Genomic DNA, 57,671 nt, shown 5'->3' with positions numbered 1-57,671 from the left:
GTGCTTCAGCACAGTTGCGCTTCTCGGCCACAAATCATCGCCGCTCGCGACGGTTTTTCAGGCCTGTCAATCGTAAGGACCAAGATAGTCGAGCTTGCCCACGGCCACGCCATTGTTTCTGAGGATGGCGTGGACCATGGAGACGTGGAAATAAAAATTCGGCAAGGCAAAACTGAGCAGGTAATTGTCTCCCGAGAATTTTTTCCCCTCGTCGGTCCAGTTCAGCACGACTTCCTTCTGTGCGCTACCCGCCATCTGGCCCGCATTCACGCTGTCGATGTAGGCGATGGTGTTGGCGATGCGCTCCTGCAGCTGCTCGAACGACGCTTCGTTATCCTCGAACTTCGGCGCCGGTACGCCGCTCAGGCGTTCGACCGACATCTTCGACGTATCGCTGGCGCGCTGCACCTGCGCCGTCAGATCCAGCATGTCGGGCGCCAGCTGCGCGCCCAATAAAATCTCGGGCACGATGCCATCTTCCTCCACATGGGCTTGCGCCTTTTCCAGCAAGGACGAAACGACCCGCAAGCCGCGGATGAAGACGGGAATGGTTGCCTGATACATGGACACGGACATGGCGGACTCCTGAGAATGAACGATGAGCCAGTGTACCCGAGGCGCCGTCTTCCGGCAGCGCGCACCATGCCACTCCTGTGCGCCAGCGCACCGAGCGGCCCAGTTGCCCTTACTTGTCCAGGTTCACCTTGCCATCCGGCGCATGGCCGGGCTGTTCCGCCGCTTCCGGCTGCAGTGCTGGCTGCGGCGCCGGCTTGTCCTTGCGCTTGCCGCTGAAGAACCGGACGATGGCAGCGCCGCCGCCCACCACGGCCAGGATCAGCACTTTCTTGAAGGCCAGCAACAGCGCCAGCAGTTTGCCAAACAGGCCCAGCTTGCTGGCCACGCCGCCCGCCACCAGCGCCGCCAGGCCATATTCGGCCACCTTGTCCGTCTTGCTGTCGAAATCCGTGTAGCGGTTACCCTCGGTAAATTCCGTGAACGCCGTCACTTGCTGCATCTCTTTCTTGATCGCCTCGATCTGCTGCATGCTGGCGATCGCGTTCAGGTTCAGCACGCCTTCGCGGCCCAGCACGCGCACGTTGTAGTTGAGCGAGTGCTCGCCGCCATCGACCATCAAGTCCTTGGCCCAGTACAGCTTGTGCGTATCCTTGGCATAGCTGGGTTTTTCCGCCCAGCCCATCAAATGGATGCCGGGATAGCCCTGCTTCTTGCGCTCCGCATTGTTTTCCAGCACGGACGCCTGCATATCCTTGAGCAATTCGTCGTACTTGATGCTGTCCGCATCGTCATCCTTGATATGCCCTTCCTTTTCATACGTGACGATGACACCCCAGCTGTCACGCTCGAGCACGCTGGTCTTGGCGGGCACGATCATGCCCAGCGATACCATGCCCGGTGGATTGCCCCAGGCATCGACCAGCACGCGCTCGGCGTCCGTCGGCGACAGATAACGGAAGTTGGCGGGCAAATCCAGGGTAGCGATGCCGCCCGGCAAGGTGATCTTGCCGCGCTGCAGGTGCAACTGGGCGAGGAATTGCTCGGCCGTCATTTCCGGCGCAGAAGCCTTCTCATCGGCGGGGGCGGCAGCCGTCAGGCCGGAGAGGGTCAGGCACAGCAGGGCTGTCAGCAGGCGTTTCAACATGAACGGTCCAATAAATTGCAAAAGGGGAAATATTTTAAACCAGTTGATTGCCTAATGGATAATTATTTCTGTGCGGCATCTTTTTGGCAAAAAAAGCGCCAGGCGGGTTTCCCCGGCCGGCGCCTGATGCTGCGTGATGGCGGGACGATCAGGAGGTACGCACCACCATCAAGCCCGCGCGCAAGCCCACGCGCACGTCCGGGTTCGGAAACACCACCAGCTCTTCCGCATGCTGCACCGTGTAGACATGGTCGCCATCGCTGGCGATCACGGCGTGCTGCGGCAGGGACGTGAAATTCTGCGTGCTGCGATCGAACGCCATGCGGAATTCATCGCTGTGCTTGATGATTTCCTGCGCCACCTTGAACACGTGCGGTTGCGCCTTGACGGGCTGCGCAGGCAAGCCGCGCAGCAAGCCATCGAGCGCCCGCGACACATCGTCGAACAGGGACAAATCGTTCTGCCCCAGGGTACCCACGCGGCCCAGTTCCACCGTGCTGGCGGCCGCGCCGAAATGCTCGGCCGAGTAATAACTGTAGGTGCCGGCCGACTGCGGGTTCATGATGATGGCGCCGATAGCCGCCTGGCCCAGCCAATCGATCAGCTGTGCCTTGGCGTCGTCGGCCACCAGGTCGGGCACGATGGCAAACGTGGGGTACACGGAAGGCCGGATGGCCGTGTGCAAGTCCAGGTGCCAGCGCACGGGGCCCGCCGCGTCAAAGAACGCTTTTGTCGCAGCGATCATTTCATCGGCGCGCGCGCTTTCCGCCGCTTGCGCCAAACTCCCCCGCACGGGGCGGAACATGCGATTCAGGTCGGCGTCGATGAAACGCTTGCCGGCCCGGATCGCATCGACATTGCCCACGCAAACGAGCAGGTCGACGGCCAGCGTCGACGCATCGCGCGACAGGGCGTCAAGCAGATGCGCCAGCACTTCGATCGGCCCCGTTTCGTCGCCATGCACGCCCACCGAGACGGCCACGCTGGCGCGTCCCGCATCGGCCTGCGGCTTGACGACTTGCAGCATGCCGGGCGCCGGCAAGGCCACCGTGAAACCGGCGTTGGCGAACAGCTGCGCCACGCCGCTGAAATCGGCCTGCGCCAGCGCCTGCACGGCTGGCGGCAAGCCGCCAGCGCCCGCTACTACCTGGGTTACTACCTGCGTTACTGCTTGCGTCATTACACCGCCGCTTCCGCTGTGGGTTTCGCCGTGATTTTATTCACGGCTTCCGACAAGGTCCACACGTCCAGCATGGCTTGCTCCAGTTCCGTCGCCGCCACATACGCCGACAGGCCCAGCGCGCCCGTCACGGCATCGACAGCCTGGCCTGCATTGCCTTGCTCTGCGCGCGCCAGCACCTGCGTCAGCAGACGCTGTTGCGTGCGGCGCAGCGCTTGCTGCGCGTAGTTGCGCAACTGCTCCTGCGACTTGCCTTGCGCGGCCAGCTTCAAGCCACGCTCGAGCGTGCCGATACCCGCCTGGCTGCGCAGGGCCAGGCCCACTTGCAGGAAGGCCGCCAGGTCCATCGCCGCAGGACGCGGCACGGACAGGGCCGGGAACAGGAAGCCGGCGACGACTTCCAGCGCATCGACCGCATCCCACGCCTGCACGAAGGCTGGCGTCAAGCCCGGCACCAGTGCGGCTTCCGACTTGATGCCGACGGCTTTCAGCAGGTCGCGCTTCGATTCCGCGCCAAACAGGCGCGTGAGTTCGGCCAGGCCGGCGCCGCGCAACTGTTCGGCAGGCACCGACAGCACGCCGGCGATCATCGTTTGCTGCAGCACGCGCGTTTGCGCGTCGACCTTGATCGACACGTCGCGTGGGATCGTCAGCGCGTCCGCATCGAGCGCGTCGAACACGGGCGCCAGGTTCAGCGCCACCCAAGCCTGGCCCCAGGCCAGGATCACGCTGGACTCGTCCACGCCGTGCTCCGCCGCCAGGTTGCGGATCATCAGCGGACCGCAGCGGTTGATCACTTCATTGGCCAGCACGGTCGCCAGGATGGCATTGGCCAGCGGGTGGTCGAGCGCCGAACGGGTTTCCACCAGCAAGGATGGGAAGTACGGTTTCAGGACTGGCTCGGCCCAGGTTTCACCGGTCAACGGCAGGCTTGAGAGGATGCGCTTGAAGCGGTTCTTCACGTTGGCGATCACCACGGCCAGTTCCGGCGTGGTCAAGCCACGGCCGTCGGCCTTGCGACGCGCCAGTTCGGCCACCGACGGCAGTTGCTCCAGTTCGCGCGACAGGGCGCCCTCTTCTTCCAGGCTGGCGATCAGCGCGGCATAGCCATCCTGCACGGCGCTTTCGCTTTGCGCCTGCAATTCGCGCACCAGCAAATGCGTCTGCTGCGTGTTGTCGCGCAAGACCAGGCGCTCGACGTCGTCCGTCATCGCATACAGCTCGCGATTGCGGTCGGCTTCCGTCAGCTTGCCCGCATTGACTTCCACGTCCAGCCAGATTTTCACGTTGACTTCATGGTCCGAGCAATCCACGCCGGCCGAATTGTCGATCGCATCGGTGAAGATGCGCCCGCCCGTCAGTGCAAACTCGATACGGCCGGCCTGGGTCGCACCCAGGTTGCCGCCTTCGGCCACGACTTTCACGCGCAGCTCATTGCCGCTGACGCGGATATGGTCATTCGCGCGGTCCTTCACCTGTGCGTGCGTCTCGGTGGAAGCCTTGATATAGGTACCGATGCCGCCGTTGTAGAACAGGTCCACGGGCGACTTCAGGATGCGGTGCATCAGTTCTTCCGGCGGCAGCGAGGTTTCGGCGATATCGAGTGCGGCGCGGATTTGCGGCGACAGTTCGATCGTGCGGGCGGAGCGCGGATACACGCCGCCGCCTGTCGAGATCAAGTCCTTGTTGTAGTCATCCCACGAGGAACGCGGCAAGGCGAACAGGCGCGCGCGCTCATCGAACGAGACTGCGACGTCCGGTGTCGGGTCGAGGAAGATGTGACGGTGGTCGAACGCGGCCACCAGTTTCAGCTGGCGCGACAGCAGCACGCCATTGCCGAACACGTCGCCCGACATGTCGCCCACGCCGACCATGGTGATCGAGGTGGTATTGAGGTCGTGGTCCATTTCATAGAAGTGGCGCTTCACGGCTTCGAATGCGCCTTTTGCCGTGATGCCCAGTTTCTTGTGGTCGTAGCCGTTCGAGCCGCCCGAAGCGAACGCGTCGCCAAGCCAGAAACCGCGCTGCACGGCGATGCCGTTGGCGATGTCCGAGAACGTGGCCGTGCCCTTGTCGGCGGCCACCACCAGGTAAGGATCGGCTTCATCGAAGCACACTGTGTCGACCGGCGGCACGATATTGCCAAGCGAGCGGTTGTCCGTCACTTCCAGCAGGCTGGAAATGAACAGGCGGTAGACGGCTTCGCCTTCGGCCGCGATGGTTTCACGCACGGCGTCCTTCGGCATCATCTTGCAGACAAAACCGCCCTTCGCGCCAGCCGGCACGATGACGGCATTCTTCACCATCTGCGCCTTGACCAGGCCCAACACTTCCGTGCGGTAGTCTTCCATGCGGTCGGACCAGCGCAAGCCGCCACGGGCGACAGGGCCGCCGCGCAGATGCACGCCTTCGAAGCGGCGCGAGAAGACAAAAATCTCGCGGTAAGGACGCGGTTCCGGCACCAGCGCCAGGCTGCTGGTGTCGAACTTGAAGATGATCTTGTCGCCGGCTTGATTGTTCTGGAAGTAGCTGGTGCGTAGCGTGGCGCTGATCAAGTCGGCCAGCGCTCCGAGGATTTCCTCGGTGTCCGCATGGTTCACGGAAGGCAGGCCGGCCTTGATGGTAGCGATGGCCTCCAGGGCTAGCGCGTGCTGCGCGTCGGACAGCGCCGGATCGAAGCGCTGCAGGAAAGCGTCGACCAGGGCTTTGACCTGGGCCGGCTGCTTGCGCAGGCTTTCGGCAATGTAGCGCACCGAGAAGCGGCTGCCCGTCTGGCGCCAGTAGCTGGTGTAGGCGCGCACCAGTTGCACTTCACGCGTCGACAAGCCGCCTTCGATGACCAGGCCATTCAGACGGCCATCTTCGGCCGTGTCGTTGAACAGGGCGGCAAACAATTCCTGCGCCACGGCGACGACCGATGGCTGCGCCAGTTTCGCCGCGCTGGCGGCATCGACCGTCAGGCTGGTGACGAAATAGCGCGTGCCGTCGAACAGCGAAACCGAATACGCCTGTTCGCGGTCGATGGCCACGCCCGCGTTGTGCAGGGCCGGCAGGATGGTCGACAGCGGCGGCACCTTGTTGGCCGAGTACAAACGGATGGTGGTAACGGTGCCCGTCTCGATGCGCACGGCCACGTGTGCCGGGTCGGTATTGCGCAGGATGGTGTCGAGGTCGCGGAAGGCGATGGCCGGCGCGGTGGCGGCCACGTAATCGAGCGGCAAAGTAGCGCACAGTTTACGCAGGCTGGTGCGCAGTGCCACGTCGGGCACGGCGTCGGCCACGGCCGCAAAACCGTTATGCCAGCCATCGAGCACGCCCAGCAACGGCTGTTCGATATCCGTTTCCAGGTCCAGCGGGTAGCGGGCGGCGTGGGCGATCAGGTAGACGCGCGCCAGGGGGCCGTCGGCCACCAGGGTCTGCGTGCTCACATGCGTGGCGCCGGAACTGGCTTGCAGGGCTTTTGCGAGGCTCGATGCCACGCTGGCGCTGTAGCGCTCACGCGGCAGGTAGACCAGCACGTTCAGGTGGCGCGCATACACGTCGCGGCGCGCGAAGACCTTGGTACGCGGCTGCTTGTACAGCGAGACGACGGCGCCGCACACTTGCGCCAGCCAATCGAGGTCCGCTTCCAGCGCTTCCGTGCGCGGCAAGGATTCGAGGATTTCGCGGAATTTCTCGGCGCGGAAGCCTTGCTGGCGCACGCCTGCCAGGCTCAAAACCTTGGCCACGCGGCCGCGCGCAAACGGCAGCGCCGCCAGCGGGGTAGAATTGCCGGCGCGGGTGAACAGGCCGACGAAGCAATGCTCGCCCAGGATCGCGCCTTGCGCATCCATGTCGCGCACGCCGATGAAGTCCAGCTGCTGGTCGCGGTGCAAGGTGCCCGCCACGTCGGCCTTGACGATGGACAGCGCCGAGTCGCGCTTGGCCAGGGTGTCGAAGTCGCCCGGGATGTTCGCCAGGCAGGTGCCGTACACGGGGTGCGCCGTATCCTGCAGCACGCCGACGCGGCTCGGAATGTCGCGTTCGAGTTCGCGCACGCCCGGCTTGACGCGGTAATAGGCGTAGCCAAACACTTCAAAGCCGCCGCTGCGTGCCCATTCCAGGAAGGCGGCCACTTCCGCGCCTTCTTCGCCATGCTGCGATGCGGCCGTGGCGACGGCGGCCAGGCGCTCGCTCATGGCAGCGGCATCGCGGCGCACGATGGCGGCGTCACGCGCCACCATGTCAATGGCGGCGACCAGCGCGGCCAGGGCTTGCGGCGCCAGCTCTTCGTCGAGCAGCACCAGCACGTACGATTCGAGCGGGTCGCCCGACTGGCGCACCGCTTCCACGCTGCCGTCGGCGGCGCGGCGCACGGGCAGCACGGTGTTCATCACACCGCGCACGGCCAGGTGCTGGCGGCGCATGGCCATGACGATGGAGTCGACCAGATAGGGCATGTCTTCGTTCAGGATCAGCAAGGCGCTCGCCATGCCGCCACGGCCATCCGCATAGCGCAGGGTGGCGATCTGGCAGCCGTTGCCGGTACGCTTGGCCGCTTGTGTGAAGCCGTCGACCAGCACGGGCGCCAGGCTGTCGGGCGCGATGTCGGCCAGGTCTTCGGCGTCGAGCGAGTCGAGCCATGCCTGCACCAGTTGCACGACAGGCGCTGCCGCCTTGCCTGCATTGCCAGCCGCGTTAATCAGCTCCAGCGTTTGTGTACGCAAATCTTGTGGCGTGTGATTCATCTTGCATCTCCATTACGGTAATGTGAATGTCCAACGCTGTCGTTCGGGCTTGTGGCTGGGCGGCAGCGGTGTCAAGAGACGGGGGTCGCCCGTCCAATTCTGTCTGTGCTACGGATAGTCTGTCTCGGATTTTTTCTGTGTATTGTCTATCGCCTACAAATCGTACAATCCCGGTAAGTTGAGGATGATCGTCAATTCTTCAAGCGCCGCATGCACTTCCAGCGCCAGTTGCGGATCGGCCAGGTCGCCCGGCTCCAGATGGTCGCGGTAGTGTTTTTCCACCCACTGCACCAGCCGATGGTACAGCGTTTCCGTCATGATCACGCCCTGGTGCATGGCGCGCGCTTCGGTTTCCGTCAGGGCCACGCGCAAACGCAGGCACGCAGGCCCACCGCCGTTGCGCATGCTCTGGCGCAGATCGAAATGTATCAGTTCATCGATGGGACCACCGCTGGCCACCAGGCCATCCAGGTAGCGCGACACGGCGCGGTTTTCCTGGCATTCCTGCGGTATCACCAGCGCCATCTTGCCGCCCTCTTTCGTCAATAGCTGGCTGTTGAACAGATAGCTGCTGACGGCGTCCGCGATCGGCACCTGGCCCGTGTCCACGCGCAGCGCCTGCAAATCGGCCCCCGTGGCGGCAACGCCGCGGTGCAGCTGCGACAGGCTTGCCTCTTCATCGGCAAACGCCTGCTCGTGATAGAACAGCACGTTGCCATTGCCGACGGCGATGACGTCGTTATGAAACACGCCCTGGTCGATCACGTCAGGATTCTGCTGCACGTACACGGTGCGCTTCGCATCCAAGCCATGCAGGCGCGCCACGGCTTGCGTCGCTTCCAGGGTCTGGCGCGCCGGGTAGCGCTTCGGCGACGGCGCGGAAGGGTCGAACTCCACGCGACCATACACGAACAGTTCAACCGATGGCGCGCCGTGGCTTGCGCCCAGGCGCGTGTGGTTGGCCGCACCCTCGTCGCCAAAGGCTGGCGTCGAAGGCAGCGCCTCGTGCACGGCGAAATGCTTGTCGTCGCTGAAAATGGCGCGCAGGCTGCGCGACGACTGCGCATGCTCGAAGGCGCGGTGCAGCTTGTTATTCAGGTTGGCGGCCGTGAAATGCACGCGGCCATCCTGCGTGTCGGCCGACGGACTGACCGTGGCGGCATTCGCCGTCCACATGGGCGAGGCGGAATATGCGCAAGCCAGGATAACGGGCGACTCCTTGTAGGCGCGCGCCAGCACTTCGGCATCCGTGCCCGTGAAACCGATGGAGCGCAGCAGGCGGAAATTCGGCCGGTCCTGCGGCGGCAGCAAGGCTTGCGCAAAGCCGCGCGCGGCCAGGGCGCGCATCTTGGCCAGGCCCTGCAAGGCGGCCTGCTTCGGATTCGAAGCGCTTTTCACATTGCTGAACGAGGCCACGTTGCCGAACGATAGTCCGGCATAGTTATGCGATGGCCCGACCAGGCCGTCAAAGTTGTATTCGCGCGTGCTGTGCATGGGATTTCCTTAAAAATTCAGGCCGGGCGACAGCTTGGCTGGCATTTCCAGCGCGCTGTTCTCGATCGAAGCGACCGGGTAGGCGCAGTAATCGGCCGCGTAATACGCGCTCGGACGGTGGTTGCCCGACTTGCCGATGCCGCCGAACGGCGCCGTGCTGGCCGCTCCCGTCGTCGGACGGTTCCAGTTGATGATGCCGGCGCGAGCGCGCGTTTGAAAAGTTTGCCACAGGGCCGGATCGTCGGACAAGAGCGCCGCGGCCAGGCCAAATTCGGTGGCGTTGGCCACCTTCAGGGCCGCATCGAAATCGGCCACGCGGATCACCTGCAGCAGTGGACCGAACCATTCCTCGTCGGGGATGCCGGCGGCATCGGTGACGTCGACGATACCTGCCGTGACAAAACCCGCCTGCGGATTGAGCTGGCGCATCTGCAGCAAGGTGGTGCCGCCCCTGGCGACCATATCCGCCTGCGCCTGTACCAGGCGCGCGGCCACGGCACTCGATACGACAGGGCCCATGAATGGCTGCGGCTGCGCGTCGGAAGCGCCGATGCCCAGTTTCGCGGCCACTTCCACCAGGCGCTCGACAAACGCAGCACCGGCGGCGTTGTCCTGCACCACCAGGCGGCGCGCACAGGTGCAGCGCTGGCCGGCGGAGACAAAGGCGGAGAAAATCGCGTGGTGCACGGCCGCGTCCACGTCCTTCACGTCCCACACGACGAGAGCATTGTTGCCGCCCATTTCCAGCGCCAGCATCTTGCCCGGCTGGCCGCCGAACTGGCGGTGCAGGCTGATGCCCGTCTGGCAGGAACCCGTAAACAGCACGCCGTCAAGGTGCGCATTGGCGCCCAACGCGACGCCCGTGTCGCGCCCGCCGTTGACGAGGTTGACGACGCCATCCGGCAAGCCGGCCTGCTGCCACAGCTGCACGGTTTTGACGGCCGTGCGCGGCGCATATTCGCTGGGCTTGAAGACGATGGTGTTACCGGCGATCAGGGCCGGCACGATGTGGCCATTCGGCAGGTGGCCGGGAAAATTGTACGGGCCGAAGACGCCGAACACGCCATGCGGACGGTGGCGCAGGACGGCGTCGCCGTCGGCGATCTTGCTTTGCGTGATGCCCGTGCGCGCGTTGTACGACTGCACCGAGATATCGATCTTGTTGGCCATGGTGGCCACTTCCGTGCGCGATTCCCACAGCGGTTTGCCCACTTCTTCCGAGATCAGCAGCGCCAGCGCTTCGGCGTGCTCCTTCAGCAGCTCGCGGAAGCGCACGCAGATGGCGATACGTTCCTCGACGGGCGTATCGGCCCACGCTTCGAACGCTGCGCGGGCGGACTGGCAAGCCTGCTCCACTTCGTTTTCCGTCGCTTCCAGGCTGGCCCAGGTCTGCTTGCCGTTCGACGGGTCGATGGTGAGCAGTTCGCGGCCCGTGCCTGGCAGCCAGGCGCCGTTGATGAAGTTCGATGCTGCGGTAGACGAATTAAATACGTTAGACATGGGGATGCTTCCTCGGGTTGAGTGACAAGGTGCGCACGGTGTCGCCGTGATGGCAACGCAGCAAATGCAGTTCATCGTCGTCCAGCGCAATCTTGCCGCTGTGCGGATTGGCGCTGGTGACGATCATGCGGAAATCTTTCAGGTCGGTATTCGACACCAGGTAAGGCTCGGCCTGGACGGCGTCGCCGCACACTTCAGGCGCAGCCTCGGCGTCGAGCACGGCCGGCATGCTGTCGCGCATGGCGCGCAGTTCGGACACGCGCGCCTGCAGCACGGGACCGGCGTCGAAAATGTCGACATAGCCCTCGAAGTGCAAGCCTTCCTGCTCCAGCAGGCGGCGCGCGGGCGCCGTGCTCAGATGCACCTTGCCGATGACTTCCTGCGCTTCGTCGGGCAGGTAGGCCACGTACATGGGCTGGCGGGGCATCAACTCGGCGATGAAGGATTTTTTGCCGAGGCTCGTCAAGTCGTCGACGTGGTGGAAATCCATCTTGAAGAAGTGGCGCCCCAGGCCCTCGTAGAATGGCGAGCTGCCGTCCGGCGCCTGGTAGCCGCGCATCTCCGCGATCAGCTTTTCCGTGAACAGGTGCGGGAACTGGGCGATGAAGAGGAAGCGGCTTTTCGACAGCAGCTTGCCGTTGTTGCCGCTGCGGTAATCGGGATGCAAAAACAGCGAGCACAGTTCCGTGCTGCCCGTCAGGTCGTTCGACAGGTACAAGGTTTCCATGCGCGTAAACACGTCAAGTTCGCGGCTGGAATGGACCAGGGTGCCGATGCGGTAGTTATAGAACGGTTCTTCCAGGCCCACAGCGCCCTTGATGGCGCACACGCCGGCCAGGCGGCCGGTATCCGTATCCTCCATGACAAACATGTAGTCGCGCTTTTCGGGCGGGATGGTTTCGGCGAACGAGGCGCAGGCGATGGCCAGGCGGTCGCCCAGCATTTTCATGTCCGGCTTGAGGGTGGTCATGCCGGTGCCGACCTGGCTGGCCAAGCCGTACAGGGCGGCCAGGTCAGAAGCGTTGATGGCGCGTACTACTAGCATAATGTTCTCTCGGTTAGATGCGCACGCAAATGACGCTGTCGCCTTCGGCCACGGCCAGCGCCTCGAGCAGCTCTGGCGGCAAGCCGACGGTGTCCTGCGCTTCGAGCGCATCGCAGGTAAAGGTGACGGCGCGGAAGTTGCGCTCCGCGCCCGAAGCGACCGCGTAATGCACTTTCAGGCCCGTGCGGCTGGGCGTGACGCCTGCGACGACGCGGCGCGTGAGCGAGCCCGTAAACGAGCGCAGCGCATGCTTGTGCGCCTGCAGGATCGGGCCGCCATCGAAGATGTCGATGTAATCGTCGGCTTCAAAGCCTTCTTCCGTCAGCAGGTTGAAAGCCAGTTCGCCGCTCGGGTGGATCTGGCCCATGGCCGCCTGCGCGTCGCCGGGCAGCAGCGGCACGTACACGGGGTAATGCGGCATCAGTTCGACGATCAGGGTGCGGTTACGCGCGCCGCCGATGACTTTTTCGGCATCGAGGAAATCCATCTGGAAGAATTTGCGGCCCAGCGCATCCCAGAACGGCGACTGGCCGTCGGCGTCCGTGATGCCGGCCAGCGGCACGAAGAAGCGGTCACCGAAACGGTGCGGCGCCAGCACGGCAAACAGCAGCCGCGCGCGCGACAGCAAGGCCGCTTCCAGGCCCGCCTGCTCCATGTTGCGCACATAGAAACCGGACAGCTGCGAATACGCCGTCAACTCCGAACACAGGGTCAGGGCATGCACGCTGTGGCTGATGTTCAGGTCGCGCGAGACTTGCTGGATGACGTCGTTGCGAAAGGAAAAATAGGTGCCGTTCGAGCCGGCCGAGGCGAAGATGGCGGCCGTGCCGGCGATGCTCTTGTCGAGCAGGGATTCAAGCACGAAGAGATACGATTCTTCGCTGGGGATGTCGACATGGGCGGCAAACGAGGCGATGGAGCGCTCGACGGAGGCGGCGATTTTTTCGCGCGTCCTCGGCAGGGTATGGACACCCGGCATGGTTACCGCGGCCAGCGCTTCGAGGGCTGTAATATCCGCAATTTCTACCGGACGGACAACATACATGGGTACTCCTTCAATGCTGACAATGCTGGGGTAGAACCAAGCCGGCCCGCAGCAAAGCGGCGGGCCGGTGATCACACAGGGAGCGAGGCTAGCCTCAGGCTTTCAGCATGCCGTCGATGGCGACGCGCAGCAGACGGCCCGCTTCGGCGATCTGTTCGTCCGAGACGATCAGGGCCGGCGCCAGACGCACCACGTCCATGCCGGCGATCAGCACCATCAAGCCTTGCGCTTCGGCCGCTTTCTGGATGTCTTTCGCGCGGCCCTTGAAGGCATCGCTGACTACCAGGCCCAGCAGCAAACCGCTGCCGCGCACGACGGAGAACACTTGCGGGTAATCCGTGATCAAGCCTTGCAGCATGGCGATGGTGTTGACGCTCGCTTCTTTCACGCGGGCCAGGAACGCCGGCGTGTTGATCGTTTCTAGCACGGTCAGGGCCACGGTGGCGGCCAGCGGGTTGCCGCCGTAAGTGGTGCCGTGGGTGCCGACGGCCAGGGTTTGCGCCAGTTCGTTCGTGGTCAGCATGGCGCCGATCGGGTAGCCGTTGCCCAGCGCCTTGGCGGCCGTCAGGATGTCCGGCGTGACGCCGTAGCCCATGTAGGCGAACAACGCGCCAGTGCGGCCCATGCCGCTCTGGACTTCGTCGAAAATCAGCAGGGCGCCCGTCTTGTCGCACAGGGCGCGCAGCTCCTTGAGGAATTCCGGATTGCCTGGCACCACGCCGCCTTCGCCTTGTACCGGCTCGACGATCACGGCGCACACGTCATCGCCGATGGCGGCGCGCGCCGCTTCGATGTCGTTGTAGGCGATGTGGTCGATCGACGGCGGCAGCGGCTCGAAGCCTTCCGTGTACTTGGCCTGGCCTCCGACGGAGACCGTAAACAGGGTGCGGCCGTGGAAGGAGCTGAAGCACGAGATGATGCGCGACTTGTGCGCGCCAAACTTGGTGTGCGCATACTTGCGCGCCAGTTTCAGGGCCGCTTCGTTGGCTTCCGCGCCGGAGTTGCAGAAGAAGGCGCGGTCGGCGAAGGTCGCTTCCGTCAAGGCCAGCGCCAGGCGCAGGACGGGCTCGTTGGTGTAGCCGTTGCCCAAATGCCACAAATTATTGATTTGCTTGGTCAACACGTCGACCAGGGCCGGATGGCAATGACCCAGGCTGTTGACGGCGATGCCGGAGGTGAAATCGAGGTAATGCTTGCCTGACTGGTCCCACAGATCCAGTCCGGAACCGCGCACGGGCACCATGGCAGCAGGGGCGTAGGTAGGAACGAGGACCTGGTCAAAGGTTTCCCGGGTGACTGGACGAGCCGTTACGGTCGAATCAAGCTTGGCATTCATAGCATTTCCCCATCAATATGTTAGGTACTCCGCAGCTACGACAGCTACGTGTGTACTGCATTATAAAAAGCGGGATGCTAAAACTCTTTTGAATCTGCGACAAGGATTTTCACAATTCATCACAGCTGCCTTGACGCGAGGCTAGGCCAGCGGCATCAGCTTGCGCTGCCGCTCTTCACGGGGGGTGTTGCCAAATAAAGTGCCAAACGCCGTGGAAAAGTGCGAACCGGAGGAAAAGCCGCACATCAGGCCAACTTGCACGATGGAATAATGTGTATCAAGCAATAATTGCCGCGAGCGCTGCAGGCGCAGCTCCAGGTAGTAGCGCGACGGCAGGCTGCCCAGGTATTGCTTGAACAGCCGCTCGAGCTGGCGCCGCGACAGGCCCACCAGGCTGGCGATGTCATCGGTCGACAGCGGTTCTTCGATATTGGCTTCCATCAAGGTCACCGCTTCGGACAATTTCGGCTGCAGCACGCCGAAACGCGCCTGCAGGGCCACGCGCTGGCGCTCTTCCTTGCCGCGCACCTTGTCCACGCACAACGCTTCCTTGACGAGCGCCTGCACGTCGGCGCCAAAGATGGTCTCGATCAGGGTCAGCGAAAAGTCGATGCTGGCCGCACCGCCGCAGCAGGTGACGTGCGGACCGTCGATATCGAACAAATGCGGCGTCAAGATGGCCCGTTCGGCCTTCGCTTCCGCATCGGCATACAAGGCCCAGGGCAGGGCGATGCGCACGCCATCCATGACGCCTGCGTCGGCCAGCCACAGCACGGCAGCACCCACGCCGCCCCAGAATGGCGCCGAGCGGCAGCGCTCGATCACGGCCCGGCACAGCTCGGCGCGCAGCGGCGCTTCCGTTTCATCGGCCACCAGCAATGCGATATGCCAGTTGCCGCCCTGCGCGGCCACCTGTTCCGGCGTGCGCACGTCCAGCTGCAGGGCCTCCGGTCCCACCGCCCGCGCGCACAGGCGCAGCGGCTGCACCAGGCCTGCCCAGGTAATCGATTCGGCATCGCCGGCATGCACCAGCAGCAAACGCAGCGGTTTGTCGAGGCCGATACGGGAAAGATTAGCGAAGGACATCGGCGAGGCGGGCCAGGGGGCAAGGGCTGAGTTGCCCACATGATACCGGACTTCCGCCCGATCGAGCCCCTCATGCAAGGGCACATCCTGGCGCTGCGGAAAAAAGCGGGGCGGAAGGATATAATCCCCCCCATGGGTGAACGATATTTAAAAAGTATCCGGCTGCTGGCCGAATGCATGCAAGGCTTCGAGCGGTTTTCTGGCGACTTCGTGCGCCAATACGGCTTGACGCATGCGCAATTCGACATCATCGCCACGCTCGGCAACACCTGTGGCATGTCCTACAAGGAACTGGGCCAGAAAACCCTGATCACCAAGGGTACCTTGACGGGCGTGGTGGATCGGCTGGAACAAAAGGGGCTGGTGATCCGCGAACGTTGTCCACGCGACAAGCGTTCCTATTACGTGCGCCTGAGCTGCGCGGGCGAACAGGTGTTCCATGACGTGTTCCCCAAGCTGACAAAGCAGGGCCAGCACCTGTTCGACGGCTATACCGAAGACGATTTCATGCGGTTGGAAACCACCCTGGCGGGATTGAAACACGCCATCGCCAACGGCCACGGCTGACCATTCACCAAGCACAGACATTCAAACAAGACAAAGGAAACCAAGTTGAAAACCACACTGCTCGAAGGCAAAAAGCCCGCTCATTTCGATAAACACATCATCGGCAACCTGCTGCTCAACGCCAGCACGCCGGAACTGGTGCGCCAGGAAAAACTGATCATCGGCGTGCGCAACGAAGACGGCGAAATCTACCGCCTGATCGGCGCCACCAAGCACAACAGCTTCATGAACGCCGTCGAGGAATTGTTCGACCTGGGCCTGACGGATGAACTGGAAGACAGCGACGAGCTGGTTGAAGGCTGTGACGCCATCTTCAGCGAAGCTCTGTAGCAGCGCTTTCGACAGGACCTGCTGCGCGATGGTCCTGTCCAGCGCTGTGACGAACGCTGTCGTTAAAAAAAGGCATGCCACCGATACAGGGGCATGCCTTTTTTCGTTTACGGGGCAGTTGCTTGCCTTTTGCTAAGCTGTTTGCGAAAAGATCATGGTTAAAAAGTTCCGCACGGAAATATTGCGAGTATAATTTTTTCAATGAACAGACTCGACGCCTTTAAAAGCATCGCCGCACAAGCCGCTCGTGGCGAGCTGACCTTTCCTGCCAATGTGGACGCTTCGCTCAAGCTGCAAGAGGCGCTGGCCGATCCCGACTGCCATATCGAAGCCGCAGCCAAGCTGGTGCAGGCTGACCCGCTGCTGGCAGCGCGTACGGTGGCCATCGCCAATTCCGTGGCGTTCAACCGTTCCGGCAATGAAATCACCAGCGTGCGCAACGCCGTGCAACGGCTCGGCGTGCGTACCCTGCAGTCGGTGGTGGCATCGCTGATCGTGCGCCAGCTGGGCAGCACCATCACCGATCCAGTGCTGCAAGCGAAGGCCAACCAGTTGTGGGAGCATACGGCGCATGTGGCGGCCCTGTCGCAGGTACTGGCCCGCCGCGTCACCAAGGTGGACCCCGATACGGCCCTGTTTGCCGGCATCATGCATGAAGTGGGCGGGTTCTATCTGCTGTCGCGCGCGGCCGAATTCCCCGGCATCCTCGACGGCGAACCGGAAGACTGGGTCGAACATGGCGAACAAGCGATCGGCCATGGCGTCCTGACCAAACTGAAGGTGCCGGAAGCGGTGATGGGCGCCATCGATGCGCTGTGGGAAGGCTTGCGCGCCATTCCGCCCGAATCGCTGGGCGACACCCTGCTGCTGGCGAATGACCTGGCGCCCGTCTCGTCGCCCCTCAACGAAAGCCCGGCCGCCATCGCCGTGCGGGCCGCCCGCGCCGCGCGCAGCATCGATTGCCTGATCGGCGACGATGCGACCTTGTCGAGCATCATGGAAGAATCGGACGATGAAGTGCAGTCGCTGCTGAAGGTGCTCGTGCACTAGGCATGGTTCAGCGGGCATGGCCGATGCCTACTGGCTGAGTTCCCGCCCCATCTGGCTACCCATGCCTGGCTCATGCAGTTCATGGGCATAGCCTTATTTCTCTCTACCGCATCACGTTTTTACCATATTCCCGAACCATCTCTTGGCGGCTTATCCGATATTAAAGATAAAAATCCGAAAAAGAGACAAACAATAATCTATGGACAACATGGTACTTATTGGATAGGAAACGTTCTATTCAATGGTTCCATTACTTCCCCCCCTGAAAAAAATTAATCAAGCATAGGAAAATATTTAACCTTCCTTTTTTGAATCACCCCTGGAAAGTAAAATATACAATGGGGATATTGGCCAATCAGACTTCATAGTGCGTTTTTCAATTCACTGCATCGGCCAGGATGTTTCATCGGCCACCTCCAGCAAGCCAACTTGAATATAATGGAACACCAGCTCCCTGTTTTACCCGACAACGTCGGCTATGCAGCTTCTTGAACCTGCTGCATCACGTCCTGAACGATGACTCCCTGCTGCAATACCACCACCCGCTGCGCCATGGCGATGGTTTCCGGGCGGTGTGCAACGATCACGCGCGTGAGCTGGATTTTCTGGATCGCGGCATTCACCGCTTGCTCGTTGCGCGTGTCCAGGTGGCTGGTCGCTTCGTCGAGCACCAGCAGCTTCGGATTCTTGTACAGGGCGCGCGCCAGCAGGATGCGCTGTTTCTGGCCACCGGACAGGCCGCTGCCGATATCGCCCACCAGGGTATTGAAGGCCATCGGCATGGCGGCGATTTCCGCATGCACGGCCGCCAGGTGCGCACAGGCCTGCACCTGCTGGTAATTGGGGGAAGGGGCAAAGAAGCTGATGTTGTCGGCGATCGAGCCGGCGAACAGGGTGTCTTCCTGCATGACCGTGCCCAGCAATTGCCGGTAATTCGTCAAGCCCAGGCTGCCCAGCTGGATGCCGCCGATGAGGATTTCGCCTTCCGTCGGTTCCAGCAAACCCAGCAGCAGCTTCATCAGGGTCGTCTTGCCGCAGCCGGACGGGCCCGTGACGGCGATGCACTGGCCGGCGGGAATGCTCAGATTGAGGCCGTTCAAGACATTTGGTTCGCTGGCGGCATAGCGGAACGTGAGGTTGCGGATCTCGATCGATGGCGAGATATCGTTCATGTCGACCTCGACGTCGCTGCCATCGGTTTCCGCGTCGGTCAGGACGATGTCGGCCACGCGCTCGCCATGCAGGCGCAGCATGCGCAGCTCAAAGAGTTTATCGACCAGGCTGGCCATGCGCTGGCTGAACTGGTCCTTGTAGCTGATGAACGCGAACAGCATACCCACCGAAAAGCGGTTGTCCAGCACGGCCAGCGCCGCCATCCAGATGACGATCACCCTTTCGGCGCTGAACAGCAAGGTATTGGCCGTCTGGTAAGACACCGATAACTTGGCGATGCGCAGGTCGGCGTTGAACTGGTCGGCCAGCGCGTTGGTCCAGCTGGCGCGGCGCTCTTCATTGCGGCCGAACAGGCGGATGCTCTGGATGCCGCGCACGGATTCCAGGAAGTGCGTCTGCTGCCGGGCCGCATGGATGATCTGTTCGGCCGTCGCTTCGCGCATGGCATTGAACAAGGCCCAGCGCAGCAACACATACAGCAGCACGGCGATGCAGGCCACGCCCGCCAGCAGCGGGCTGTAGACCAGCATCATGCCCAGGGTGGCCAGCACGAGCACGCCATCGATGGCGCCTTCGACGAATTGCGTCGTCAGGCTGCGCTGCATGGTCTGGATGGAATTGAAGCGCGAGACGATGTCGCCCGTGTGGCGCTTCTCGAAGTACGGCAGCGGCAACTTGAGCAAATGGGCAAAGGCATTCCCCAGCCATTGCAGATTCAAATTCGTGGCCAGTACCGTGGTGATCCAGGAACGCACGGCGCCGATGGCCGTCTGCACCAGCACCAGCAACAGAAAGCCGCAACCGAGCACGGTGATCAGATCGCGGTCGGCGGCCAGCAGCGCCTCGTCGACCAGCCACTGCATGTAGAACGGCGCCACCAGCGCGCACACCTGCAAGGCCAGGCCCAGCACCAGCAATTGCAGCAAGCCGCGCTTCAGGCCCACCACGCGTCCCATCAGCGACAGCAGGGAAAACTGCTGCTTTTCCTCGACCTTCTTGAACTCGGCGGTGGGCGTCAGTTCCAGCGCCACGCCCGTAAAGTGTTTCGCCACTTCCGCCAGCGGCAGGCGGCGCTCGCCCACGGCCGGGTCGTGGATCACCACATGGCTGCCGGAGACGGACTTGAGCACGACAAAATGGTTCAAATCCCAATGCAGGATGGCGGGCAGTTTCAGCTCGGGCAAATGCTGCATGTCGAGTTTCAACGGTCGTGTATGCAGGGCCAGGCCCTGCGCCATCGCCATCAGCCCTTTTAACGTGACGCCCTTGAGGGAGACGGAAAAGCGCCGGCGCATGCTGGAAATGTCGGTCTGGTGGCCCCAGTAGCTGGCCACCATGCACAAGCAGGCCAGGCCGCATTCGGCCGCTTCCGTTTGCAGCAGGACGGGCAGGCGCTGGCTGCGCCAGAAGGACAGGTGGGCGAGATCAGGGAGGTGCATGAGTATTGTGGAAAATCAATATGAGGCTTACAAGCGCCCGGAAATGCTGAACAGGGGTTCGAGCACCCATTCATACAGGCGCCGCTGTTCCAGCAGCACGCTGGCGTCGACCAGCATGCCCGACTTCAGGGGCAGGGTTTCGCCATATGCCTGCACGCTCTGGCGCTGCAAGGTCAAGCGGATGCGGTACAAGGGTTCGCCATTCGTGCCGCTGACGGCGCCCGGCACGGCCAGCTCTTCGGGGCGCAGCGAGGTGCTGGCCACTTCGCGCACCAGCGCCGGATACTGGCCGAATTTCTGGTACGGATACGCCTGGTAGCGCAGCAACACCGTCATGCCCGGCTTGATGAAGCCGACCGAGCGCGACGGCGCGTAGATTTCCGCCTCCAGCTGGGCGCCTTGCGGCAGCACGGAGGCGAGCACGCTGTTGGCCGCCACGGTTTGCCCCAGTTCGGTGGTGATGGCCGTGACCATGCCATCCTGCGCCGCGCGCACGAGGATTTCGCGGCGCGCCTCGTTCTCCGTCAGGTCTTGCTCGATGGCGGAGACATTGCGCTGCAAGCCTTCCGTGTCGCGCTGCGCCTGCACCTGCAGGTCGCGCACGTCCGCTTCCGTGGTGGCCAGGTCGCGCTGGCTGGCCGACTTGATGCGCTGCAATTCCGCCAGGCGCTGGTGCTGGTCCAGCAGTTCGGCTTGCTTATCCTGCAGTTGCGCCGACGAAATGTAATGGGTGGCGTGCAGATCGCCGTAGCGCTGGTAGGACTGTTCCGCCAGGGTAATGCGGCGCTGCTGCAGCATGATCTGGCCGTCCATGCGGGCGATTTCCGCCGCCAGGTCGCTGGCACGGCGCTGTCCCGCCGCCATGCGCTGGCGCGATTGCAGGCGCGACTGCTGCAATTCCGCGTCATAGCTGTCGCGCCGGCTTTTCAGCAGGGTCGAGACGACTTGCTGCGGCGCACCCGCATTGGCGCTGCTGCGCTCGCCCGACAGCACGAACAGCACGTCGCCCGCGCGCACTGCCTGCCCTTCCTTGACGCGCACCCCGGCGATGACGCCCGCCTGGCCCGGCATGACGCGGATCACGCCGCTGGTCGGCAACAGCACGCCCTGCGACTGCGCCTTGCGCGTGGTGCTGAAGAAGATGAAGAAGGCGACGATGGCCAGCGCGATGGCGAGGAACAGCCAGGTCAGGAATACATGGCTGACGGGCCGCGCCAGCAGCACCGTACCGTACTGTTTGTTGCTCAGATGCTCAATGGCTTGCTGGCGGAACAGGGGCTGGGTCGGCGGGGAGGGGCTGGCGGCGGCGGAAGCGCTGGGCTGGTCACGCAAGATGATGGACTTTTCGAAAAATAGTTTTAATCAGCCAAAACTGAACCTTGTTATGCCAGAGTGCCACATTTTACCAATCAGACCCTGGCCCAACATTCCAAAACCACATGTCCCTGTCTTTCAGAATGCAATACGATATTTATTTTCATTCGCATCAAATATTCAATTTTATCAAAACGGCATCCAAAAAATCAAGAACGAACCTCATGCATAAGCAACCCATATCTTTTCTAAAAAATACGAGGAAAATATCCTGATTTTCAAGCCATTTGAAATTTACCTATTTTGCATGCCTCAAAAAATATCTTTGATAATTTAACAATCAAAAGAAAATTCTACATCAATCCCATAAAATAAGTCCATCTAATTATCGCGGGATGAAAATTTAAAAATCACCAGAATTTTATTTCAGATACCTCAACCAGGTTCAGAAAATGACTTCCGTTTCGAATCAGGTGATTGCCCCCCTGCATGGCTGCGCCCGGACCATCCCCCTGGTCCTGGAAGAAATCAAGAATGGGACGGTGCGGTGCCGTCGCTGCTGAAGGTGTTCGTCCATCAACCAGCAGGCTTCTTGCCCGCTGGCGGCGGTGCCGCCGGCTTGACCGTGTCGACGATCAGCACATGCTTGTCCATGGCCTGCGTTCCCTGCTTTTGCTGGACGACTTGCGTGGCGACCGCCTTGGTACTCAACAGGGGTTTCGGATGGCGTGGCATGAACATGGCGTACCTGCTGGCAGTGGGATAGGCCCCATATGTGCAGCAAGTATCAAATTATCAAGCCACCCTCAAACACCGGACAAAAAAAACCCGCTCGAAAGCGGGTAAAGTCCAAAGCTAGGGATGTCCTGAAAGAGACAGCCCTATCTTATGCGGTGCGCCGCGCCAGCTCCGTGCGCTGGCACACTTAGCGCGCAGATTATCCCGGCGATAGCTGCACGTCCGTTTCCTGCCAGGCGCGCAGCTGCCGCACGCGGGCAAACCACGCCTGGATGTGCTGGTACTGCGCCAGCGGCAGCCGCACGGCCTCGCTGTACATCAGCGGCGCGGCCACGGCGAAATCGGCCAGGGTCACGCCTTCTCCGCTGAGCCAGCCGCGTCCCGCCAGATGCGCGTCCAGCACCACGGCGCATTCATGCAGATCGCGCTCGCCGCGCGCTTCTTCCAGCGGATCCGCCGGACCATTGCCCGTCATGCCCTTCCAGGCGCGTTCCCAGGCCAGCACGCTGATGGCGGGCGCGAAGTGCTGCGCGGCCCAGAACAGCCACCGGTTGACGTCGGCGCGGGCTTGCGGCGCCTGCGGATAAATCGTCTGGCCCGGCACCTGCTCGGCCAGGTATTGCATGATGGCGCACGATTCCCACAGCAGAAAAGCGCCATCGGCCAGCACGGGGACCTTGCCGTTCGGGTTCAGCTCGGACAGGCGGCGGCGGTCATCCGCATTCATCAGGTCGACTTCCGCCAGTTCCAGCGGCAAGCCGAGGTGGATCGCCGTCATCAGGGCACGGCGGGCATTCGAGGACATGGGGTGGTGGTACAGGCGCATGGCAGATGGCTCCGGTGAGTGAAGAAGCCACCATCGTAGTCGCCGTCACTGACAGTTTTTGTCAGGAGCAGATGTCAGGATTCCGGGGCGCTAGCTTTCCGGATCAATCTCGTGCGCCTTGCGCCAGGCATCCAGCAGCACATGGCGCCGCGTGGGATAGCGTTCGTCATGCTGCTGCACGCTGGCGATGCGGTCGATGCGGAAATGCCGGTAATCGCCACGCAGCTCGCACCATGCGGCCAGCAGGCGCTTGCCTTCGAAAAACGCCAGGGCAAACGGCCACACCGTGCGCGAGGTGGCGCTGCCATGCTCATCCTGATAGCCCAGGGTGAGCTTCTGTTCGTAGCGGATGGCCTCGCGCACGGGCTGCACGTAGCGGTCGGCAGGCTGCGTGCCATCGGCGGGGCGCCCCAGCGGTACCCACAAGCTGGTCTCGGCCATGCTGTCGCGCAAGTCGCGCGGCGAGGCGGCCGCGATCTTCGCCAGGGCATTGCTGGCCGCCTGCGCCAGGCCGGCATCACCCTGCCGGCGCACCCAGCGCGCGCCCAACACCAGCGCTTCCAGTTCATCGGCGCCAAACATCAGCGGCGGCAAGAAGGCGCCACGGCGCAGCACATAGCCGATGCCGGCCTCGCCCTGCAGGGGCGCGCCCAATTCGGCCAGGGTCTGGATATCGCGATAAATCGTGCGCTCGGAAACGCCCAGCTGCTGCGCCAGCTGGGCCGCCGTGACGGGCACGCGCCTAGCGCGCATGGCGTCCATCAGCAGGAACAGGCGGCCGCTGCGGCTCATGGACAGGCCTGCAAAGCCTGGTCGCCCATGACCAGGGCCGACAGGGCCGGCACGTACAGATAGCCGTCGGACGCCAGGCGCGCCGCGCGCGTCCCCTCTTGCACGCCGGTGATGCCGTAGCAGCGCTGCAGCCGGCCGGCGGCTGGCCACCAGTAGACGGCCGCCTCCTGGTCGGGAAAGCGCTGGCGCACGCTCTCGGCCTGCGCCGCCACTTGCCGGAAATCGCGGTAAAGGGCGGGGGCGATGCCCAGCTCCGCGGCAAACGCCGTTTCCAGCGCTGCCGTCTCTGCCAATTGGGCCGCCAGCGCCGCCGTTTCACGGTCAAGCTCATCGGCAGGCACGCCCGCCTCGATCAGGCTGCGGCGCATGCGCTCCGGGCCGGCCTGCGCGCGCAGGAACGCCGATTCCTGCAGCGCCAGCACTGCGCCGGCGGGGATGTGCATATGGTGCGCGGCCGGGAAGACGTACAGCGCGCAACTGCCCGCGCAGACGGTGTCGACGGACAGGTCCCACTGCTGCTGACGCAGATAGCGCCCCAGCAACATTGCCGCCTGCGGATCGCCGCCATCGCTATTCACCCGCAACAGCACGGTGCCTGGCGTGGCCAGCAGCCGCACCTTGTCCACATCACCGCCAGCGATGGCGCCGCGCAGGACGATGGCATCGCCGGCCACCCGGCTGACATCCGCCGCGCCGGCCAGCGCGTTCACGCCCATCATCGCCGCCATCCATAAAAAACGCTTCATCATCATCCATCACAAAAAAAAACGACCACCGCGAGGGGTGATCGTTCTTGGGTTCGCTGTGCAAAAACCTGCGTTTACACCACGGCGCCGTCGGTTTCGTCTTTTTCCTTGATCGGCTTGATCAAGTCTTCGCGCTTGACGCCCAGCCACATGGCGATCGAGGCCGCGACGAACACGGAGGAGTAAATACCGAAGCAGATACCGATGGTCAGCGCCAGCGCGAAATGGTGCAGGGTCTGGCCGCCGAAGACCAGCATCGACAGCACCATCATCTGGGTGGAACCGTGGGTGATGATGGTACGCGAAATGGTGCTGGTGATCGCGTTGTCGATCACTTCATGCACGGAAGCCTTGCGCTGCTTGCGGAAGTTTTCGCGGATACGGTCAAAGATCACCACCGATTCGTTGACGGAATAACCGAGCACCGCCAGGATGGCCGCCAGCACCGTCAGCGAAAATTCCCACTCGAAGAAGGCGAAGAAGCCCAGGATGATCACCACGTCATGCAAGTTGGCGATAATGGCCGAGACCGCGTATTTCCACTCGAAGCGCACGGCCAGATATGCCATCACGCCCAGGATCACCACCACCAGCGCGTTCAAGCCGTTCTGCGTCAGTTCGTCGCCCACTTGCGGGCCGACGAATTCGACTTTCTGCAGCACCAGCGCTTCGTTGCCGGCGGCGTCCACGCAGGCGGTCTTGATCACGTGCTCGCCCTTGTCGGTGACGGTATCGATGCCTTTGGTCGCGCCTTGCTCGACCTTGCACAGGGTTTCGAACACGCGCTGCGAGGTATTCGCGGCAGTCACGCCCTTTTCCACCGGCAGGCGTATCATCACGTCGCGCGCCGTATCGAAGCTGGTCACGCCCGGCTCTTCATAGCCCATGGCGATCAGGGTGCCGCGTATGCCTTCAAGGTTGGCCGCTTTCGGGTACTTCACCTCCAGCACGGTGCCGCCCTTGAATTCCACGGACAGGTGCAAGCCCTTGTGGAACAGGAAGAAGACGGCGGCAATGAAGGTCACGGCCGAAATGACGTTGAAAATCAACGCATGGCGCATGAAGGGAATATCTTTTTTGATCCGGAAAAATTCCATGAAATCCTCTGAGTTCTGTTCTGTGCGTCCGGCGGCTGGGCCGCCGGACGCTATCGCTGTTGACGCTATTCGGTAAGTCGGAGCCCCGGCTTATTTGCTCGTGCCCGGTACCCAGACCGTGCCGATCGACAAGGTCGTCAGCTTTTTCTTACGGCCATACCAGAGGTTGACCACGCCGCGCGAGACGAAAACGGAGGAGAACATCGAGGTCAGGATGCCCAGGCAATGCACGACGGCAAAGCCGCGCACCGGGCCGCTGCCGAAGGCCAGCAGCGCCAGGCCGACGATCAGGGTGGTCACGTTCGAATCGAGAATCGTGGCCCAGGCGCGGTCGAAGCCGGCGGCGATCGCCGCTTGCGGCGTATTGCCGGCGCGCAGCTCTTCGCGGATACGTTCATTGATCAGCACGTTGGCGTCAATCGCCATGCCCAGCGCCAGCGCGATCGCGGCGATACCTGGCAAGGTCAGCGTCACCTGTATCATCGACAGCAAGCCGACCAGCAGCAGCAGGTTGGTGGCCAGGGCCAGCACGCTGAAGGCGCCGAACAGCATGTAGTAGGCGATCATGAAGATGGCGATGGCGATGAAGCCGTACAGGGTCGAATGGAAGCCCTTGGCGATGTTTTCCGCGCCCAGCTGCGGTCCGATTGTGCGTTCTTCGATGACGGTCATCGGTGCGGACAGGGCGCCCGAGCGCAACAGCAGCGCCAGTTCATTCGCGTTTTCCGCGCCGCCCATGCCGGTGATCTGGAAGCGCGAACCGAGTTCCTGCTGGATGGTCGCTACCGACAGCACTTCCGGCTTGCCCTTTTCAAACAGCACGATGGCCATGCGCTTGCCCACGCGTTCGCGCGTCGCTTCGCGCATCTTGCGTCCGCCGTCGCCATTCAGGTCGATCGACACGGCCGCTTGCTGGTTCTGGTCGAAGCTGGCCGTGGCGCTGGAGATATAGTCGCCCGTCAGGATCACGTCTTTCGCCAGCACGACAGGGACGCCCTTGCCGACAGTGAACAGTTCCGAGTTGAACGGGATGGCGCTCGACAGTTCGGTGCCAGGCACGATGGTTTCATCGACCAGGCGCACTTCCAGGGTGGCGGTGCGGCCGATGATGGCTTTCGCGCGGGCCACGTCCTGCACGCCAGGCAATTGCACCACGATGCGGTCAGGGCCTTGCTGCTGGATCAGCGGCTCGGCCACGCCCAGCTCGTTGACGCGCTTGGACAGGGTGGAAATATTCTGTTTTACGCCTTCGTCGATGGTTGCCTTCAGGGCCGCCGGTTTCAGGGTGATGTTCAGTTTCAAATCGCTGCCTTCGCCCGCATCGGCGAACGCCAGTTCCGTCATCTGGTCGGACAGGACATTTTTTGCCTTCAGGCGCGTCTCGGCGTCACGGAAGTTGATTTGCACGCTGTCGCCCACGCGCTCGATGCCGGCGTGGCGGATATTCTTGTCGCGCAACACGCTACGCGCGGCGGACTGGACGCCCTGGACTTTCTTGTTCAGTACGGCTTTCGCATCGACCTGCATCAGGAAGTGCACGCCACCGCGCAAATCCAGGCCCAGGAACATGGGCAAGGCATGCAATTTTTGCATCCACATCGGCGTATTGGCTTGCAGGTTGACCGTCACGATGAACGCGGGATCGGTGGAATCGGGGTTCAGATCCTTTTCCAGCACCAGTTTTGCCTTGAACTGGGTATCGGGATCGGCAAAACGCACGCGCACGGAGGCGAGATTGCCGGCGCCATCCATGGTGACACCTTCCGACTTGACGTTCTCTTTCGTCAATATTTGCTCGACTTGCGTCATCAGCTCGCCCGTCACTTTGACGGTCGACTTGCCGCTGGTTACTTGCAGCGCCGGTGACTCACCGAAATAGTTGGGCGCCGTATAGAGTGCGCCCAGCAATAAGGCGACGACGATGATGATGTATTTCCAGGCAGGATAGCGATTCATAGTGATTCAGCGTTCAGTGTTGAGCGTCGGAGGCGTCGCGAGGGGCGGCGGATAACCGCCCCGGATCTGTCATTGCCAAGGCAATGACAGCGAGGAATTACAGCGCCTTCAGGGTGCCTTTAGGCAGCAAGGTGGTGATGGAGCTCTTTTGCACCGTGATTTCGGTGCCGGCCGCCACTTCGATGGTGACGTAAGCGTCCACTACCTTGGAAACACGGCCCAGCATGCCGCCGGCGGTGACGACTTCGTCACCCTTGGCCAGCGCGTCCATCATCGCCCGTTGTTCTTTGGCGCGTTTTTGCTGTGGGCGGATCATCAGGAAATACATGACCACGAACATCAATACCAGCGGCAGGAAGCTGGTCAGGTTGCCGCCGAGGCCCAGGGCTTCGGTTGGGGCTTGCGCATAAGCGTTGGAAATGAAAAACACGGTGACTCCAGTTCTAATCAGTTTGAAAAAATAGCGCTGTATTCTAGCATTGGCTATACGTCATAACCCGAATTGCAGGCATGGCAACTTTAAATGGGGCTAAAAAAGCATTATGCAATGCTTTATCGCCCCAGTCCAAGCACCAATACACAAAACTTCAGGCCATGCCGCAGCCAGGGCTCAAGCTAAGCTTTTCTTAAGTTCCGCGTGCGCGTTCCGCATGGAATTGCAGGGTAAACGCGTGGAAACGGTCTTCGTCCAGCGCCTCGCGCATCTGGCGCATCAAGTCCAGGTAATAATGCAGGTTGTGGATGGTGTTCAGGCGCGCGCCCAGAATTTCCTTGGACCGGTGCAAATGGTGCAGGTACGCGCGCGAGAAATTGCGGCAGGCGTAGCAGCTGCAGGTCTCGTCCAGCGGCGCCTGGTCTTCCTTGTACTTGGCGTTCTTGATCTTGATGTCGCCAAAACGGGTAAACAGCCAGCCATTGCGGGCATTACGCGTCGGCATGACGCAGTCGAACATGTCGATGCCGTTCGACACGCCCGCCACCAGGTCTTCCGGCGTGCCCACGCCCATCAGGTAATGGGGCTTGTTGGCCGGCAAGCGCGGACCCACGTGGGCCAGCATGCGCATCATGTCTTCCTTCGGCTCGCCGACGGACAGGCCGCCGATGGCGATACCAGGAAAATCGATCTCTTCCAGCTTGGCCAGCGACTCGTCGCGCAGCATTTCGAACATGCCGCCCTGCACGATGCCAAACAGCGCATTCGGGTTTTCGCCGCGGTGGAACTCATCCTTCGAGCGCTGCGCCCAGCGCAGGGACATGCGCATGGACTTGGCCGCTTCCTCGATGGTGGCCGGACGGCCCTGGATTTCGTACGGCGTGCATTCGTCGAACTGCATGACGATGTCGGAATTCAAGACGCGCTGCACCTGCATCGACACTTCCGGCGAGAGGAACAATTTATCGCCATTGATGGGCGAATTGAAATGCACGCCCTCTTCCGTGATCTTGCGCATGGCGCCCAGCGAAAACACCTGGAAGCCGCCCGAATCCGTCAAGATCGGCTTGTTCCAGCCCATGAAGCCATGCAAGCCGCCGAATTTCTCCATGACGGTGTTGCCTGGACGCAACCACAGGTGAAACGTGTTACCCAGGATGATCTGCGCGTCGATCTCGTTGAGTTCCAGCGGCGACATGGCTTTCACGGAACCGTAAGTGCCCACTGGCATGAAGATCGGCGTCTGCACGATGCCATGGTTGAGTTTCAAGGTGCCGCGGCGTGCCTTGGTCAGACCGCTCGTGTCGGTCTTGAGTAGTTTAAATTCCAGCATGTCAGTCTTTCACGGGAGTATCAAGGTTCAGCGCAGCGCGCGATTGCGTGGTGAGCAGCATCGCGTCGCCATAGCTGAAGAAACGGTAATTCTGCGCGATCGCATGCGCGTAGGCGCTGCGGATCGGCTCATAACCGGCAAAGGCCGACACCAGCATCAGCAGGGTCGATTTCGGCAAATGGAAGTTGGTGATCAGGCGCGTTACCGTTTTAAATGCATAGCCGGGCGTGATGAACAGGGCCGTATCGGCGCTGCCCGCCACCAGCTGGCCGCTTTGCGAGGCCGATTCCAGCGCCCGCAGGCTGGTCGTGCCGACGGCGACCACGTCGCGCCCGGCCAGTTGGGCGGCGCGCACGGCGTCGACGGTTTCCTGCGGCATGGTGTACCACTCGGTATGCATCTTGTGTTCGGCCAGCACCTCCGTGCGCACGGGCTGGAAGGTGCCGGCGCCCACGTGCAGGGTCACATAGGCAAAGTTGACGCCCTTCGCTTTCAGCTGGTCGAGCAGGGCCTGGTCGAAATGCAGGCCGGCCGTCGGTGCCGCCACGGCGCCGGGCACCTTGTTGAACACCGTCTGGTAGCGCGTTTCGTCAAATTCGTCCGCATCGTGCTCGATGTAGGGCGGCAGCGGCAAACGGCCATGCGCCTCGATCAGCTCGAACACGTCGGCGTCGAAGTGCAGCGTAAAGAATTCGCCGGCGCGCTGGCCGACGATCACGTCGAAGGTGTCGGCCAGGCGGATGCGGCAGCCGGGCGGCGGCGACTTCGAGGCGCGCACCTGGGCCAGCACGGTGCGGTCGTCCAGCACGCGCTCGACGAGCGCCTCGATCTTGCCGCCGCTTTCCTTGACGCCGAAGAAGCGCGCTTTGAGCACGCGCGTATCGTTCATCACCAGCAGGTCGCCCGCCTGCAACAGCCCGACGATATCGGCAAAGCTGCGGTCAACCAGGGCGTCGCCGTCCAGATGCAACAGGCGCGAGGCGCTGCGCTCGGCCAACGGAGTTTGCGCAATGTTTTCTTGCGGCAAATTAAAATCGAAATCGGAAAGCGAATACATGCGTTTTGCTTCAAAAGTACGTCAAAAATGATTAGGAGTGCGCAATGGAACATCTGGCACTATACTGTGCGCCTATACAGGCATTACAATAATCCGCCGCAACAACTACGACTGCGGTACGCACAGGGTGTGCCGGACAACCCTCTATTTTACGCTAGCGGCACCAAAACCTTGCATATGTCCGATCCAAAGCCCGATCTTCCTCCCGCAGCCAAGCCCGCCGCGAAGCCGAAAGCCGCCAAAAAAGTGGTCAGCACGGAAAGCCGGCTGGCCAAACTGGGCTTGCGCACGGATATGGACCTGGTGCTGCACCTGCCGATGCGCTACGAGGACGAAACCAAGGTCTACACGATACGCGACGCCTGCCTGCGCGGCGGCGAGTCGTGGCAAGTCGAGGGCATCGTCACCAAGTGCGAAGTCAATTTCAAGCCGCGCAAGCAATTGCTGGTGACGATCGCCGATGAAACGGGCAATTTGCTGCTGCGCTTCATGAATTTCTATGGCAGCCAGGTCAAGCAACTGGCCGAAGGCACGCGGGTCCGCGCGCGCGCCGAACTCAAACACGGCTTTTTCGGCGCCGAGATGGTGCACCCGACGTATAAGGTGGTCAACGAAGGCGCGCCGCTGCCCACAGCCCTGACGCCCGTGTACCCGTCCGGCGAAGGCCTGTCGCAGCACGTGCTGCGGCGCGAAATCGCCGACGCCATTCGCCGCATCGACTGGCAAGACACCTTGCCCGATCATCTGCTGCGCGACATGCAGCTGTCGCCGTTCCGCGCCGCCGTGCACCTGCTGCACTATCCGCCGCAGGACATCGATGAAAGCGCGCTGATGGACCGCTCGCACCCGGCCTGGGTGCGCATGAAGTTCGATGAGCTGCTGGCGCAGCAGCTGTCGCTGAAACGCGCCCAGCGCGCGCGCCGCTCGAAAGGCGCCGCCTCGCTGCCCGTCGTCGGGACTTTATCGAAGGCCTTCGGCGCCGCCCTGCCCTTCAAGCTGACGGGTGCGCAGGCGCGCGTGCTCGAAGAAATCCGCGCCGACCTGCGCCAGCCGTATCCGATGCAGCGCCTGCTGCAAGGCGACGTCGGCAGCGGCAAGACGGTCGTCGCCGCCCTGTCGGCCACGCAAGCCATCGACAGCGGCTACCAGGCCGCGCTGATGGCGCCCACGGAGATCCTGGCCGAGCAGCACTTCCGCAAGATCGCCGCCTGGATGGAGCCGCTGGGCGTGAAGGTGGCCTGGCTGACGGGCAGCCTGAAGAAAAAGGAAAAGACGGCGGCGCTGGCCCTGATCGAATCGGGTGAAGCGCAGCTGGTGATCGGCACGCATGCGCTGATCCAGGACAATGTGCTGTTTGCCAAACTGGGCCTGGTGATCGTCGACGAGCAGCACCGCTTCGGCGTGGGCCAGCGCCTGACCTTGCGCAACAAGGGCGACAGCGCGGCCGTGCCGCACCAGCTGATGATGTCGGCCACGCCGATTCCGCGCACCCTGGCCATGACGTATTACGCCGACCTGGAAGTGTCGGTGATCGACGAGCTGCCGCCGGGCCGCAGTCCCATCGTCACGCGCGCCATCGACCAGAACCGGCGCGACGAAGTCATCGCCCGCGTGTATGCGGCCGCGCTGGAAGGCCGGCAGGTGTACTGGGTCTGCCCGCTGATCGAGGAATCGGAAGCGCTGCAGCTGCAGACGGCCACCGACACCTACATGATGCTGGCCGACGCCCTGCCCGCGCTACAGGTGGGTCTCGTGCACGGCCGCCTGAAGCCGGCGGAAAAGCAGGAAGTGATGGACGCCTTCATCGCCGGGCATATCCACGTGCTGGTGGCCACTACCGTCATCGAGGTGGGCGTCGACGTGCCGAACGCTTCGCTGATGGTGATCGAGCACGCCGAGCGCTTCGGCTTGTCGCAGCTGCACCAGCTGCGCGGGCGCGTGGGCCGCGGCTCGGCGGCCAGCGTCTGCCTGCTGCTGTACCAGGGCCCGCTGGGCGGCGTGGCGCGCCAGCGTTTGATGACCATGCGCGAGACGACGGACGGTTTTGAAATTGCCCGCCGCGACCTGGAAATCCGCGGCCCCGGCGAATTTCTCGGCGCGCGTCAATCCGGCCAGGCCATGCTGCGCTTCGCCGACCTGGAAACGGATCAATGGTTAGTAGATCAGGCGCGCGACGTGGCGCACGACCTGCTGCACGCCACCACGACGGCCGCCGCGGCCACCGTGGAAGCGCACCTGGCACGCTGGCTGGGCGGGAAAGAGGAATTCCTGAAAGTCTAGGAGCGCCCTACATGCACATCCAGAAGCGGTTCGCCAGGTCCAGCATGAAGTCGGGCCGCAGATAGGCCAGGAAGACGAGAGCCAGCAGCGCGGCGCCAGCCAGGCGCCATAGCCAGGTGCGCCAGCTGGCCATTACGCGGCCACCACCACGCGCTTGACGGCGCGCTCGTCGATGGGCAGGTTGATCAGCGCGGCCAGCAAGCCCAGGCCGATGGTGATCATCCACACGATGTGGTAACTGCCCTGGTGCTCGTACAGATAGCCGCCCAGCCACGCGCCAAGGAAACTGCCCACCTGGTGCGAGAAGAACACCATCCCCGCCAGCATCGACAGATGCTTCACGCCGAAGATGCCGGCGATGATGCCGTTCGTCAGCGGCACGGTCGACAGCCACAGCACACCCATGCCGGCGGCGAACAGGTACACGGACCACGCCGACAAAGGCGCCAGCAGGAACACGGTGATGACCACGGCGCGCGTCACGTAGATGGCCGACAGCAGGTAGCGCTTGGCGATCTTGCCACCGAGTTTGCCCGCATAGTAGGAGCCGACAATGTTGAACAGGCCGATCAACGCCAGCGCCGTGACGGCGATGTTCGGATTCATCAGGCCCTGGTCCTTCAGGTAGGCCGGCAAGTGCACGCCGATGAACACCAGCTGGAAGCCGCACACGAAATACCCTGCCAGCAGCAGCCAGAACGAACGGCTGGCGATGGCTTCGCGGAAGGCGGCGCCCACGCTTTGCTGCGGGCCGCTGGCGTGCGACACGGGCGGTTCGCGCAAGTAGAAGGCCATCGGGATCATGGCCAGCAGCACCAGCGCGGCCAACACATAAAAGGCGTTTTGCCAGCCCACGGCGGAAATCAGTTGCTGCTCGACCGGCATCATCAGGAACTGGCCGAAGGAGCCGGCCGCCGACGAGATGCCGAAGGCCCACGAGCGCTGCTCGGGCGGCGCGCTGCGGCCGATGATGCCGCTGATGGCGCCAAAGGCCGTGCAGGCCAGCGCCAGGCCGATGAAGATGCCGGAACCGACGATGAACAGCGTGGGCTGCGTCACGAGCGCCATCCACACCAGGCCCGCCATGTAGCTGATGGCGCCGACGATGACGACGCGCATGGTGCCGAAACGGTCGGCCGCCATGCCGGCGAACGGGCCGAAGACGCCCCACATCAGGTTTTGCATGGCCAGCGCCAGCGAATACGTTTCGCGCGTCCAGCCATTCGCTTGCGAGATCGGCTGCATCCAGAAACCCAGGCCATGGCGCACGCCCATCGCCAGGGTCAGCACGACGCCGCTGGCGATGAGGACGGTTTTCAGGCTGGGGCGGGATGAGTGCAATGTCATGGGATTCCTGGTTACGCCTGGTCGGCGCTGTAAACGAGGCCGATCTGGCCACGCATGGTGTCAAGGTTGTGCATCAGCGCCACGCTATCCACATGCGGCATGACAGGGCTTTCCAGCAAGCCGGCGCGGATGCAGCGCATCGCTTCGATCGCCTCGTGCGCATAGCCGTTGCCCAGGTGCGGCGCGGCGACGACGCGGCGTGCGCCATCCATCGTTTCGACGATCAGGTGGTCGGGCTTGTAAAAACGGTTGGGCAGGCGAATCCGCCCCAGGCTGCCGGAAATGGTCATTTCCGTCGGCGTTTGCGCGCGCAGGCTGCAGGCGCAGGACGAGGTGCCCCCGCCCGCGTGCCGCAGCGAGAACACGACCTGTTCATCGACGCCGGTGGCGCCCATCTCGGCCAGCGCCTGCACCTGCGATACGGGGCCGAGGAAGAAGGCCGCCATCGACAACGGATAGATGCCCACGTCGAGCAGCGCGCCGCCGCCGAGTTCCGGATTGAACATGCGGTGCTCGGGCGGGAAATTGGCGACAAAGCCGATGTCGGCCTGCACCTGCTGCAGCACGCCGATTTCGCCGCTGGCGATGATGCGCTGCGCTTCCTGCACGGCGGGCAGGAAACGGCTCCACATGGCTTCCATCAAGAACAGTTTTTTGTAGCGTGCCAGGTCGACCACGGCCTGCGCTTCGCGCGCATTCATGGTGAACGGTTTTTCGCACACGACGTGCTTGCCGGCGGCCAGGCACAGCATGGCATTTTCAGCATGCAGGGTGTGCGGCGTGGCGATATAGATCACATCCACGTCCGGGTCCATGGCCAGCGCCTGGTAGGAACCGTGGCAACGCTCGATGCCGAATTCGGCGCCGAAGGCCTGTGCGCCAGTCTCGCTGCGCGAAGCCACCGCCACCAGTTGCGCACCGGGTGCATCGCGCAAGCCATTGGCCATCGCGCGGGCGATCTTGCCGGTGCCGAGGATGCCCCAGCGGACGGTATTTTCCATGCTATTGATCTCTTTCTGCGCCAGCCACCTTGCGCTTCGGGCGGAACACCGCCGCGTCATTGTAAAAATCGTCGTCCTGTCCCTCGCACCAGCCGGGCAAACCGAGCACGGGCAGCGGCGTGAAGTCCGCCGTGGTGAGGCTTTGCTGCGCCAGGTCCTGCGCCACCCGCTCGTCGAGCCAGGCGCGGCGTGCCGCATCGTCCAGGGTGAAATAGGCGTCGCCGGCGAAGATCACGCGCGTATGCGCCGTGATGGCCTTGCGCGGCACCACCAGTTTTTCCATCAGCGCGTGGCCGAACAGCCAGACCTCGGCGTCGCCGCCGGCGTCAAACTTGTCGCGCTGCGCAATGAACGCGCTGCGCCAGTCATGCCCGCGCAGCGCCGCATCCAGCGCGCGCCCCGCATCGCTGTCGCGCAGCACCAGCAGGGCGGAATTTTCGTCAAAAATCGTCGCGCCGTCGCGTGCGGGACCGCGCGATTTGCCGACGCCGGACAGGGCGATCTGCGCCGCCTGCAGCGCGTTCAGCTGCCGCTTGATGCGCGGGAAGGTGAGCCACACGAGCGCGTTGAAAAAATCGTGCAGATTGTCGCGCGTGGGCACGCCGCCCGTCGCGCCGATGAACTCCTCGTAGGCGACGCCATCGGGCAGGTCCGCTTGCGGCACGAAAGCCAGCGGCAGGCCGGAGGGATTGCGCAAGTCCAGCGCCCGTGCCCGGCCGTTCAACGCGGCGATCACCGTGTCGCGCTGCAGGTCCAGCTGCCGTCGCGCCGGCAGCACCGTGGCAAACCAAGGGCGGGTCCAGTCTATCGATGGCAGCATGGAGTGATTACACCATTTTCCAGTTGATCTGCTCGCCCGCATTGAGCGGAATCACATGGCTGTCGCCCAGCGGCAGCGAAGCTGGCAAAGTCCAGCTTTCGCGCTTCAGGGTGATGGTGTCCGTATTGCGCGGCACGCCGTAGAAGGCGGGGCCGTGGAAGCTGGCGAACGCTTCCAGCTTGTCGAGTGCGCCGGCCCGTTCGAACGCTTCGGCATACATTTCCATCGCATGCAGGGCCGTGTAGCAACCGGCGCAGCCGCAGGCCATTTCCTTGGCGCCTTGGGCGTGCGGCGCCGAATCGGTGCCGAGGAAGAAGCGCTCGTCGCCGCTGGCGGCCGCCGTCATCAGCGCCAGGCGGTGCTCTTCGCGCTTGAGGATGGGCAGGCAGTAGTAATGCGGGCGGATGCCACCCTTGAAAATCTCGTTGCGGTTGTACAGCAGATGGTGCGCCGTGATGGTAGCGGCGATCGGGCCTTCCGCTTCGGCCACGTACTGCGCCGCATCCTTGGTGGTGATGTGTTCGAACACGACGGACAGGGCCGGGAAGGCGCTGCGCAGCGGGCGCATCACGCGCTCGATGAAGACGGCTTCGCGGTCGAAAATATCGATCTCCGGATCCGTCACTTCGCCGTGCACGAGGAAGGGCATGCCCACTTCCTGCATCACTTCGAGCACCTTGTAGCAATTTTTCAAATCCGTCACGCCCAGGTCGGAATTCGTCGTGGCGCCGGCCGGATACAATTTGACGGCCTGCACGATGCCGCTATCCTGCGCGCGGCGGATTTCGTCGGGCGAGGTGTTGTTCGTCAGGTACAGCACCATCAGCGGATCGAAGTTCACGCCTTGCGGCACGGCGGCCAGGATGCGCTCGCGATAGGCGGCGGCATCGGCCGTGGTGGTGACGGGCGGTTTCAGGTTCGGCATGACGATGGCGCGGCCGAACTGGCGCGCGCTATGCGGCAGCACGCTGGCCATGACGGCGCCGTCGCGCAGGTGCAAATGCCAGTCATCCGGACGGGTGATGGTGATGGAAGCGGGGGTGTGATCGAGTGTGGACATGGCGGCTGCTCTCAGGCGGTCATTGCGGATAGCGCCATTTTACCAGCCGCGGGGCCGTCCCGCCGGCCAGGATCACCTGTATGCGCGGCCTCCCGGACGGCAAAACGGCCGGTATGCGCCGGCCGTTTTCAATATCAAGAGTACACGCGAATCAGGATTTGGCCTGCGGCTCTTCCTGCTTCGCCACCCAGGCGCGAATATCGGCCAGCATCCGGTCCAGCGCGGCGCGGTCGTACACCTGGCCACGACTGACCACCAGGCGGATCTGGCGCGTGGCGCCGATGTCCTGCAGCGGATTCGCGTCGAGCACCAGCAGGTCGGCCGCCTTGCCTGCCGCCACGCTGCCATAGCGATCCAGCTTGCCCATGAAGCGGGGGCCGTTGATGACGGCCGACTGCAAGGCTTGCTGCGGCGTCAAGCCATACTGCACGTACAGGCCGATTTCATCGTGCAAGGCCTGGCCCGGGTAGTCGAAGGAATTCAAAAAGCCCGCATCCGTGCCGGCGATGATGCTCATGCCCTGCTGCTGCAAAATCGGCAGCAGCTTTGCCGATTGCTCGAACTGCGCGTGACGCAGGGCGATCGCTTCCGGGCCATCCTTGGCGGCGCGCTGCACGCGCCAGTCGTAGGTGGCGCGCAAGCCCTTGCCGATGTATTGCAGGGCCGGATCGTGCGTGTGATCTTCGCGGTCCAGGTAAGCCGTCACGCGCGAACCCCACAGGGTAGGCACGATGGCCGTGCCGCGCGCGGCCAGGTAGCTGGAGGCCTTGCGCGCCGTCGGTTCGTCGTAGCTTTGCACGCTTGCATGCATGGCCTCCTTGCCCGTCATCGTGCCGGCGGCCACCTTGTCCGTCAGCTCCTGCTCGCGCGGCGTGGTGGCGCGCAGCAGATACGATTGATGTTCAATCGTTCCCAGGCCTGCATCGGCCATCTGCTCCAGTGTGAGCTGCACAGGGATATGGCCCGAGGTGCGCATGCCCCGTTCGCGCGCCTGGCGCAGCGCTTCCAGGTACAGCTCAGGCTTCAGCGTGTTTTCCGTGATCTTCACGAAGTCCACTTGCTGCGCCTGCAGGCCGTCGAGCGCACGCGTGACTTCCTGCGGCGTGCCCACTTCGATGGTGCCCTTCCACAGCGGCTTGATGCCTTCCAGCTTGGCGCCCGACGTGAAGATGGTCGGCCCTTGCAACTGACCTGCGTTGATCTGCCGGCGCCATGCCAGCACCGTGTCGGGCAAGTCGCCCGAGCAGTCGCGCACCGTGGTGATGCCGTGCGCCAGGTACAGGGGCAGCAACTGCTTGTTCTCGTCGATCAGCTCGGGGCCGCCGCCAAAGTGCACATGCGTGTCCCACAGGCCCGGCATCAGGTATTTTCCGGGCAGGCGGATGGTCTGCTTCGGCGCATAGCTGCGCAACTGCGCGTCGTCGACGACGGCGACGATGCTGTCGCCCTTGAGCAGCACGGTCTTGCCGTTGACGGCGCGACCGCCGGCAACGTCGATCAGGGTGGCGTCGCGCAAGGCGATGTCAACGGCGATCTTGTCGGCCGCGTGGGCATGGGCGAGCAGGCCCAGCGCCAGCATGGCGCCGGCTATTTGTTTCATGACAGGCATTCGTACTCAACTTCAAAAAAAATTAATGGATGATCTTGGCCAGGAAGTCGCGCGCGCGGTCCGAGCGCGTCGTGTTGAAGAAGTCATCCTTGCTGCAATCCTCGATGATCTTGCCCTGATCCATGAAGACGATGCGGTTGGCCACGCGCTTGGCAAAGCCCATTTCGTGCGTGACGACCATCATCGTCATGCCTTCCTGCGCCAGGCCTACCATCACGTCGAGCACTTCGTTGATCATTTCGGGGTCCAGCGCCGACGTGGGTTCGTCGAACAGCATGGCGATCGGGTCCATCGACAGCGCGCGGGCGATCGCCACGCGCTGCTGCTGGCCGCCCGACAGCTGGCCCGGGAACTTATCCTGCTGCGACAGCAGGCCCACGCGGTCCAGGTACTTCAAGCCCTTGGCATTGGCTTCGTCGGCGCTGCGGCCCAGCACCTTGATCTGGCCGATGGTGAGGTTTTCGCGGATCGACAAATGCGGGAACAGCTCGAAATTCTGGAACACCATGCCGATGCGCGCGCGCAGTTTCGACAAATTCGTTTTCGGATCGTTGACGCTGATGCCGTCGACGATGATCTGCCCCTGCTGGATAGGCTCAAGGCCGTTGACGGTCTTGATCAGGGTCGACTTGCCGGAGCCGGAAGGGCCGCAAATGACCATCACGTCGCCCTTGGCGACATTGGTGGTGCAGTCGGTCAGTACCTGGAACTGGCCATACCATTTGCTGACGTTATTGAGTTCAATCATCTTGTTCTTTCTTTTTCGGTTAGCGAATGATGGCGACGCGTTTCTGCAGGCGTTTTACCAGGAACGACAAGGCATAGCACAGCACGAAATACACGACGGCGACAAACACGTACATCTCCACCAAGCGGCCGTCGCGCTGGGCGATCTTCGAGGCGGCGCCGACAAAATCGGGAATCGACAGCACGTACACGAGCGACACGTCCTGGAACAGCACGATGGTCTGCGTCAGCAGCACGGGGATCATGTTGCGGAACGCTTGCGGCAGCACGATGCTGCCCATGGTTTGCCGGTAGTTCATGCCCAGCGCCTGGCCGGCCCACACCTGGCCACGCGGAATCGACTGTATGCCGCTGCGCATGATCTCGCAATAATAGGCTGCCTCGAACATGATGAAGGTGATCAGCGCGGAAGGAAACGCGCCCACTTTCACGGGTTCGTTCGCGCCGATGACCCAGGCGGCGATATACGGCACCAGGAAGTAGAACCAGAAGATCACCAGCACCAGCGGGATCGAGCGTATCAGGTTGACGTAGCTCGATGCCACGCCCGAAACGATGCGGTTGCCGGACAGGCGCATCAGCGCCAGCAGGGTGCCCAGCACGATGCCGCCGACCATGGCCAGCGCCGTCAGTTTCAGGGTGAAGACCATGCCGGTCTGGAACAGGTAGACCCACGAGCGGGAGATGACATCGAAGTCGAAATTACCGAACATATCAATGTCCTCCCGTCTTGGCGCCGGCGACGATGAAGCCCGGGATGGCGACCTTTTTCTCGATCAGGTGCATCAGCACCACCACCAGCAGGTTGACGACGACGTAGATGATGGTGGCGGCCGAAAACGCCTCGAATACCTGGAAGGAAAACTCCTGGATGGCGCGCGCGCTGGCCGTCAATTCGATCAGGCCGATGGTCAGCGCCACGGAACTGTTCTTGATGATGTTCAAAAATTCGCTGGTCAGCGGCGGCATGATGACGCGCGCGGCCATCGGCAGCAAAATGAAGCGGTAGGTTTGCGGCAGGGTCAGGCCCAGCGCCGTGCCGGCCAGTTTCTGCCCGCGCGGCAGCGCCTCGATGCCCGTCGTTACCTGCACGGCCACGCGCGACGAAGTAAAGAATCCCAGGCACAGCACGGCCGTGACGAACGGCGCATTCGGCAGCGACTTGACCCAGGCACCCAGGTCAGGCGGCAGCAACTCCGGCATGACGAAATACCAGAGGAACATCTGCACCAGCAGCGGCACGTTGCGGAACAATTCAACGTAGGCATTGGCCACGCCCACCAGCCATTTGTTCGGCAGGGTGCGGATGGTGCCGATCACCAGGCCCAATATCAGCGCCATGATCCACGCCGCACCGGCCGTGGCCAGGGTCCAGACGAGGCCAGACCACAGGGTGTCCATGTACGTGCCCACGCCATCGGGAGAAATCTCCCAGAAAATGCGCCAATTCCAGTTGTAATTCATGATCATCCTTCCATGCAGCTCAAGGAAAGCGGCTTGTCCGCCACCCGTCCCGTAAATAAAACGGGAGGCTTGCGCCCCCCGATTTGTTACGCACTCTTGTTATTTTTTCCGTTTGTCCGAGGTCTTCTGCGCTTCCGGTACGGCCGCATACGCAGCCGGGTCGCCCGAATCGGTCGGATTCGTGAAGACCGCCTTCAATTGCGGCGGCATGGGAAATTTCAGGTTGATGTTTTTCGGCGGGATCGGCGAGGTAAACCATTTCGCGTAGATGCGGTTGATATCGTCGCTCTTGTACAGGCGGATCAGCGCGTCATCGACCACTTTCTTGAAGGCGGGATCGCCCTTGCGCAGCATGATGCCGTACGGCTCGACCGACAGCGCTTCCTTGGTGATTTCGTAGTCGTTCGGGTTTTTCGAGTTGGCCACTTGCGACGCCAGCAGGATATCGTCGTTGGCTTCGGCCACCGCGCGGCCCGTTTCCAGCATCAGGAACGATTCAGGGTGGTCCTTGCCGACGGCAATCGTCATGCCCAGGTTTTTTTCCTTGTTCAGGATGGTCATCTGCTTGATGGTCGACGTGCCTGCCGTGGCGACCAGGGTCTTGCCGCGCAAGTCTTCCAGGGTCTTGATGTTCGAGGTTTTTTTCGACAGCACGCGGTTGCCGATGACGAACATGGTGGGGGCGAATGCCACCTGCTGCTGGCGTTCCAGGTTGTTCGTCGTCGAGCCGCATTCGAGGTCGATGGTGCCGTTGGCCATCAGCGGGATGCGGTTGGCCGACGTGACGGGGCTCATCACCACTTTCAGTTCGCTTAGGCCCAGGTGCTTTTGCAGGGCCGTGACGACTTTCATGCACAGGTCGATCGAATACCCCTGGTATTGCTGCTTGTCATCGAGATAGGAGAAAGGCACGGAGCCGTCGCGCACGCCAAGGGTGACGGAACCGGCTTTCTTGATCTTGGCCAAGGTGCCGGTCAATTCCTGAGCCTGGACTGGCGACATGCTGCTGATGACACCGACGCTGAGCAGCGTGGCGATGATTTTGGTCAATTTCATAAATTCTCCTGGGCGGACAAACCGGATGGACTCCGAACGAAACAACTGTGGTGCAGACGCCACCAATGGAATTAATTTTATTTCATTTTCAGCGCTGGACTAGCCGTTTTCTGCGATTGCCCGCAAATAGGCGCTATACGCGCGCCTGAATCGGCGCGGCTGTAGCATTTTTCCTACTGATTTCGCCTTCCCGATTTATTTTGCCGGCGCCAGCCCCGCCAACTCGTCCTCTTGCGCCTCGTCGTCCATATTTGCCTGCTGGCGTTGCCACATCTGCGCGTACAGGCCATCGAGCGCCAGCAATTGCGGATGCGTGCCCCGCTCGACGATGCGGCCATGGTCGAGCACCAGGATTTGCTGGGCATCCGCCACCGTCGACAGGCGGTGCGCAATGACCAGGGTGGTGCGGTTTTTGGCGATGTCCTTCAGCTGCGACTGGATCGCCTGCTCGGCCTTGGAATCGAGCGCCGAGGTGGCTTCGTCGAAGATCAGGATGGCCGGGTCTTTCAGCAAGGTGCGGGCGATGGCCACGCGCTGCTTTTCGCCGCCCGACAGTTTTAGCCCTCGCTCGCCCACCATGGAGTTGTATCCATCTGGCAAGCTTTCAATAAAATCATGGATCGATGCCGCTTTCGCCGCCGCCACGATGGCTTCCTTGCTGGCGCCCGGCTTGCCGTAGGCGATGTTGTATTCGATGGTGTCGTTGAACAGCACTGTATCCTGCGGCACGATGCCGATGGCCGCGCGCAGGGAATCCTGCGTGATGGCGCGCAAGTCCTGGCCATCGATGGTGATGCCGCCGCCATCGACTTCATAGAAGCGGAACAGCAAACGCGACAGGGTCGACTTGCCCGAGCCGCTATGCCCCACCACGGCCGTCGTGGTGCCGGCGGGAATCTGGAAATCCACGTCGAACAGGATTTGCCGCTTGGCTTCATAGCTGAAATCCACATGCGCAAAGCGCACGGCAGCGCCCCGCGTGACGAGCGGCTTGGCTTCCGGCGTATCGGCGATTTCGCGATTCTCGTTCAGCAGCGAAAACAGGCGTTCCATGTCGGCCAGGCTTTGCTTGATTTCGCGGTAAATGACGCCCAGGAAATTGAGGGGAATATACAGCTGGATCATGAAGGCGTTCACCAGCACCAGGTCGCCCAGGGTCATCGTGCCGGCGATCACGCCCACCGTGGCGCGCCACAGGATCAGGGTAACGGCCGTGGCGATGATCAGCGACTGGCCCGTATTGAGCAGGGACAAGGAAGTCTGCGATTTCACGGCGGCCGATTCATAGCGCTGCAAGCCCTCGTCGTAGCGCTTCGCCTCGTAATCCTCGTTACCGAAATACTTGACGGTTTCATAGTTGATCAGCGAATCGATGGCCTTGGTATTCGCCTTGGAATCGAGGTCGTTCATGGTGCGGCGGAAATGCGTACGCCAGTTCGTCACCAGCACGGTAAACGCGATGTAGGACACCAGCGCCACCGCCGTGATCACGGTGAACCAGATGTCGTAGTGCAAGACCAGATAGCCGAGCACGAGGGTGATTTCCACCAGGGTCGGCAGGATGTTGAACAGGGTGTAGGAAATGAGCGAGCCCACGCTGCGCGTGCCCCGCTCGATGTCACGCGTCATGCCGCCCGTCTGGCGGTTCAAGTGAAAGCGCAGGGACAAGGCATGCAGGTGGCGGAACACTTGCAGGGCGATGGTGCGCACGGCCCGCTGCGTGACCCGCGCGAACAGGAATTCGCGCAATTCCGTAAACAGGGTGGTCGACAGGCGCAGCAAGCCATACGCCACCAGCAAGCCGACCGGCAATACCAGCAGCGCCTGCGGATGGGCCGCCGTGATCGTCATCGCATCGACGAGTTTTTTCAGGATCAGGGGCACGCCCACGTTGGCCAGCTTGGCGCCCACCAGGCATAGCAGCGCCAGCAGCACCCGCCATTTGTAGACCCAGAGATACGGCAGCAAGGTCTTGATGGTGGCGAAATCGCTGTGGCTGGCGGAGGCTGGCGAGCGGGGCGGAGGGGGAGTCTGGGAACGGCGCATGGCGAAGGTCGGCTTTTTATGGTTCAATCGGGGCAATTGTAGCCTTTCATGAGAATAAAAGATGAGCACCTCCCCCGACCGTCCCGACAACTGCCTCGCCTCCGGCCTGCCCGCCGGAAAAATGCCGGAATTGCGCATGATGCCAGCGCCGTCCGACGCCAATGTGTACGGCGACGTGTTCGGCGGCTGGATCATGGCGCAGGTCGATATCGCCGGTTCCCTGCCGGCCACGCGGCGCGCCAACGGCCGTGTCGCCACCATCGCCGTCAACTCCTTCGTCTTCAAAAACCCCGTCTTCGTCGGCGATCTGCTCTCCTTCTACGCCGACATCGTCAAGGTTGGCAATACCTCGATCACCGTCAATGTCGAGGTGTATGCCGAACGCAACCGCCTGCAGGCGTGCATCGTGAAAGTCACGGAAGCCACCCTGATCTATGTGGCGACGGACTCCGACCGCAAACCGCGCAAAGTGCCGCCGATCGAGACCTTGCTGTCGCCTTGATTGTCGCTGTTACATTAATCCCACGTTTTATTTTCAGACGGCATGGATAGCCAGCGCCGCATCTTCCTGCAGAGCGCCGCCCGCATCGGTGCGCTGGCCGCCGCCGGCAGCGTGCTGTCCGGTTCCAGCGCGAGCGCCGCCACGCGCCTGAATGGCGCCGGCTACCCGTTTGCGCTCGGCGTCGCTTCCGGCTCGCCCTTGCCGGACGCCGTCGTGCTGTGGACGCGCATCTGCTACGACCCGCTGCATGCCAGCGCCACGCCCGCCATCGCCCTGAACGTGCGCTGGGAAGTGGCGGACGACGAGGCGTTCCGGCGCATCGCCGCCAAGGGCCAGGCCACGGCCACGCCCGCCCTCGCGCATAGCGTGCACGTCGATGTGGGCGGCCTGGCGCCCGGGCGCTGGTACTGGTACCGCTTCATGCTGGGCGACGCCGTCAGCCCCGTGGGCCGCACGCGCACGGCGCCCGAGCCCGGCGCCATGCCTTCTTCGCTGAAACTGGCCGTCGCCTCGTGCCAGCACTGGGAATTCGGCGCCTACGCGGCGCACCGGCACATCGCCGCCGCCGCACCCGACCTGGTGGCCTTCCTTGGCGACTACATCTACGAATGGGGTCCATACCAGCTGCAGCACCCGAGCCGGGCCGTGCGCACGCATGAAAGTTTTACTCTGGACGACTACCGCGCCCGCTATGCGCAATACAAGAGCGACCGCGACTTGCAGGGTGCACACCTGGCGGCGCCGTGGATCGTCACCTGGGACGACCATGAAGTGGCCAACGATTACGGCAATGACCGCGACGAATTGCTCACGCCTGCCTTTTTGCAGCGCCGCGCGGCCGCCTACCAGGCATTTTATGAACACATGCCGCTGCGCCTGCTGCCGCTGGGCCGGAGGGGCTTTGTCGACATGCGCATCTACCAGCGCTATGACTGGGGCCGCCTGGCGCGCTTCCACGTGCTGGACGACCGGCAATACCGCGCCTACCATGCGTGCGCCAAGCCGGGCCGCGGCGGCTCGAATTCCGTTACCACGCGTAACTGTCCCGACTTGCGCAAGCCCGAACGCACGATGCTGGGCGAGGAACAGCAGCGCTGGCTGCAAGCCGGCCTCGATGATTCGCCTGCGCGCTGGAACATTTTGGCCCAGCAAACCCTGATGGCGCAATCGAGCCAGGTGCCCATCCTGCGGCCCGGTGACGAACGCATCTGGACCGATGGCTGGGATGGCTATCCGATGGCGCGCCAGCACTTGCTCGACGCCTTGCGCAGCAGCAAGGCCAGCAACCCGCTGGTGCTGTCGGGCGACGTGCACACCTTTTATGCCACCGAACTGAGCCGCAACGCCATGCGCCCTGCCGGCAAGGATAATCCCGTGCTGGCCACCGAGTTTTGCGGTACCTCAATCACGTCGAGTTCCCGCCCGCAGGCACGCACGGAGCAGTACGTGGCGATGAACCCGCACATCCGCTACGGACGCAGCGACAAGCGCGGCTATATGTTGCTGGACATCACGCCGGAGAAAACCACGGCCCTGTTCCTGGGCCTGGAGAACGTGCGCGACAGCGCGTCGGCCATCGCGACACTGGCCAGTTTCACCGTCCAGGACGGCAAGGCTGGCGTACAACGCATCTAGCCTATGCTTTTCAAGGCGTCGCGGTAGCGCCGGCTGACGGGCACTTCGCCGCCCGTGGACAGCACCGCGCGCGCATCGCCCGACTCCAGCGGCACGATGCTCCGCACAAAATCGAGGTTGACGATGTAACTGCGGTGCACGCGCAGGAAGCGCTTGCCGTCGAGGCGGCGCTCAATGGCCGCCATGGTCGAGCGCAGCGGATAGTCGTGGCCGCGCACATGCAGATTCACATAATTGCCCCACGCCTGTATCCACTCGATTTCAAAGGCCGGCAGCAGAAAATCCTTGCCCAGCTTGCGCACCAGAAAACGTTCCGGCTGCTGCACCGGTTCCACGGCAGGCCCTTCATCGGGTTCGCCCAGCAAGGTCGCTTCGCCTTGCCAGCGCATCAGCAGCAACTGGTAAAAGCCCGTGAACAATAAAATGGAGAAGTAAGTACGTACATCCTTGATATATTCATACGGCAACTCGCGCCACCAGTTACCGAAATCGTAGTCGCTGCCGGCGCTCCAGTAAGCCAGTTTGCGCAAGGCCACCATGGCCAGCACATGCACGAGGCTGTAGACCAGCGACGCGGCCAGGTGCCAGCGCAGGTTCTGGCGCTGGAAAACCAGGTGCAAGGGGCGAAACTGGTTAGCCAGGATCACCACCGGTACCAGCGCCAGCAGCACCAGGTTGCTGCTCCACTCCCACACGGCCACTTCCCATAAGGGCGTATCGAGCCCGGCGCGCACGCGGTCGGCCCAGCTGATCCAGCAGTTGAGCGACGTTTGCAGCAGATACAGGACGATCCAGAAAGCTGGCTCGGCGATCTGGCGCCAGCGTTGATATCGTTGCAACAAATCGGTGGAAGACAGGCGCATGGTGACGGACAGTGAATAAGTTGCATGATTGTAAGGTCCCAAAGCCGTCCCAGCGCCACCGCTCGTCACAAACAGCCAGCGATTGATCACTTTTCGCTGGTTCGCCCCGTGCGGCCTGCCTATGCTGAGGCATTCCCTGACCGACGGACCCCACGACCATGACCACAGATTCCCGCCGTTACGATATCGATGCCTTGCGCTTTCTTGTCTTCAGCCTGCTGATCGTCTACCACACGGCCATGCTGTACCTGGATGGCGCCGCCTTCCACATGAAAAGTACTTACTTGACGGAAACATTGAACTTTCCCATGGTCTTTATCAACCGGTGGCGCATGGAAATCGTGTTCCTTGTTTCCGGCGTGTCCTGCGCCATGATGACGCAGGCGTCCAGGGGTGCGTTCCTGTGGCGCCGGGTCAAGCGCCTGTTGCTGCCCTTGCTGTTTGGCGTGCTGGTGGTGATCCCCGTGCAACCGTATTGCGAGGGCGTCAGCAACGGCCTGGTCGAACCTGGCTATGGACCATTCCTGCTGCATTACTTTGGCGGCTACGCCTGGCCGGCCGGCGCATTTACGGGCTGGAAAACCAGTTTTACGTGGAACCATCTGTGGTATCTGGTGTACCTGCTGCTGTACACCATCGTACTGGTGGCCTTGCAGCCGCTGCTGGCCAAGGCAAGACCGCTGTTTGCGGGCCTGCGCGGCTGGCGCCTGCTGGTCCTACCCGCCCTGCCAACGCTGGCGGCAACGGCTTTCCTGAAGCTGCGCTATCCGGAAACCCATGCGCTGCTCAAGGACTGGTACGCGCACGCCATCTATTTCACCATGTATCTGTATGGCTGGTGGCTGGGCAATGACAAGGGAGTGTGGCAGGAACTGGCGCGCTTGCGCTGGCAGGCGCTGCTGCTGGCGCCCTGCGCGTTTGCCGTGTATCTGGGTTTTGACCTGGTGGCTTCGGAAAACCTGCTGACCTGGGCCTCGTTTGGCTCCTGGCCTATGCGCAACCTGTACATGTGGCTGGCCATCTGCGCCATCCTGGGCTGGTCGCACACCTTGCTGAATAAACCGTTTGCCTGGCTGCCATGGGCGCGCCAGGCCGTCTTTCCCTGGTACATCTTGCACCAGAGCGCGATCGTACTGCTGGCCTACTGGCTGGTGCCGTTGCAGCTGGGCCCCGTGCTCGAGCCGCTGCTGATCTTGGCAGGCACGGTGGCGACCTGCTGGCTGGGGACGTCGCTGCTGATCAGCAAGGTGAGCTGGCTGCGTCCCTGCTTCGGCTTGCCCGCCCGGCCACGGCAAGCCGTGGCGGCGGACACAGCCCTGGCGGCGAGTTAAGCCGCTTTCTTTTCGTCGCGCAATTGACGGCGCAAGATCTTGCCGACATTGGTTTTCGGCAATTCATCGCGGAACTCGATGTATTTCGGCTTCTTGTACGCCGTCAACTCATGCTTGCAATGCTCGCGGATCTGTTCCACCGTCAGGTTCGGATCCTTGCGCACGACAAACACTTTCACGGCTTCGCCCGAGTTGGCATCCGGCACGCCGATGCAGGCGCATTCCAGCACGCCCGGGCACGACGCAACCACGTCTTCCACTTCATTTGGATACACATTGAAGCCGGAAACGATGATCATGTCTTTCTTGCGGTCCACGATCTTCACGTAGCCGCGCTCGTCCATGACGCCCACGTCGCCCGTCTTGAAATAGCCGTCGGCCGTCATCGACTTGGCTGTCTCGTCCGGACGCTGCCAGTATCCCGCCATCACTTGCGGGCCGCGCACGGCGATCTCGCCCGGTTCGCCCAGCGGCACTTCCACGCCATCGTCGTTCAAAATCGCCACTTCCGTCGACGGGAAAGGCAAGCCGATGGTGCCCGTGAATTCCGTGATATCGACGCGGTTACCCGTCACCACAGGCGACGTTTCCGACATGCCATAGCCTTCGATCAGCGGGCAGCCCGTCAATTTCAGCCAGCGCTCGGCCACATTGCGCTGCAAGGCCATGCCGCCGCCATTGCACACTTTATAGCTGGAAAAATCGAGCTTGGCGAAGTCGGCATTGTTCAGCAGCGCGTTATACAGAGTATTAACTGCCGGGAAGACGATGATCTTGTGCTTGGACAATTCCTTGACGAAACCGGGAATATCGCGCGGGTTGGGGATCAGCACGCTCATGCCGCCCAGGCGCATGCCCATCAGGGCGCTGACCGTCAGCGAATAGATGTGATACAGGGGCAAGGCGCACATGAAGCCCATTGAGGTCGCACGCATTTCCTTGGTCATCACGGGCGACATCCACGCCTCGTTTTGCAGCACGTTGGCGATCACGTTACGGTGCAACAACATCGCGCCTTTCGACACGCCCGTCGTGCCGCCCGTGTACTGCAGGAAGACGATATCGTCATGTCCCTGCTGCACCGGCGTCAAGGTCAAACGGGAACCCTCGGCCAGCATCTTGTTGAAGCCGATGGCGCCCGGCAAGGAAAACGCGGGCACCATTTTCTTGATCTTGCGCACGACGAAGTTGACGATGGCGCCCTTCAAGCCACCGAGCAAGTCGCCCATGGTGGCGACGATCACATGCTTGACCTGGGTGTGCGGCAATACCTGTTCCACCGTGGTGGCGAAGTTTTCCAGCACGATGATCGCTTCGCTGCCCGAATCGATCAACTGGTGCTGCAATTCGCGCGGCGTGTACAGCGGATTGACGTTCACCACGGTGTAGCCGGCGCGCAAGATCGCCGCCATGGCCACCGGATACTGCAACACGTTCGGCAACATGATCGCCACGCGCGCGCCCGCTTGCAGGCCCTTGCTTTGCAGCCAGGCCCCCATCTGCTGCGACAACTGGTCAAGCTCGCGGTAGGTGAGGAATTTATCCATGCACACGAAGGCGTTGCGGTCCGCATATTTCTGGAACGACTCTTCCAGCAAATGCGTGACGGAACGGTATTGCGTGCAATCAATCTCTGCGGGAACGCTGTCCGGGTACGACTTCAACCAAATCTTGTCCATCTCGCCTCATCTTTATCTGTAAAAGGGACGCGCCTCCTGGCGCATCTCACACTGTTTATGCTGCTATCTTTGTTTCGTCACGCAGGGCGCGACGCAAAATCTTGCCGACGTTGGTCTTCGGCAGTTCATCGCGGAACTCGATGTATTTCGGCCGCTTGTAACCCGTGAATTGTTCCTTGCAGTACGCGGCCAGCACTGCCTGGGTCAGGTTCGGATCCTTGCGCACGACAAACACTTTTACGGCCTCGCCCGAGTGTTCGTCCGGCACGCCCACGCAGGCGCACTCGAGCACGCCAGGATGGGCCGCGATGACGGCTTCGACTTCGTTCGGATACACATTGAAGCCGGAGACGAGAATCATGTCTTTCTTGCGGTCGACAATTTTCACGTAGCCGCGCTCGTCCATGATGCCCACGTCGCCCGACTTGAAGTAGCCATCGGGGGTCATGACCTTGGCCGTCTCGTCGGGACGGTTCCAGTAGCCGCTCATCACTTGCGGGCCACGGATGGCGATCTCGCCCGTCTGGCCCAGCGGCACTTCCTTGCCGTCGTCGTCGAGGATGGCGATGTCGGTCGAGGGCACGGGCAAGCCGATGGTGCCGGAAAACGCCGTGCTGTCGGCGCGGTTGCAGGTGGCGACAGGCGACGTTTCCGACAAGCCATAGCCTTCGATGATGGACACGCCCGTCACTTGCAGCCACTTGTCGTTGACGGCTTGCTGCACCGCCATGCCGCCGCCATTGGCGATCTTCAAGCCCGAGAAATCGAGCTTGGCAAAATCGGGGTGGTTCACCAGCGCGTTATACAAGGTATTGACCGCTGGCAGCAGGTTGAATTTGTACTTGCCCAGCTCCTTGATCAAGCCCGGAATATCGCGCGGATTCGGGATCAGGATATTCAGGGCGCCCACGCGCGTGCCCCACATCGCGCACGCCGTCAGCGCAAAGATATGGTACAGCGGCAAGGCGCAGACGACGATCATCTGTTCCTTGCTGTTCTGGTCGAGCGCCGCGCCCGACCACGCTTCGCTCTGCAGCACATTGGCGATCACATTGCGGTGGCTCAAGGTTGCGCCTTTCGACACGCCCGTCGTGCCGCCCGTATATTGCAGGAAGGCAGCGTCATGGACGCTCAGCTCGACGGGCGTGAGTTTCATGCGGCTGCCCAGCGCCAGCGCCTGCTTGAAGCGCATGGCGTTCGGCAAGGAATACGCGGGCACCATCTTCTTGACATTGCGCACGACAAAATTGACGATCATGCCCTTCAAGCCGCCGAGCATTTCGCCCATGCTGGCGACGACGACATGCTTGACGGCCGTCTTGCCCAGCACCTGTTCCAGGGTATGGGCGAAGTTTTCCAGCACGATGATGGCTTCGCTGCCCGAATCATTGAGCTGATGCTCGAGTTCGCGCGGCGTATATAAAGGGTTGACGTTGACCACCGTGTAGCCGGCGCGCAGCACGGCAGCGATCGCCACCGGATACTGCAGCACGTTCGGCATCATCAGGGCGACACGCGCCCCCTTCTTCAGGCCGCGGCTTTGCAGCCAGGCGCCCAGCTGGCGCGAATAGGTGTCGAGTTCGGCATAGGTGAGGAATTTGTCCATGCAGACATAGGCATTGCGATCCGCATATTTCTGAAACGCTTCTTCCAGCAAATGCACCAGCGAACGATATTGATCAGGATCGATGTCGGCGGGGACGCCGGGAGGATACGACTTCAGCCAAATTTTTTCCATCCTGTGCCTCTTGTCTCGAATAATCGTGGGGGAGCCGGCGCACCCTGCCGGCGCGGATCATTGCTGCGGATTCTGTCGTCCTGCAGTCAGTTTGAGCATTCTGACGAGCAATTGCTCTATGCTACTAATGCGATGCTATCGGGCGCCGGGCTTCCATGCAAGCGCTTTCAACAGTATTCGAGCGGCAACTCTAGGGGTATTTTGTGCTGCACTGCAACATGATAAATACGCTGTTGCAGGATCGTTCGCCTTGCCGTCCGGGACAATCTTTACGGGTCACGGGCTGGACAATTGTTCCAGCGCCTGCCTGCGCTCAGGCTTCTTGATCTGGGCCATTGTGTGCACTGCAGCATAAAAAGCACGAAAGTTCTTTTTTTCTTCCAGCAATTTTTTGAAGGCCGGCAAAAATTCATTGTAGGTAGACACGGAAGCCAGGTGCGCATTGCTCAACGGCTGCTCGATCCAGCGGTCGTAACCGGCAAAACCACCCCAGTTTTGCTTCAGGACCTGATACGCTTCTTGCAATGCCGCAAATACCTGCGCCTTGCGCACGCGCTTGTCCGCATCGCTGGCGGCGCTCGCATACACGGTTTCCAGTTCGCCCCGGTATTTCAATAGCAAGGCCAGGAAATCCTGGCGCCGCGCCGCATACTGGGCATACGCCGCGCGCATGCTGTCATTGCCCTCGCGCGCCAGCCAGCGCTGCACGCCGGCCTCTTCCACGGCACTGGCAAACGACTCGTTGAAGGCCGAGTCGCCAGGCACGTACACCACCTGGTGCGCCAGCTCATGGAAGATCAGGCGCGCCAGTTCCGCATCGTTGTAATTGATAAAGGTCGACAGCAGGGGATCGTCGAACCAGCCCAGGGTGGAATACGCGGGCACGCCACCCACCTGGACGTCGTAATGCTGGGCTCGCAACTCGTCGGCATACGCGAGCGCCTCCTCCTTGCTGTAATAGCCGCGATAGCTGACGCAGCCGGCGATGGGAAAACACCATTGCAGCGGCTGCAGCGACAATTCCGGCGTGGCCACCACGTTCCACAGCACAAACGGGCGCCGCAATGCCGCATAGTTCTTGTAGCTGCCATTGTCGGGCAAGTCCAACTCGCTGACGGCAAAGCGGCGGATCTGCTGCGCCTTGGCCAGGCGCACTTTCAGGCGCGGCTCGGTGGCGGGGTCATCGAGCCAGTCGCCGATGGGACGCGCGCCGGACCACAGGGCATATTGCCCCTGCGCCGCTTGCGTGTAGTAGCGCAACTGCGTGCAGCCGCCCAGCAGCAGGCATACCGTGCCGACGAGCAAGCGGGCCGGCCAGCGCGCCATGGTCAGGCAGCCTTTTCCACTTCGACCAGCGTATCGTAGAAGGTCGGCGCGCGGCCCATGTCCGTCAAGCGCTGGCTGGTCACTTCGTTGGCGTTCTTGCCGTCGCTGGCGAGTTTCTTCCACCACACGGACAAGCCCACGACCAGGCCCCGTCGCGCCTTGTCCGTCACCCTGGCCTTGGCCACAAAGCTGCCGCGGTCATTGAAGATGCGCACCATGTCACCGGCCACGATGCCGCGCGCGGCGCCATCGTCGGGATGGATATCGAGGTGGGGCTCGCCTTCGGCCGCGCGCAGGCTTTTCACGTTCACGAAGGTGGAATTGAGGAAATTGCGCGCCGGCGGGGAAATCATGGCCAGCGGATAACGGGCCGCCAGCGCGGGATTGCTGGCCAGCGATTCATGCGGCGCGATATACGTGGGCAAGGGATCGAGGCCCGCCAGCGCCATGGCTTCCGAATACAACTCGCACTTGCCCGATGGCGTGGGGAAACGCCCCTCGGCAAATGGCGCTTCCGGCATGGCCAGCTTTTGCCAGCCCGTGCGTTTCAGCGATTCCCAGTCGAAATGCACGGCGCGCGCATCCGTCGCATCGAATGCCTTGGCCGCCAGCGCATCGTCACTTTCCTGGAAGCACGGGTCATCAAAGCCCATGTATTGGGCCAGCAGGCGGAAGATTTCCGTATTCGCCTTCGCTTCGCCCAGCGGCGCCACGGCCGCATTGTTGGCCATCATGTACAGGTGGCCATAAGTGGCATGCGTATCGACGTGTTCCAGCTGCGTGGTGGCGGGCAACACGATGTCGGCGTAATCGACGGTATCGGTCTGGAAATGTTCGAGCACGACCGTAAACAAGTCTTCACGGGCAAAGCCCTGCGCCACTTTCGAGGAATCGGGCGCCACCGCCAGGGGATTCGAGTTGTAGACGATCACGGCCTCGACTTGCGGGCCGAAATCGGCAGAACTTTCTTTCAATAAATCGTCGCCGATGGTGCTCATGTTGATGGTGCGCGGCGTGCCTTTGAGCAAATCGGGGCGCTGCAGGGCCTTGCGGTTGATGGGGAAGGAACCCGAGCTCGACAGCTGCATGCCGCCGGCCGGATGGCGCCAGGCGCCCGTCAGGGCGGGCAGGCAGGCGATATTGCGCACGGCCATGCCACCGCCATGCACGCGCTGCACGCCGTAATTGGCGCGGATGGCGGCGCCCTCGCCGGAGCGGCACGCCTGGCCGTACAGGCGCGCCAAGTCGACCACTTCCGTGGCCGTGATGCCGCACACTTCAGCCACCCGTTCGGGCGGCCATTCCAGGGCCCGCTGTTTCAAGGCATCGTAGCCTACAGTGTAGCGCTCGATGTAATCATGATCGAGCAAATCTTCCACAATCAAGACATGCATCAAACCCAGCGCCAGGGCTGCATCGGTCCCCGGCAGCAAGGCGACGTGCTGATGGCACTTTTCCGCCGTCAACGAACGGTAGGGATCGATGGCGATCAGGGTGGCGCCATTGCGTTTGGCTTCCTGCGCGCGCATCCAGAAGTGCAAATTCGAGGCGATCGGGTTGCCGCCCCAGATGATGATCAACTTGGCGTTCTGGAACTGTTCCAGGTCCGTGCCGATGCTGGCGCCCACCGTGTAGCGGTAGCCCGTGGCGCCCGCCGAGGCGCAGATGGTGCGGTCCAGCAAGGAAGCACCGAGCTGGTTGAAGAAACGCGACGACATCGACTCGCCCTGCACCAGGCCCATGGTGCCGCAGTAGCTGTACGGCAAGATCGCCTGAGGATCGCGCGCGGCGATCGGTTTCAAACGGGCCGCGATGGTCTGCAGCGCTTCTTCCCAGCTGATGCGCTCGAACTTTCCTTCCCCCTTCTTGCCCACGCGGCGCAGCGGATGCAGCAGCCGGTCCGCATGGTAGGTGCGCTCCGTGAAACGCGATACCTTGGTGCACAGCACGCCCGCCGTGGTCGGGTGGTCGGGATCGCCCTTGACGGCTGTTGCCACCCCGTCGGTCACGGTGACCAGCAAGGCGCAGGTATCGGGGCAGTCGAGCGGGCAGGCGGCGCGCACTTGGGTGGTGGTCATGGGGGCAATCCAAAAACGTTGGGGGAAGGCGATACTGTAAACCATTCCGCGCGCTTGCTGTTGGCGCCGTGGCAAGCACGTCCGTGCGCTGGATTTACCCGGCAAACAAGGGCTACAATGCACTATTAGCCGCGTCTGTTTTTGATCAAACAAGCGCGGTCCGGCGCGCCATACATTGCTGCGCGCCAGCATCCACAGGAGAGTCCCATGAAACTAGTTGATCCGATCTTGGCGTTTCAATCCGAGCTGCAAGGTATCCGCCGCGACCTGCACGCGCATCCCGAGCTGTGCTACGAAGAACAGCGCACCTCGGACGTGGTCGCCGCCAAACTGACGGAATGGGGCATTCCCGTGGTACGCGGTCTGGGCCGTACTGGCGTGGTCGGCATCATCCAGCATGGCACGTCCAAGCGCGCCATCGGCTTGCGTGCCGATATGGATGCCTTGCCGATGCAGGAAATGAATACCTTCGAGCATGCTTCACGCCATCCGGGCAAGATGCACGCCTGCGGCCACGACGGCCACACGGCCATGCTGCTCGGCGCCGCCCATTACCTGGCGCAACACCGCAACTTCGATGGCACGGTCTACCTCGTCTTCCAGCCGGCGGAAGAAGGCGGCGCCGGCGCGCGCGAAATGATCGAAGACGGCTTGTTTACACGCTTTCCCATGGATGCCATCTACGGCATGCACAACTGGCCGGGCGCGGAAACGGGTACCCTGAGCGTGGTGGAAGGGCCAATGATGGCGTCCAGCAATGAATTCCACGTCACCGTCAAAGGCAAGGGCGCGCACGCGGCCCAGCCGCACAAGGGCATCGACCCCGTCATGGTGGCCGTGCAAATCGCGCAAAGCTGGCAAACCGTCATCACGCGCAACAAGAGTCCGCTCGACACGGCCGTGCTGTCGATCACGCAAATCCATGCGGGCAGCGCCACCAATGTGATTCCCGATGACGCCAGCCTGGTCGGCACCGTGCGCACCTTCACCACACCCGTGCTGGACCTGATCGAAGAACGCATGCGCGACATCGCCGTGCACACGGCCGCCGCCTTTGGCGCGGAAGTCGATTTCCACTTCAAGCGCAACTATCCGCCGCTGGTCAACCACGCGAAGGAAACGGCGTTTGCCGTGGAAGTGATGAAAAGCGTGGTCGGTGCCGACAAGGTCAACGCGAATGTTGAACCGACGATGGGCGCGGAAGACTTCGCGTTTTTCCTGCAGGAAAAAGCTGGCTGCTATATCTTCATCGGCAACGGCGATGGCGAGCACCGCGATGGCGGCCACGGCCTGGGTCCGTGCGTCTTGCACAATGGCAGCTACGACTTCAATGACAATCTGCTTCCCATCGGCGCCAGTTTCTGGGTCAAGCTGGCCGAAGCGAGCCTGCCCGTCACGTAAATCAGCTCAGCTTATCCGGACCGGTGCCCAGGCGCTGGCCCGGATTCAGCGCTTCCAGGGCCAGCAAGGCAGCCGCGTGGTCTGCCGTCGGGTGGCTGGCGGCAAGGGTTTCATAGCGCTGCGTCACCAATTGCGTCACCGGCAAGGTGACCTGGGCCGCTTCCGCTGCCGCGAGGATGTTGTGCATGTCCTTGATCTGGCTTTTCACCTGTCCACCGGCAACAAAATTGCGCTCCAGCATGCGCTGGCCATGCACGTCCAGAATCTTGCTCTCGGCAAAACCGCCGCGTATGGCTGCCCGTACGGCGCTCGCATCGGCGCCGGCCGCCTGCGCCAGCAATAACGCTTCCGCCACGATATTCAGGGTGGCGCCGACGATCAGCTGATTGCACAGCTTGGCAACCTGGCCGCTGCCGGCCGGCCCCACCAGGGTCGGGCGCCCCATGGCCGACAGAATCACTGCAACCCGCGCGTAATCGCTGGTGCTGGCGCCGGCCATGATGGCCAGGGTGCCCGCCTGTGCCCCGCCGACGCCACCCGACACAGGCGCATCGATGAAGGCATGGCCTGCCGCCTGCAAGGCGGCATGAAATTGCTGGGCTTCTGCTTGCTTGGTGGAACTCATATCAACCCAGAGCGCCCCTGCACGCAAGGCTGGCAGCGCCTCTTGCAGCACCTGCGCCACGATGGGCCCGGCTTCCAGCATCGAAATGACGACGTCCGCGTCATTGACCGCCTCGGCCACGGAAACGGCGGGCTGCGCCCCTGCCTCACGCAGGACTTGGGCCTTGCTGTGCGTGCGATTCCAAATTGTGACAGAATATCCAGCGCGCAGCAGGCACCGGACCATCGGATCCCCCATCAGACCGATACCGAGAAATGCGATTTTTGTAGAGAATGTCAATTGAACCTCTGAAATCAAACGGGTGGCGGGAACACTGTGCAAAACTGGGTGTCTGCGCAAACAAGACGAGCCTTACGGCCAATTTTACGATGAAAGCCTCTATGTCCTTCAAGAAGAATATCCTCAAATCCATCGCCGCCGTTGCCGCGCTGATGGCAGCCAACGCCGGCTTTGCCGCCGACGACAAACTGATCGACTCCGTCTACGGCGAATATGCCAAGGGCGTGAAGGTACAAATGGTACGCGCCGGCGTGACCTCGAACTGGGATAAGGCCTGGTTCGTATCGAATGGCACACAACTGAGCGGTTACTGGGATGCCAGCATCGGCGGCTGGGATGGCAAGAGCTATCGCAATGTCCCCGGCCAGCATCAAAAGCTGTGGGACCTGGGCTTTACCCCCGTATTCCGCTTTGAAAACACGAACAAGCTGGGCTTCTATGCGGAAGGCGGCATTGGCGTACACATGCTGTCCAAGCTGTACGATAACGACGATAACCGCCTGTCGACCCACTTCCAGTTCGGCGACCATATCGGCGTTGGCTATATCTTCAATAACAAATGGGAAGTCGCTGCGAAGATCCAGCATTTCTCGAACGGCGGCTACAAGAAACCGAATAGCGGCGTCAATTACATGAATGTCAAAGTCGCTTACCATTTTTAATGGTTATGACAAATGAACAGGGCACCGCGTAGCGGTGCCTTTTTTTACGCCTGTCTGCTGACAAAATCAAACCGCCAGACGTAAAAAAACCCCAACCGGATCACCGGAAGGGGTTTTTTCGAATAACAAGCCTGACGATAACCTACTTTCACACTGGTTGCAGCACTATCATCGGCGCAAAGTTGTTTCACGGTCCTG

47 protein-coding genes are annotated in these 57,671 nt (G+C 62.2%); 9 read left to right on the top strand and 38 right to left on the bottom strand.

What is annotated here, in order from left to right; all coding sequences use genetic code 11:
* Positions 1–66: 66 nt before the first annotated feature.
* From OX459_RS26670 to OX459_RS26625, 10 genes are all read right to left on the bottom strand, one after another.
* The gene (locus OX459_RS26670) at positions 67–576 is read right to left on the bottom strand and encodes a DUF1993 domain-containing protein (protein ID WP_289907259.1); all 510 of its coding nucleotides are present in this window, start codon (positions 574–576) and stop codon (positions 67–69) included.
* A 109-nt stretch (positions 577–685) separates the two neighbouring features.
* The gene (locus tag OX459_RS26665; RefSeq protein WP_289907258.1) at positions 686–1,660 is read right to left on the bottom strand and encodes a DUF2167 domain-containing protein; all 975 of its coding nucleotides are present in this window, start codon (positions 1,658–1,660) and stop codon (positions 686–688) included.
* Positions 1,661–1,808: 148 nt separating this feature from the next.
* Positions 1,809–2,840 (bottom strand): succinylglutamate desuccinylase, encoded by a 1,032-nt coding sequence (locus OX459_RS26660; protein WP_289907257.1) that lies wholly within the window; start codon positions 2,838–2,840, stop codon positions 1,809–1,811.
* A complete protein-coding gene (locus OX459_RS26655; RefSeq protein ID WP_289907256.1) occupies positions 2,840–7,567 on the bottom strand; it encodes an NAD-glutamate dehydrogenase domain-containing protein in 4,728 nt (1,575 codons plus the stop codon). Before OX459_RS26655 ends, OX459_RS26660 begins: the two co-directional genes overlap by 1 nt.
* A gap of 153 nt (positions 7,568–7,720) precedes the next feature.
* Positions 7,721–9,061 (bottom strand): N-succinylarginine dihydrolase, encoded by a 1,341-nt coding sequence (astB, locus tag OX459_RS26650; RefSeq protein WP_289907255.1) that lies wholly within the window; start codon positions 9,059–9,061, stop codon positions 7,721–7,723.
* A gap of 9 nt (positions 9,062–9,070) precedes the next feature.
* Positions 9,071–10,561, bottom strand: a complete 1,491-nt coding sequence (gene astD, locus OX459_RS26645) for a succinylglutamate-semialdehyde dehydrogenase (protein WP_289907253.1) — start codon at positions 10,559–10,561, stop codon at positions 9,071–9,073.
* Entirely contained in the window at positions 10,554–11,606 is a 1,053-nt protein-coding gene (gene astA / locus OX459_RS26640) for an arginine N-succinyltransferase (protein ID WP_289907251.1), read from the bottom strand. Before astA ends, astD begins: the two co-directional genes overlap by 8 nt.
* Positions 11,607–11,619: 13 nt before the next feature.
* Positions 11,620–12,651 (bottom strand): arginine N-succinyltransferase, encoded by a 1,032-nt coding sequence (locus OX459_RS26635; RefSeq protein WP_289907250.1) that lies wholly within the window; start codon positions 12,649–12,651, stop codon positions 11,620–11,622.
* 94 nt (positions 12,652–12,745) lie between these two features.
* Positions 12,746–13,987: an acetylornithine/succinylornithine family transaminase gene (gene astC / locus OX459_RS26630; protein WP_289907249.1), complete on the bottom strand. Its 1,242-nt coding sequence runs from the start codon at positions 13,985–13,987 to the stop codon at positions 12,746–12,748.
* Positions 13,988–14,128: 141 nt separating this feature from the next.
* The gene (locus OX459_RS26625) at positions 14,129–15,073 is read right to left on the bottom strand and encodes a helix-turn-helix domain-containing protein (protein ID WP_289907246.1); all 945 of its coding nucleotides are present in this window, start codon (positions 15,071–15,073) and stop codon (positions 14,129–14,131) included.
* A gap of 132 nt (positions 15,074–15,205) precedes the next feature.
* Here OX459_RS26625 and OX459_RS26620 point away from each other — a divergent pair, with 132 nt between their 5' ends.
* The 3 genes from OX459_RS26620 (at position 15,206) to OX459_RS26610 (ending at position 17,020) form a co-directional block, all read left to right on the top strand.
* Complete coding sequence (locus tag OX459_RS26620; RefSeq protein ID WP_171985117.1) at positions 15,206–15,640, top strand: MarR family transcriptional regulator; 435 nt, start codon at positions 15,206–15,208, stop codon at positions 15,638–15,640.
* Between the two features lie 45 nt (positions 15,641–15,685).
* Complete coding sequence (locus OX459_RS26615) at positions 15,686–15,970, top strand: hypothetical protein (RefSeq protein WP_070220679.1); 285 nt, start codon at positions 15,686–15,688, stop codon at positions 15,968–15,970.
* Between the two features lie 201 nt (positions 15,971–16,171).
* The gene (locus tag OX459_RS26610) at positions 16,172–17,020 is read left to right on the top strand and encodes an HDOD domain-containing protein (RefSeq protein WP_046684532.1); all 849 of its coding nucleotides are present in this window, start codon (positions 16,172–16,174) and stop codon (positions 17,018–17,020) included.
* A gap of 476 nt (positions 17,021–17,496) precedes the next feature.
* Here the strand turns inward: OX459_RS26610 and OX459_RS26605 are convergent, their stop codons facing one another.
* The 11 genes from OX459_RS26605 to queA form a co-directional block, all read right to left on the bottom strand.
* Positions 17,497–19,632: a peptidase domain-containing ABC transporter gene (locus OX459_RS26605; protein ID WP_289907245.1), complete on the bottom strand. Its 2,136-nt coding sequence runs from the start codon at positions 19,630–19,632 to the stop codon at positions 17,497–17,499.
* A 27-nt stretch (positions 19,633–19,659) separates the two neighbouring features.
* A complete protein-coding gene (locus OX459_RS26600; protein WP_289907244.1) occupies positions 19,660–20,964 on the bottom strand; it encodes an HlyD family efflux transporter periplasmic adaptor subunit in 1,305 nt (434 codons plus the stop codon).
* Positions 20,965–21,522: 558 nt separating this feature from the next.
* Entirely contained in the window at positions 21,523–21,687 is a 165-nt protein-coding gene (locus tag OX459_RS26595) for a hypothetical protein (RefSeq protein ID WP_289907243.1), read from the bottom strand.
* A 196-nt stretch (positions 21,688–21,883) separates the two neighbouring features.
* The gene (locus OX459_RS26590) at positions 21,884–22,510 is read right to left on the bottom strand and encodes a glutathione S-transferase family protein (RefSeq protein WP_289907242.1); all 627 of its coding nucleotides are present in this window, start codon (positions 22,508–22,510) and stop codon (positions 21,884–21,886) included.
* 90 nt (positions 22,511–22,600) lie between these two features.
* A complete protein-coding gene (locus OX459_RS26585; protein WP_180278668.1) occupies positions 22,601–23,302 on the bottom strand; it encodes a YafY family protein in 702 nt (233 codons plus the stop codon).
* On the bottom strand, positions 23,299–24,048 hold the full coding sequence (locus tag OX459_RS26580) for a hypothetical protein (protein ID WP_289907241.1): 750 nt from the start codon (positions 24,046–24,048) through the stop codon (positions 23,299–23,301). The genes OX459_RS26585 and OX459_RS26580 overlap by 4 nt, the downstream gene beginning before the upstream one ends.
* Before the next feature lie 74 nt (positions 24,049–24,122).
* The gene (gene secF / locus OX459_RS26575) at positions 24,123–25,145 is read right to left on the bottom strand and encodes a protein translocase subunit SecF (RefSeq protein WP_289907240.1); all 1,023 of its coding nucleotides are present in this window, start codon (positions 25,143–25,145) and stop codon (positions 24,123–24,125) included.
* A gap of 90 nt (positions 25,146–25,235) precedes the next feature.
* Positions 25,236–27,101 carry a protein translocase subunit SecD gene (gene secD, locus OX459_RS26570; protein ID WP_099666209.1) on the bottom strand — a complete coding sequence of 622 codons (1,866 nt, stop codon included), beginning with the start codon at positions 27,099–27,101 and terminating at the stop codon, positions 25,236–25,238.
* A gap of 97 nt (positions 27,102–27,198) precedes the next feature.
* Positions 27,199–27,531 carry a preprotein translocase subunit YajC gene (gene yajC / locus OX459_RS26565; protein WP_077408845.1) on the bottom strand — a complete coding sequence of 111 codons (333 nt, stop codon included), beginning with the start codon at positions 27,529–27,531 and terminating at the stop codon, positions 27,199–27,201.
* A gap of 196 nt (positions 27,532–27,727) precedes the next feature.
* The gene (gene tgt, locus OX459_RS26560) at positions 27,728–28,867 is read right to left on the bottom strand and encodes a tRNA guanosine(34) transglycosylase Tgt (RefSeq protein ID WP_077408846.1); all 1,140 of its coding nucleotides are present in this window, start codon (positions 28,865–28,867) and stop codon (positions 27,728–27,730) included.
* A 1-nt stretch (position 28,868) separates the two neighbouring features.
* Positions 28,869–29,924: a tRNA preQ1(34) S-adenosylmethionine ribosyltransferase-isomerase QueA gene (gene queA / locus OX459_RS26555; RefSeq protein ID WP_289907239.1), complete on the bottom strand. Its 1,056-nt coding sequence runs from the start codon at positions 29,922–29,924 to the stop codon at positions 28,869–28,871.
* A gap of 177 nt (positions 29,925–30,101) precedes the next feature.
* Between queA and recG the strand changes: the two genes are divergently transcribed.
* Positions 30,102–32,204, top strand: a complete 2,103-nt coding sequence (recG, locus tag OX459_RS26550; RefSeq protein ID WP_289907238.1) for an ATP-dependent DNA helicase RecG — start codon at positions 30,102–30,104, stop codon at positions 32,202–32,204.
* A 7-nt stretch (positions 32,205–32,211) separates the two neighbouring features.
* Here the strand turns inward: recG and OX459_RS26545 are convergent, their stop codons facing one another.
* The 11 genes from OX459_RS26545 to OX459_RS26495 form a co-directional block, all read right to left on the bottom strand.
* Entirely contained in the window at positions 32,212–32,337 is a 126-nt protein-coding gene (locus OX459_RS26545) for a hypothetical protein (protein WP_255206293.1), read from the bottom strand.
* Complete coding sequence (locus tag OX459_RS26540; protein ID WP_289907237.1) at positions 32,337–33,551, bottom strand: MFS transporter; 1,215 nt, start codon at positions 33,549–33,551, stop codon at positions 32,337–32,339. Before OX459_RS26540 ends, OX459_RS26545 begins: the two co-directional genes overlap by 1 nt.
* 11 nt (positions 33,552–33,562) lie before the next feature.
* Positions 33,563–34,552, bottom strand: a complete 990-nt coding sequence (locus tag OX459_RS26535; protein WP_289907236.1) for a Gfo/Idh/MocA family oxidoreductase — start codon at positions 34,550–34,552, stop codon at positions 33,563–33,565.
* Position 34,553: 1 nt separating this feature from the next.
* A complete protein-coding gene (locus OX459_RS26530) occupies positions 34,554–35,372 on the bottom strand; it encodes a DUF3025 domain-containing protein (protein WP_289907235.1) in 819 nt (272 codons plus the stop codon).
* Positions 35,373–35,379: 7 nt separating this feature from the next.
* The gene (gene pyrC, locus OX459_RS26525) at positions 35,380–36,432 is read right to left on the bottom strand and encodes a dihydroorotase (RefSeq protein ID WP_099666203.1); all 1,053 of its coding nucleotides are present in this window, start codon (positions 36,430–36,432) and stop codon (positions 35,380–35,382) included.
* Between the two features lie 151 nt (positions 36,433–36,583).
* Positions 36,584–38,032, bottom strand: coding sequence for an amidohydrolase family protein (locus OX459_RS26520; protein WP_289907233.1), 1,449 nt, complete (start codon positions 38,030–38,032; stop codon positions 36,584–36,586).
* A 31-nt stretch (positions 38,033–38,063) separates the two neighbouring features.
* Positions 38,064–38,789 (bottom strand): amino acid ABC transporter ATP-binding protein, encoded by a 726-nt coding sequence (locus OX459_RS26515; protein WP_099666201.1) that lies wholly within the window; start codon positions 38,787–38,789, stop codon positions 38,064–38,066.
* 19 nt (positions 38,790–38,808) lie between these two features.
* Positions 38,809–39,501 (bottom strand): ABC transporter permease subunit, encoded by a 693-nt coding sequence (locus OX459_RS26510; RefSeq protein ID WP_099666200.1) that lies wholly within the window; start codon positions 39,499–39,501, stop codon positions 38,809–38,811.
* A 1-nt stretch (position 39,502) separates the two neighbouring features.
* Complete coding sequence (locus OX459_RS26505; RefSeq protein WP_077409318.1) at positions 39,503–40,252, bottom strand: amino acid ABC transporter permease; 750 nt, start codon at positions 40,250–40,252, stop codon at positions 39,503–39,505.
* 99 nt (positions 40,253–40,351) lie between these two features.
* Positions 40,352–41,308, bottom strand: a complete 957-nt coding sequence (locus tag OX459_RS26500) for an amino acid ABC transporter substrate-binding protein (RefSeq protein WP_099666199.1) — start codon at positions 41,306–41,308, stop codon at positions 40,352–40,354.
* 195 nt (positions 41,309–41,503) lie between these two features.
* Entirely contained in the window at positions 41,504–43,354 is a 1,851-nt protein-coding gene (locus OX459_RS26495; protein ID WP_289907231.1) for an ABC transporter ATP-binding protein/permease, read from the bottom strand.
* Between the two features lie 61 nt (positions 43,355–43,415).
* Here OX459_RS26495 and OX459_RS26490 point away from each other — a divergent pair, with 61 nt between their 5' ends.
* Positions 43,416–43,856: an acyl-CoA thioesterase gene (locus OX459_RS26490; protein ID WP_052139932.1), complete on the top strand. Its 441-nt coding sequence runs from the start codon at positions 43,416–43,418 to the stop codon at positions 43,854–43,856.
* 42 nt (positions 43,857–43,898) lie between these two features.
* Entirely contained in the window at positions 43,899–45,491 is a 1,593-nt protein-coding gene (locus OX459_RS26485; protein WP_289907230.1) for an alkaline phosphatase D family protein, read from the top strand.
* On the opposite strand, the gene OX459_RS26480 is transcribed toward OX459_RS26485, so the two are convergent.
* Complete coding sequence (locus tag OX459_RS26480) at positions 45,488–46,354, bottom strand: LytTR family DNA-binding domain-containing protein (RefSeq protein WP_289907229.1); 867 nt, start codon at positions 46,352–46,354, stop codon at positions 45,488–45,490. The genes OX459_RS26485 and OX459_RS26480 overlap by 4 nt on opposite strands.
* 158 nt (positions 46,355–46,512) lie before the next feature.
* Between OX459_RS26480 and OX459_RS26475 the strand changes: the two genes are divergently transcribed.
* Positions 46,513–47,685 (top strand): acyltransferase family protein, encoded by a 1,173-nt coding sequence (locus OX459_RS26475; protein ID WP_289907228.1) that lies wholly within the window; start codon positions 46,513–46,515, stop codon positions 47,683–47,685.
* Here the strand turns inward: OX459_RS26475 and OX459_RS26470 are convergent.
* The 4 genes from OX459_RS26470 to OX459_RS26455 form a co-directional block, all read right to left on the bottom strand.
* On the bottom strand, positions 47,682–49,364 hold the full coding sequence (locus tag OX459_RS26470) for a long-chain-fatty-acid--CoA ligase (RefSeq protein ID WP_289907227.1): 1,683 nt from the start codon (positions 49,362–49,364) through the stop codon (positions 47,682–47,684). The two genes, OX459_RS26475 and OX459_RS26470, sit on opposite strands and share 4 nt — an antisense overlap.
* Before the next feature lie 55 nt (positions 49,365–49,419).
* Complete coding sequence (locus OX459_RS26465) at positions 49,420–51,102, bottom strand: long-chain fatty acid--CoA ligase (protein WP_099666194.1); 1,683 nt, start codon at positions 51,100–51,102, stop codon at positions 49,420–49,422.
* A 276-nt stretch (positions 51,103–51,378) separates the two neighbouring features.
* Positions 51,379–52,428, bottom strand: a complete 1,050-nt coding sequence (locus OX459_RS26460; protein ID WP_289907226.1) for an aminopeptidase — start codon at positions 52,426–52,428, stop codon at positions 51,379–51,381.
* Between the two features lie 2 nt (positions 52,429–52,430).
* Entirely contained in the window at positions 52,431–54,506 is a 2,076-nt protein-coding gene (locus OX459_RS26455) for a molybdopterin oxidoreductase family protein (RefSeq protein WP_289907225.1), read from the bottom strand.
* 207 nt (positions 54,507–54,713) lie between these two features.
* On the opposite strand from OX459_RS26455, the gene OX459_RS26450 reads away from it, so the two are divergent.
* Positions 54,714–55,907: a M20 aminoacylase family protein gene (locus OX459_RS26450; RefSeq protein ID WP_099666191.1), complete on the top strand. Its 1,194-nt coding sequence runs from the start codon at positions 54,714–54,716 to the stop codon at positions 55,905–55,907.
* A gap of 1 nt (position 55,908) precedes the next feature.
* Here the strand turns inward: OX459_RS26450 and OX459_RS26445 are convergent, their stop codons facing one another.
* Entirely contained in the window at positions 55,909–56,793 is an 885-nt protein-coding gene (locus OX459_RS26445) for an NAD(P)-dependent oxidoreductase (RefSeq protein ID WP_289907366.1), read from the bottom strand.
* A 119-nt stretch (positions 56,794–56,912) separates the two neighbouring features.
* Here OX459_RS26445 and OX459_RS26440 point away from each other — a divergent pair, with 119 nt between their 5' ends.
* A complete protein-coding gene (locus tag OX459_RS26440) occupies positions 56,913–57,473 on the top strand; it encodes an acyloxyacyl hydrolase (RefSeq protein WP_077408864.1) in 561 nt (186 codons plus the stop codon).
* The last annotated feature ends 198 nt before the right edge of the window (positions 57,474–57,671 follow it).

The organism is Janthinobacterium sp. SUN026 (assembly GCF_030397625.1).
Taxonomy (GTDB): Bacteria; Pseudomonadota; Gammaproteobacteria; order Burkholderiales; family Burkholderiaceae_D; genus Janthinobacterium; species Janthinobacterium kumbetense.
The sequence above is the reverse complement of the archived record's forward strand: the minus strand, read 5'-3'. Positions and strand labels throughout refer to the sequence as shown.

What these genes read in the sequence shown, in the direction of transcription:
- OX459_RS26625 (WP_289907246.1), bottom strand. Translation starts at nt 15,073, where the DNA reads ATGTCCTTCGCTAATCTTTCCCGTATCGGCCTCGACAAACCGCTGCGT.
- OX459_RS26595 (WP_289907243.1), bottom strand. Translation starts at nt 21,687, where the DNA reads ATGTTCATGCCACGCCATCCGAAACCCCTGTTGAGTACCAAGGCGGTC.
- astD (WP_289907253.1), bottom strand. Translation starts at nt 10,561, where the DNA reads ATGTCTAACGTATTTAATTCGTCTACCGCAGCATCGAACTTCATCAAC.
- OX459_RS26510 (WP_099666200.1), bottom strand. Translation starts at nt 39,501, where the DNA reads ATGTTCGGTAATTTCGACTTCGATGTCATCTCCCGCTCGTGGGTCTAC.
- OX459_RS26665 (WP_289907258.1), bottom strand. Translation starts at nt 1,660, where the DNA reads ATGTTGAAACGCCTGCTGACAGCCCTGCTGTGCCTGACCCTCTCCGGC.
- OX459_RS26605 (WP_289907245.1), bottom strand. Translation starts at nt 19,632, where the DNA reads ATGCACCTCCCTGATCTCGCCCACCTGTCCTTCTGGCGCAGCCAGCGC.
- OX459_RS26440 (WP_077408864.1), top strand. Translation starts at nt 56,913, where the DNA reads ATGTCCTTCAAGAAGAATATCCTCAAATCCATCGCCGCCGTTGCCGCG.
- OX459_RS26500 (WP_099666199.1), bottom strand. Translation starts at nt 41,308, where the DNA reads ATGAAATTGACCAAAATCATCGCCACGCTGCTCAGCGTCGGTGTCATC.
- OX459_RS26670 (WP_289907259.1), bottom strand. Translation starts at nt 576, where the DNA reads ATGTCCGTGTCCATGTATCAGGCAACCATTCCCGTCTTCATCCGCGGC.
- OX459_RS26495 (WP_289907231.1), bottom strand. Translation starts at nt 43,354, where the DNA reads ATGCGCCGTTCCCAGACTCCCCCTCCGCCCCGCTCGCCAGCCTCCGCC.
- pyrC (WP_099666203.1), bottom strand. Translation starts at nt 36,432, where the DNA reads ATGTCCACACTCGATCACACCCCCGCTTCCATCACCATCACCCGTCCG.
- OX459_RS26475 (WP_289907228.1), top strand. Translation starts at nt 46,513, where the DNA reads ATGACCACAGATTCCCGCCGTTACGATATCGATGCCTTGCGCTTTCTT.
- OX459_RS26535 (WP_289907236.1), bottom strand. Translation starts at nt 34,552, where the DNA reads ATGGAAAATACCGTCCGCTGGGGCATCCTCGGCACCGGCAAGATCGCC.
- OX459_RS26585 (WP_180278668.1), bottom strand. Translation starts at nt 23,302, where the DNA reads ATGAGCCGCAGCGGCCGCCTGTTCCTGCTGATGGACGCCATGCGCGCT.
- OX459_RS26515 (WP_099666201.1), bottom strand. Translation starts at nt 38,789, where the DNA reads ATGATTGAACTCAATAACGTCAGCAAATGGTATGGCCAGTTCCAGGTA.
- OX459_RS26465 (WP_099666194.1), bottom strand. Translation starts at nt 51,102, where the DNA reads ATGGAAAAAATTTGGCTGAAGTCGTATCCTCCCGGCGTCCCCGCCGAC.
- OX459_RS26520 (WP_289907233.1), bottom strand. Translation starts at nt 38,032, where the DNA reads ATGAAACAAATAGCCGGCGCCATGCTGGCGCTGGGCCTGCTCGCCCAT.
- OX459_RS26590 (WP_289907242.1), bottom strand. Translation starts at nt 22,510, where the DNA reads ATGCGCCTGTACCACCACCCCATGTCCTCGAATGCCCGCCGTGCCCTG.
- astA (WP_289907251.1), bottom strand. Translation starts at nt 11,606, where the DNA reads ATGCTAGTAGTACGCGCCATCAACGCTTCTGACCTGGCCGCCCTGTAC.
- OX459_RS26610 (WP_046684532.1), top strand. Translation starts at nt 16,172, where the DNA reads ATGAACAGACTCGACGCCTTTAAAAGCATCGCCGCACAAGCCGCTCGT.
- OX459_RS26655 (WP_289907256.1), bottom strand. Translation starts at nt 7,567, where the DNA reads ATGAATCACACGCCACAAGATTTGCGTACACAAACGCTGGAGCTGATT.
- OX459_RS26540 (WP_289907237.1), bottom strand. Translation starts at nt 33,551, where the DNA reads ATGACATTGCACTCATCCCGCCCCAGCCTGAAAACCGTCCTCATCGCC.
- OX459_RS26450 (WP_099666191.1), top strand. Translation starts at nt 54,714, where the DNA reads ATGAAACTAGTTGATCCGATCTTGGCGTTTCAATCCGAGCTGCAAGGT.
- OX459_RS26635 (WP_289907250.1), bottom strand. Translation starts at nt 12,651, where the DNA reads ATGTATGTTGTCCGTCCGGTAGAAATTGCGGATATTACAGCCCTCGAA.
- OX459_RS26470 (WP_289907227.1), bottom strand. Translation starts at nt 49,364, where the DNA reads ATGGACAAGATTTGGTTGAAGTCGTACCCGGACAGCGTTCCCGCAGAG.
- astB (WP_289907255.1), bottom strand. Translation starts at nt 9,061, where the DNA reads ATGCACAGCACGCGCGAATACAACTTTGACGGCCTGGTCGGGCCATCG.
- OX459_RS26545 (WP_255206293.1), bottom strand. Translation starts at nt 32,337, where the DNA reads ATGGCCAGCTGGCGCACCTGGCTATGGCGCCTGGCTGGCGCCGCGCTG.
- queA (WP_289907239.1), bottom strand. Translation starts at nt 29,924, where the DNA reads ATGTATTCGCTTTCCGATTTCGATTTTAATTTGCCGCAAGAAAACATT.
- OX459_RS26505 (WP_077409318.1), bottom strand. Translation starts at nt 40,252, where the DNA reads ATGAATTACAACTGGAATTGGCGCATTTTCTGGGAGATTTCTCCCGAT.
- tgt (WP_077408846.1), bottom strand. Translation starts at nt 28,867, where the DNA reads ATGCTGGAATTTAAACTACTCAAGACCGACACGAGCGGTCTGACCAAG.
- OX459_RS26620 (WP_171985117.1), top strand. Translation starts at nt 15,206, where the DNA reads ATGGGTGAACGATATTTAAAAAGTATCCGGCTGCTGGCCGAATGCATG.
- astC (WP_289907249.1), bottom strand. Translation starts at nt 13,987, where the DNA reads ATGAATGCCAAGCTTGATTCGACCGTAACGGCTCGTCCAGTCACCCGG.
- OX459_RS26485 (WP_289907230.1), top strand. Translation starts at nt 43,899, where the DNA reads ATGGATAGCCAGCGCCGCATCTTCCTGCAGAGCGCCGCCCGCATCGGT.
- secF (WP_289907240.1), bottom strand. Translation starts at nt 25,145, where the DNA reads ATGGAATTTTTCCGGATCAAAAAAGATATTCCCTTCATGCGCCATGCG.
- OX459_RS26480 (WP_289907229.1), bottom strand. Translation starts at nt 46,354, where the DNA reads ATGCGCCTGTCTTCCACCGATTTGTTGCAACGATATCAACGCTGGCGC.
- OX459_RS26580 (WP_289907241.1), bottom strand. Translation starts at nt 24,048, where the DNA reads ATGAAGCGTTTTTTATGGATGGCGGCGATGATGGGCGTGAACGCGCTG.
- secD (WP_099666209.1), bottom strand. Translation starts at nt 27,101, where the DNA reads ATGAATCGCTATCCTGCCTGGAAATACATCATCATCGTCGTCGCCTTA.
- OX459_RS26455 (WP_289907225.1), bottom strand. Translation starts at nt 54,506, where the DNA reads ATGACCACCACCCAAGTGCGCGCCGCCTGCCCGCTCGACTGCCCCGAT.
- OX459_RS26460 (WP_289907226.1), bottom strand. Translation starts at nt 52,428, where the DNA reads ATGGCGCGCTGGCCGGCCCGCTTGCTCGTCGGCACGGTATGCCTGCTG.
- OX459_RS26490 (WP_052139932.1), top strand. Translation starts at nt 43,416, where the DNA reads ATGAGCACCTCCCCCGACCGTCCCGACAACTGCCTCGCCTCCGGCCTG.
- OX459_RS26660 (WP_289907257.1), bottom strand. Translation starts at nt 2,840, where the DNA reads ATGACGCAAGCAGTAACGCAGGTAGTAACCCAGGTAGTAGCGGGCGCT.
- recG (WP_289907238.1), top strand. Translation starts at nt 30,102, where the DNA reads ATGTCCGATCCAAAGCCCGATCTTCCTCCCGCAGCCAAGCCCGCCGCG.
- OX459_RS26530 (WP_289907235.1), bottom strand. Translation starts at nt 35,372, where the DNA reads ATGCTGCCATCGATAGACTGGACCCGCCCTTGGTTTGCCACGGTGCTG.